47 protein-coding genes (1 of these 47 running past the window's edge) are annotated in these 57,068 nt (G+C 61.9%); 18 read left to right on the plus strand and 29 right to left on the minus strand.

Translation table 11 applies throughout. The features are described 5' to 3' along the window. The 4 genes from ACM6IK_RS13695 to tssF form a co-directional block, all read right to left on the minus strand. On the minus strand, window positions 1–2,412 hold a 2,412-nt coding region (locus ACM6IK_RS13695), incomplete at its 3' end, for a DUF6531 domain-containing protein (RefSeq protein WP_414874767.1). Then, window positions 2,409–5,192 (minus strand): type VI secretion system Vgr family protein, encoded by a 2,784-nt coding sequence (locus tag ACM6IK_RS13700; protein ID WP_414874768.1) that lies wholly within the window; start codon window positions 5,190–5,192, stop codon window positions 2,409–2,411. The genes ACM6IK_RS13695 and ACM6IK_RS13700, both read right to left, overlap by 4 nt. 190 nt (window positions 5,193–5,382) lie before the next feature. Beyond that, the gene (gene icmH / locus ACM6IK_RS13705; RefSeq protein ID WP_414874769.1) at window positions 5,383–6,180 is read right to left on the minus strand and encodes a type IVB secretion system protein IcmH/DotU; all 798 of its coding nucleotides are present in this window, start codon (window positions 6,178–6,180) and stop codon (window positions 5,383–5,385) included. A gap of 15 nt (window positions 6,181–6,195) precedes the next feature. Then, entirely contained in the window at window positions 6,196–7,962 is a 1,767-nt protein-coding gene (gene tssF / locus ACM6IK_RS13710; protein WP_414874770.1) for a type VI secretion system baseplate subunit TssF, read from the minus strand. A 313-nt stretch (window positions 7,963–8,275) separates the two neighbouring features. On the opposite strand from tssF, the gene tssM reads away from it, so the two are divergent. Together tssM and ACM6IK_RS13720 are read left to right on the plus strand one after the other, a co-directional pair. Further along, entirely contained in the window at window positions 8,276–11,947 is a 3,672-nt protein-coding gene (gene tssM, locus ACM6IK_RS13715; protein ID WP_414874771.1) for a type VI secretion system membrane subunit TssM, read from the plus strand. A gap of 308 nt (window positions 11,948–12,255) precedes the next feature. After that, window positions 12,256–13,758: an aldehyde dehydrogenase family protein gene (locus ACM6IK_RS13720; protein ID WP_414874772.1), complete on the plus strand. Its 1,503-nt coding sequence runs from the start codon at window positions 12,256–12,258 to the stop codon at window positions 13,756–13,758. 61 nt (window positions 13,759–13,819) lie between these two features. Here ACM6IK_RS13720 and ACM6IK_RS13725 read toward each other — a convergent pair whose 3' ends face one another. Both ACM6IK_RS13725 and cynS read right to left on the minus strand, forming a co-directional pair. Continuing rightward, window positions 13,820–14,479, minus strand: coding sequence for a carbonic anhydrase (locus ACM6IK_RS13725; RefSeq protein ID WP_414874773.1), 660 nt, complete (start codon window positions 14,477–14,479; stop codon window positions 13,820–13,822). A 61-nt stretch (window positions 14,480–14,540) separates the two neighbouring features. Continuing rightward, complete coding sequence (gene cynS / locus ACM6IK_RS13730; protein WP_414874774.1) at window positions 14,541–15,008, minus strand: cyanase; 468 nt, start codon at window positions 15,006–15,008, stop codon at window positions 14,541–14,543. Window positions 15,009–15,131: 123 nt separating this feature from the next. On the opposite strand from cynS, the gene cynR reads away from it, so the two are divergent. Continuing rightward, window positions 15,132–16,013, plus strand: coding sequence for a transcriptional regulator CynR (gene cynR, locus ACM6IK_RS13735; RefSeq protein ID WP_414874775.1), 882 nt, complete (start codon window positions 15,132–15,134; stop codon window positions 16,011–16,013). A 202-nt stretch (window positions 16,014–16,215) separates the two neighbouring features. Here the strand turns inward: cynR and ACM6IK_RS13740 are convergent, their stop codons facing one another. From ACM6IK_RS13740 to ACM6IK_RS13750, 3 genes are all read right to left on the minus strand, one after another. Next, window positions 16,216–16,545: a hypothetical protein gene (locus ACM6IK_RS13740; protein WP_108215974.1), complete on the minus strand. Its 330-nt coding sequence runs from the start codon at window positions 16,543–16,545 to the stop codon at window positions 16,216–16,218. 522 nt (window positions 16,546–17,067) lie between these two features. Continuing rightward, on the minus strand, window positions 17,068–17,571 hold the full coding sequence (locus ACM6IK_RS13745; RefSeq protein ID WP_414874776.1) for a GNAT family N-acetyltransferase: 504 nt from the start codon (window positions 17,569–17,571) through the stop codon (window positions 17,068–17,070). Window positions 17,572–17,795: 224 nt separating this feature from the next. Next, window positions 17,796–19,748 (minus strand): DNA topoisomerase III, encoded by a 1,953-nt coding sequence (locus ACM6IK_RS13750; RefSeq protein WP_414874777.1) that lies wholly within the window; start codon window positions 19,746–19,748, stop codon window positions 17,796–17,798. Between the two features lie 258 nt (window positions 19,749–20,006). Here ACM6IK_RS13750 and ACM6IK_RS13755 point away from each other — a divergent pair, with 258 nt between their 5' ends. Then, window positions 20,007–20,375 (plus strand): DUF427 domain-containing protein, encoded by a 369-nt coding sequence (locus tag ACM6IK_RS13755; RefSeq protein WP_414874778.1) that lies wholly within the window; start codon window positions 20,007–20,009, stop codon window positions 20,373–20,375. 54 nt (window positions 20,376–20,429) lie between these two features. Here ACM6IK_RS13755 and ACM6IK_RS13760 read toward each other — a convergent pair whose 3' ends face one another. Together ACM6IK_RS13760 and ACM6IK_RS13765 are read right to left on the minus strand one after the other, a co-directional pair. Further along, window positions 20,430–22,052, minus strand: a complete 1,623-nt coding sequence (locus ACM6IK_RS13760) for an MFS transporter (RefSeq protein ID WP_414874779.1) — start codon at window positions 22,050–22,052, stop codon at window positions 20,430–20,432. A 99-nt stretch (window positions 22,053–22,151) separates the two neighbouring features. Next, window positions 22,152–23,813, minus strand: coding sequence for a GMC family oxidoreductase (locus ACM6IK_RS13765; RefSeq protein WP_414874780.1), 1,662 nt, complete (start codon window positions 23,811–23,813; stop codon window positions 22,152–22,154). A gap of 132 nt (window positions 23,814–23,945) precedes the next feature. Here ACM6IK_RS13765 and ACM6IK_RS13770 point away from each other — a divergent pair, with 132 nt between their 5' ends. Beyond that, on the plus strand, window positions 23,946–24,848 hold the full coding sequence (locus tag ACM6IK_RS13770) for a LysR family transcriptional regulator (protein WP_414874781.1): 903 nt from the start codon (window positions 23,946–23,948) through the stop codon (window positions 24,846–24,848). 105 nt (window positions 24,849–24,953) lie between these two features. On the opposite strand, the gene ACM6IK_RS13775 is transcribed toward ACM6IK_RS13770, so the two are convergent. Further along, window positions 24,954–26,051: a DNA alkylation repair protein gene (locus tag ACM6IK_RS13775; protein WP_414874782.1), complete on the minus strand. Its 1,098-nt coding sequence runs from the start codon at window positions 26,049–26,051 to the stop codon at window positions 24,954–24,956. Between the two features lie 143 nt (window positions 26,052–26,194). Next, window positions 26,195–28,003 (minus strand): monovalent cation:proton antiporter-2 (CPA2) family protein, encoded by a 1,809-nt coding sequence (locus tag ACM6IK_RS13780; protein ID WP_414874783.1) that lies wholly within the window; start codon window positions 28,001–28,003, stop codon window positions 26,195–26,197. A gap of 280 nt (window positions 28,004–28,283) precedes the next feature. On the opposite strand from ACM6IK_RS13780, the gene ACM6IK_RS13785 reads away from it, so the two are divergent. Beyond that, a complete protein-coding gene (locus ACM6IK_RS13785) occupies window positions 28,284–29,198 on the plus strand; it encodes a LysR family transcriptional regulator (RefSeq protein WP_414874784.1) in 915 nt (304 codons plus the stop codon). Here ACM6IK_RS13785 and ACM6IK_RS13790 read toward each other — a convergent pair. From ACM6IK_RS13790 to ACM6IK_RS13800, 3 genes are all read right to left on the minus strand, one after another. Next, window positions 29,188–29,964, minus strand: coding sequence for a substrate-binding domain-containing protein (locus ACM6IK_RS13790; RefSeq protein WP_414874807.1), 777 nt, complete (start codon window positions 29,962–29,964; stop codon window positions 29,188–29,190). The two genes, ACM6IK_RS13785 and ACM6IK_RS13790, sit on opposite strands and share 11 nt — an antisense overlap. Before the next feature lie 26 nt (window positions 29,965–29,990). After that, window positions 29,991–31,283, minus strand: coding sequence for an MFS transporter (locus ACM6IK_RS13795; RefSeq protein WP_414874785.1), 1,293 nt, complete (start codon window positions 31,281–31,283; stop codon window positions 29,991–29,993). 192 nt (window positions 31,284–31,475) lie between these two features. Beyond that, on the minus strand, window positions 31,476–32,549 hold the full coding sequence (locus tag ACM6IK_RS13800; protein ID WP_414874786.1) for a diguanylate cyclase domain-containing protein: 1,074 nt from the start codon (window positions 32,547–32,549) through the stop codon (window positions 31,476–31,478). Between the two features lie 172 nt (window positions 32,550–32,721). Between ACM6IK_RS13800 and ACM6IK_RS13805 the strand changes: the two genes are divergently transcribed. The 3 genes from ACM6IK_RS13805 (at window position 32,722) to dmeF (ending at window position 34,343) form a co-directional block, all read left to right on the plus strand. After that, window positions 32,722–33,060: an FKBP-type peptidyl-prolyl cis-trans isomerase gene (locus ACM6IK_RS13805; RefSeq protein WP_414874787.1), complete on the plus strand. Its 339-nt coding sequence runs from the start codon at window positions 32,722–32,724 to the stop codon at window positions 33,058–33,060. A 67-nt stretch (window positions 33,061–33,127) separates the two neighbouring features. Further along, window positions 33,128–33,403, plus strand: coding sequence for a metal/formaldehyde-sensitive transcriptional repressor (locus ACM6IK_RS13810; RefSeq protein ID WP_414874788.1), 276 nt, complete (start codon window positions 33,128–33,130; stop codon window positions 33,401–33,403). Between the two features lie 13 nt (window positions 33,404–33,416). After that, on the plus strand, window positions 33,417–34,343 hold the full coding sequence (gene dmeF, locus ACM6IK_RS13815; protein WP_414874789.1) for a CDF family Co(II)/Ni(II) efflux transporter DmeF: 927 nt from the start codon (window positions 33,417–33,419) through the stop codon (window positions 34,341–34,343). Between the two features lie 11 nt (window positions 34,344–34,354). On the opposite strand, the gene ACM6IK_RS13820 is transcribed toward dmeF, so the two are convergent. Next, a complete protein-coding gene (locus ACM6IK_RS13820) occupies window positions 34,355–35,464 on the minus strand; it encodes a cytochrome P450 (protein WP_414874790.1) in 1,110 nt (369 codons plus the stop codon). 88 nt (window positions 35,465–35,552) lie between these two features. Between ACM6IK_RS13820 and ACM6IK_RS13825 the strand changes: the two genes are divergently transcribed. Beyond that, the gene (locus ACM6IK_RS13825) at window positions 35,553–36,317 is read left to right on the plus strand and encodes an ArsR/SmtB family transcription factor (RefSeq protein WP_414874808.1); all 765 of its coding nucleotides are present in this window, start codon (window positions 35,553–35,555) and stop codon (window positions 36,315–36,317) included. Between the two features lie 161 nt (window positions 36,318–36,478). Here the strand turns inward: ACM6IK_RS13825 and ACM6IK_RS13830 are convergent, their stop codons facing one another. The 5 genes from ACM6IK_RS13830 to ACM6IK_RS13850 all read right to left on the minus strand — a co-directional run bounded on the left by ACM6IK_RS13830 (window position 36,479) and on the right by ACM6IK_RS13850 (window position 42,687). Continuing rightward, entirely contained in the window at window positions 36,479–37,498 is a 1,020-nt protein-coding gene (locus ACM6IK_RS13830) for a branched-chain amino acid aminotransferase (RefSeq protein WP_218428683.1), read from the minus strand. Between the two features lie 232 nt (window positions 37,499–37,730). Then, window positions 37,731–39,113: a dihydrolipoyl dehydrogenase gene (lpdA, locus tag ACM6IK_RS13835; protein ID WP_414874791.1), complete on the minus strand. Its 1,383-nt coding sequence runs from the start codon at window positions 39,111–39,113 to the stop codon at window positions 37,731–37,733. A gap of 3 nt (window positions 39,114–39,116) precedes the next feature. After that, a complete protein-coding gene (locus ACM6IK_RS13840) occupies window positions 39,117–40,391 on the minus strand; it encodes a dihydrolipoamide acetyltransferase family protein (protein ID WP_414874792.1) in 1,275 nt (424 codons plus the stop codon). Next, a complete protein-coding gene (locus ACM6IK_RS13845) occupies window positions 40,392–41,450 on the minus strand; it encodes an alpha-ketoacid dehydrogenase subunit beta (protein ID WP_108215957.1) in 1,059 nt (352 codons plus the stop codon). A gap of 1 nt (window position 41,451) precedes the next feature. Then, complete coding sequence (locus ACM6IK_RS13850) at window positions 41,452–42,687, minus strand: 3-methyl-2-oxobutanoate dehydrogenase (2-methylpropanoyl-transferring) subunit alpha (protein ID WP_414874793.1); 1,236 nt, start codon at window positions 42,685–42,687, stop codon at window positions 41,452–41,454. A gap of 185 nt (window positions 42,688–42,872) precedes the next feature. On the opposite strand from ACM6IK_RS13850, the gene bkdR reads away from it, so the two are divergent. Continuing rightward, the gene (bkdR, locus tag ACM6IK_RS13855) at window positions 42,873–43,358 is read left to right on the plus strand and encodes a Bkd operon transcriptional regulator BkdR (RefSeq protein WP_095944115.1); all 486 of its coding nucleotides are present in this window, start codon (window positions 42,873–42,875) and stop codon (window positions 43,356–43,358) included. Between the two features lie 25 nt (window positions 43,359–43,383). Here the strand turns inward: bkdR and ACM6IK_RS13860 are convergent, their stop codons facing one another. Continuing rightward, entirely contained in the window at window positions 43,384–44,247 is an 864-nt protein-coding gene (locus tag ACM6IK_RS13860) for an MBL fold metallo-hydrolase (protein ID WP_414874794.1), read from the minus strand. A gap of 103 nt (window positions 44,248–44,350) precedes the next feature. Here ACM6IK_RS13860 and ACM6IK_RS13865 point away from each other — a divergent pair, with 103 nt between their 5' ends. From ACM6IK_RS13865 to nahK, 6 genes are all read left to right on the plus strand, one after another. Then, window positions 44,351–44,692: an ArsR/SmtB family transcription factor gene (locus tag ACM6IK_RS13865; RefSeq protein ID WP_218428678.1), complete on the plus strand. Its 342-nt coding sequence runs from the start codon at window positions 44,351–44,353 to the stop codon at window positions 44,690–44,692. A 167-nt stretch (window positions 44,693–44,859) separates the two neighbouring features. Then, a complete protein-coding gene (locus ACM6IK_RS13870) occupies window positions 44,860–45,042 on the plus strand; it encodes a hypothetical protein (RefSeq protein ID WP_414874809.1) in 183 nt (60 codons plus the stop codon). Between the two features lie 9 nt (window positions 45,043–45,051). Then, window positions 45,052–45,858 carry a sulfite exporter TauE/SafE family protein gene (locus tag ACM6IK_RS13875; protein ID WP_414874795.1) on the plus strand — a complete coding sequence of 269 codons (807 nt, stop codon included), beginning with the start codon at window positions 45,052–45,054 and terminating at the stop codon, window positions 45,856–45,858. A 244-nt stretch (window positions 45,859–46,102) separates the two neighbouring features. Further along, window positions 46,103–47,287, plus strand: coding sequence for a porin (locus ACM6IK_RS13880; RefSeq protein WP_414874796.1), 1,185 nt, complete (start codon window positions 46,103–46,105; stop codon window positions 47,285–47,287). A 289-nt stretch (window positions 47,288–47,576) separates the two neighbouring features. Next, window positions 47,577–48,734, plus strand: coding sequence for a nitric oxide-sensing protein NosP (gene nosP, locus ACM6IK_RS13885; protein WP_414874797.1), 1,158 nt, complete (start codon window positions 47,577–47,579; stop codon window positions 48,732–48,734). Next, the gene (nahK, locus tag ACM6IK_RS13890) at window positions 48,664–51,297 is read left to right on the plus strand and encodes a hybrid sensor histidine kinase/response regulator NahK/ErcS' (RefSeq protein ID WP_414874798.1); all 2,634 of its coding nucleotides are present in this window, start codon (window positions 48,664–48,666) and stop codon (window positions 51,295–51,297) included. Before nosP ends, nahK begins: the two co-directional genes overlap by 71 nt. A gap of 110 nt (window positions 51,298–51,407) precedes the next feature. Here the strand turns inward: nahK and ACM6IK_RS13895 are convergent, their stop codons facing one another. The 6 genes from ACM6IK_RS13895 to ACM6IK_RS13920 form a co-directional block, all read right to left on the minus strand. After that, window positions 51,408–52,073 carry a response regulator transcription factor gene (locus ACM6IK_RS13895; RefSeq protein WP_108215949.1) on the minus strand — a complete coding sequence of 222 codons (666 nt, stop codon included), beginning with the start codon at window positions 52,071–52,073 and terminating at the stop codon, window positions 51,408–51,410. Between the two features lie 56 nt (window positions 52,074–52,129). Further along, window positions 52,130–52,687, minus strand: a complete 558-nt coding sequence (locus ACM6IK_RS13900; protein ID WP_414874799.1) for a PQQ-dependent catabolism-associated CXXCW motif protein — start codon at window positions 52,685–52,687, stop codon at window positions 52,130–52,132. 224 nt (window positions 52,688–52,911) lie between these two features. Further along, on the minus strand, window positions 52,912–53,703 hold the full coding sequence (locus ACM6IK_RS13905; RefSeq protein WP_414874800.1) for an ABC transporter permease: 792 nt from the start codon (window positions 53,701–53,703) through the stop codon (window positions 52,912–52,914). After that, the gene (locus ACM6IK_RS13910) at window positions 53,700–54,431 is read right to left on the minus strand and encodes an ABC transporter ATP-binding protein (protein WP_414874801.1); all 732 of its coding nucleotides are present in this window, start codon (window positions 54,429–54,431) and stop codon (window positions 53,700–53,702) included. The genes ACM6IK_RS13905 and ACM6IK_RS13910 overlap by 4 nt, the downstream gene beginning before the upstream one ends. Next, complete coding sequence (locus tag ACM6IK_RS13915) at window positions 54,428–55,387, minus strand: YVTN family beta-propeller repeat protein (protein ID WP_414874802.1); 960 nt, start codon at window positions 55,385–55,387, stop codon at window positions 54,428–54,430. The genes ACM6IK_RS13910 and ACM6IK_RS13915 overlap by 4 nt, the downstream gene beginning before the upstream one ends. A 30-nt stretch (window positions 55,388–55,417) precedes the next feature. Then, complete coding sequence (locus ACM6IK_RS13920; protein WP_414874803.1) at window positions 55,418–56,602, minus strand: ABC transporter substrate-binding protein; 1,185 nt, start codon at window positions 56,600–56,602, stop codon at window positions 55,418–55,420. 210 nt (window positions 56,603–56,812) lie between these two features. Between ACM6IK_RS13920 and pedF the strand changes: the two genes are divergently transcribed. Next, window positions 56,813–57,068: the 5' portion of a cytochrome c-550 PedF gene (gene pedF / locus ACM6IK_RS13925; RefSeq protein ID WP_218428668.1), read on the plus strand. 206 nt of this gene lie beyond the right edge of the window; the window shows 256 of its 462 coding nt (coding positions 1–256); its start codon is at window positions 56,813–56,815; its stop codon lies beyond the right edge, outside the window.

Raw genomic sequence — 57,068 nt, forward strand, 5'->3', positions numbered from 1 at the left:
CTGGCGCAGGGCGTCGGTGTGGGTGAGCAGGCGGCCTTCGGCGTCGCGTTCGAAAAGTTCTTCATTCTTGTCCGGGTGGATAAGCCGCACCAATTGCCCGGCGCGGTATTCGTAGCTCGTGGTATTGCCTTCTGCATCAGTGAAGCGGTTGAGCCGGCCGAGTGCATCGTAGTCCCATTGGCTGACCTTGCCGGAACAGTCGGTGTAGCGGTCCAGTTGGCCGTCAGCGTTGTAGGCCAGTTGTTTGGCGCCGCCGTTGGCGTCGGTGATGACCACGGGCAGGTTATCGCTGTTGTAGGTGTACTGGGTTTTGTTCTCCAGCGGGTCGACGGTTTCGATGATGTTGCCGCGCTGATCGTAGTCGTACCGCCACAGGCCACCTTCGGCGTCGCGGGTTTTGAAACGTTGGTCCTGATCATCGTAGGCGTGATGAACACTGCTGCCATCCGGGCGGGTGTGTTGGAGCAGGTTGCCCCGGTCATCGTAGGCGTAGTTGTCGGTACTGCCGTCGGTGTGGATATGGCGGACAACATTCTTGGCATCGTCCCGGTAGAACCACTCTTCATTACCGTCGGGGTAGATGACGCGGTAGGTGTAGCCGAGGATGTCGTAGTAGTACCAGGTTTCCTGGCCCAACGCGTCGGTGACGTAGGTCAGGCGGATATTCTCGTCCCACTCCAGGCGGGTGTCGTAGGTGCCATCGTCAGCCCATTCGCGTACAGCTTTGGCGTCGACACTTTCGCCTTGCCATTGCAGGTTGATACCGCGCCCGGTGCGGTCGGTGTAGCGGGTGATCAGGTGGTGCTTATATTCGTAGTTCCACTGCGCGGTGTGTTCGTCGCGGGCGGCGATCAGGTCGCCGTGCTCGTTGTAGTCGTAGCTGGCCAGTTCGCGCTGGGGCTGGCCTTCCTGCATTAACCACAGGGCGGTGATGCGACCGCGTTCGTCGAGTTGGGTCTGAATGTGCTGGTGCTGAGTGTCATCCTGATAGGTCAGCAGGTCTGAAAGTACGGCCTGGCCGGCGTGCTGGTGTTCGTAATGCAGAGCGATGCGAGCGCCGCCACGCAAGGTAATGCCGCTGAGCAGGTAGCGATCACCTTGCTTTTGAAACGTCTCCTGGCTGTCGTGGCCGCGCACGATTACCAACGTGTTGGCCGTGGTGCGAATCAGCAGCACTTCCTCGATCGGGTCGTAGTGATGCTTGCTGATCTCGGGGTCAGGGTAACGCTGGCTGCGTCCGTCGTAACCGTGGTAGCTCAGGCCATCTTGATGTTGGTCAATGCGAATCGAGAACGGCGTGATCCACCGTGCGCCAAGGCTTCCCTGATCAAACGCCGAAAGGCTGGAGCGGTAGGTTCGTGTCCACTCGATCGGGAAGGGGCCAGGCAGCGAGAAATCGGTGTGTTCCAGCGTTTCACTGCCGGTGGCGAAGCTGATGCTGCGGCCAGTGCCTGAAGGGACGCCAAGGTTACAGTTCTTACAAGCATTGGGATCATTGGTACCTTTTCGCTGAGTTGACTGGGTGACCAGTGGGCCTTGGCCGTGAGTCGCCTGAGCTCGATTGTTCTGGTGGCTGGACGCATTGGTCGACTGAGCGCCGCGGCGCTTGCGGGCGGCCAATGCGCTGACCAATTCCATGATCAGGTTGCCTATACTGCCGATTCTTTTCGGATCCCCTAGTCCCTGAACTTTCTGCGCTACCGCCAGGCCGATGCTGTCGGCGGCACTGGCGACGGTGAGCAGTTTCTGGCAAACGGCTTTGGACAGCAGCCTGTCGTCGATCATGAACTGGGCGGCAATACCGACCACTGGGCCGAAGAAAAAAGAGCCGACCTTGGCTTGCTTGGCCAGCGCCTGCTGCCCTTGCTCACTGGCGATACTCCTGAGCATGCGGGCGAAGGCGGCGCAGGCTTTTCTGATTTCTGCGGCAATTTTGGTGAGCAGTTCGCTCAGACGCGCTTGGATGGCGTTGGCAAAGTCTTCCAGCGCGCCACGGGTTTTGTCGTTAAGGTTCTCTTCCAATGCACTGAGCATGGCCGCCGAAATGGCGGGCAGGCCATTGCGCCTGACGGCTGAAAGCGTGGTGCGCACCGCCAGCCGTGCCGGCCCGACACCGGGAAAGGAGATCAGGCCGACGACGTTGACGCCAAAGCTGACCCAGGTCAGGAAGTCGTTTTGATCACCGTCGATCAGGGTGAGCAGGTCACCGATGGCATCAATGGCGGCAAAGACGGTGCCGACACCGGGAATCACCGCGCCGGCGGTCTGTACGGCATTCCAGCCAATGGCATCGTTGGTGAGGTTACGCAGCCACTTGTCGAGTTTTTCCTTACCTGCATCGATGTCATTTTTTGAGGTGGTATTGAGCGGGGCGGTGGCTGATTGGGGCGGGCGCGCAGTGGCTGCGGTCATCGTGTTTTCTCCGAGAGCTTGCGTGGCAATCCGAGCGTCTCGGCGTTTTTCACGAGTGTCTGAGGTAACTGGGAGGCAAGGGCAGTGGCGGCGTTTGGCCTAGGCACGGTCTTTTTCAGCAGGTCGGTGGCAAGGCTCACTGGCGTTTGTTTGGTGGCGTTGAGCACCTTGTCCAGCAGGGCTTGCGCTTGTGCAGACAGTGGTTGGCTGGACGCTTCAGTGGTACCTGCTGCTATCTGCTCATGGGGACCGGGAAAGCCGGGATCAGTCCAGACATCGACCGGGTCTTTGCTGAAAAGCACTTTGGCCGGGCCTGGCGCAACACCGGTCACCGCTGCAAATCCGTTCGCGTCCAGCGAGCCTTTGATGACCTTGCCCAACGCATCCTCCACTTGATATTCGCCTCCCTTGAAGGCGATCCCGTTGGCATACTGCTGAAACAACTCCAAATTCCCTTTCCCCGCCTTCGGCTCCTCCGGAAACGCCCCCTTCTTACTCTTCGAAGTGTCATAGATAAAATCCACGGCATGCCCGGTGTACAACCCGCCGGTGGCATGGGTAATCCCGCCCGCGTTGTAGGTGGTGCTACTCCCCGCCGCCTGAATCACGATTTCTTCCTTGGCACTGAGCGTGATGCGCTCGGCCGTCACGGTGACCTTGAGCTTGGCCAGCAGGTTGATGTTGTCTTTCAGCGCTCGAATATCGATATCCCCGGAGGCCGCCACCAGCCGCCAGCCCAGGCTCTGCACAAAAGTGCGCATACCGCGGCTGGCACTGACCAGCAGGCGTTTGCCGATGGCCAGGCTGGTGTGGCCGCCGGTGCTCAGGGCCAGGTGTTCGCCGCTGGCAATGTGGGTCGATTGCGGGGTGCTGCTGGCGATGCCGGCGGGGCTGTGCAGTACCAGATGTGGCTCGGCCAGTTCGGGGTATTGGTTGGTGTTGGGGTTGCCGCCGGTGCCACGGATGGCGTTGTGCTGGGCCTTGAGCGCGTCGGCGACTTCGTCCTGGTCGCCGCCTTCCTGGGCCAGGTGGTCGCGGGCTTCGCTGGCGAAAGTGGCGTGGTGTTGGCGGGCGGTGTCGAGGTGTTCGGCGGTTTCCGGCAGGTCGGTGTGGTGCTCGGCGGCGCGGGGGCGCGGTTGGGTGGTGAGTAGTAAACCGCCGCCGGCGCGCAGCACGCCGTGGGCGTCGGTGCGCAGCTCAAAGCCTTGGCCGCGTGGCACGCCGCCACCGGGGCGTGGGTGGGTCAGGTAGCCGAGGGTGAGGGCGCTGGCGGCGTGGTCACTCGTCAAGCTGGCGCTGATTTGTCCGGTGGTGTCGTCCAGGCGCAGTTCGTTGTGGCGTTCGCCGTGCAGTTCCTTGCTGCGGATGGGGCTGAGTGCCTTGAACTCCGGCAATTTGTACGGCGAGCGGTTGATGGCGTGGTAGCTGCGGCCGATGATCATCGGCTGGTCCGGATCACCTTGCAGAAAACCGACCAGTACTTCCTGGCCGACCCGGGGCAGGGCGACGTGACCCCAGCCGGCGCCGGCCCAGTTGTGGGTGACGCGCACCCAGCAGGCGCTGCGGTCGTCGTCCTGGCCTTGGCGGTCCCAGGGGAATTGCAGGCGCACGCGGCCGTGTTCGTCGCAGTAGATTTCTTCACCGGGCGGGCCGACCACGGTGGCGATCTGCGGGCCTTCGACGCAGGGTTTGGGGCGTGGTGGCGCTTGCCATTCGACGCTGTCGGGGATCAGTGTGGCGGTGAAACTGTAGTGGGTGCCCACTTTGCTGTCGGAGGCTTCTTCCTCTAGCGCGGTAGGTTGCCTGCCGATGTGGTGGATAGCGACGGCGCGCCAGCCGATGTTGAGGTCGTCACGCGGGTGCCCGGTCAGGTCGAACGCCAGCCCCGGCACCAGCCGCGCATCGTCGCCGGTGACTTCGGCGGTGCGCGCATCGCCACGCAGGCCTTGCAGGCGAGTTAGGGTGAAGGGCTTGCCGGCGTCGTCGTGCTTGTAGCGCCCGGGGTAGTCGTAGCGTTCGTAGTCGGGGTTTTGGTGTTCCAGCTGGCGTGCCTGTTCGTGCTGCTCCAGGTTGTAGCGCGGGTGGGTGAAGGTGTAATCGCGCTGGGTCTGTTGGGCACTGCGCACCTGCTCGCGGTAGGTGAAGCTGTGCAGCGCCGGCTGGGCCTGATCCCCACCAGGGTTGGGCTCGTACAGCAGTGGTTCGCCCTCGATCACCCCGAAGCTGGCGATATGGTCGGCCTGGATCAGCTGATGTCCGGCCGCGCTGTGCTCAAAGATCGACAGCAGGCCTTCTTCGGCGGCCAGGCGCTGGTAGAAGTCCCAATCCAGCTCGCCGGCCTGCACGCAATACTCGCGGGGCAGGTGGGCTTCGGTCAGGCGTTGGGTGCAGGCGCCCCAGCGGCGTTCGGTGGCCAGCTGTTCGAGGATCTGCGGCACGCTGCGTTGCTGGAAGATGTGCCAGTCCGATTGCAGGGTGGCGCGGGCCAGTTGCGGTTCGATCATGGCGCGGTAGGCGGTGCGACGAAAACCGGTCTTGCCCTGCTCGAAACGGCTGATCAGGCCGTGAACGTGGCGCACCGGTTGCTCGCCTTGCCAGATGGTCAGGATGGCGGGTTGATCCAGCAGTTGCGCGAAGTCGGCAGTGGCCGAGGTGCTGACCAGGTTCACGGTCAGGCAATAGAGTTCGCAAAGGCCTTCGGTGAGTTCAAACGAGACCACATCGAAGTTGGTATCGGCGGTTGAACTGAAGGTGAAGCGCACTTCGCGCGGATGGGGCATGGCGACTCCTGCGGGCGATCCATGTGGCAGGTTTAAAAGGCCTTGAACTTTAAAGAGGCGTTATCTGGCTGTCGCCTTCATGCTTTCCGTATTTGTTGTGGGAAATTTCCTTAGTTGTGCGTGAGGCTGATTTTTATCGAGTGTCAAACTGCACGGGCACTACGAAAAACAATGAAATTGCCTACAGCCACTAACGTAGCAATATGGCTTCCAGTGATTGCATGACTTGCTGGGTCATGGTGTTCAGGCGGATGGCAAAGAACCCATACGCACCCAGGCAAACCGCTCCGGCTGCCGCCCAAGGGGTCCACCACGGCCATTGCCGGTTCATCTGGTAGTGGCGCGGCGCAACGTTGTCCAGCGGCCGGGTCAGGTGCGCAGGCACCGGGTCGTGCAGCGCGCCGATCACGCCCTGCAATTGGCTGATCAAATGCTGCAAGACTTGGTCGCCCTGGGTCTGCACGCTGCACTGGCCTTTGAAACCCAGACACAGGCACAGGTACATGAGCAGCAGCACATCGCGGTATTGTTCCGGGGTTTCCTGCAGGCGGGTCAGCAGGGTGAAGAAGGTCTCGCCGCCCCAGGTTTCCTGGTGAAAGGTGCTCAGCAGCGACTTGGCCTGCCACACCGACCCAGTGCCCCAAGGCGTGGCCAGCACCGCCTCATCGACAAACACGCACAGCGTGTAGGAAAAAACCCGTAACTCGGCTTCGCTGTAGCCCTGCTGACGCAGCTCTTCCAGCATCACCTTGATCTGATTGGTGAGGTGCCCCTGTAGCTGTTCCACCGGCTGGTAGACCTCGGTCCTGCGCAAGCGCATCACCAGCCCGAACAGCGGCATGGCGACATCCACCAGCGGGTTGAGGCTGTGCCCGCGCACCTGGAATTCCAGCGGATCGTGATGGCAGAACAGTTCGCTTTCGGGCCGGCCTTCGCGGGCGTCACCGTGGGTGCTGGAGAAGCTAGTGGTGGGGGGGAGGGTCGGCATGTCGGTCTCCGCGGATTAAATAATGGGTTGCTGGCCGGTGCGCATCGGCCAGGTGAAGGCGGTGTGGTCGGCAGCGTTGATGACTTCCAACTGCTGGAACGCGTTGGTGCTCGCGTACAACGCCATGAAATGCGAGAGCACGCTGCCAAACAGGTGCAGGTCGCCGGCGTTGCTGAAGGCCGCCGGGTCGATGGCCAGGGTGGTGCAGCTGCCGCGCACGGGCACGCCCTTGATCCACCAGTCGACCGGCGCGGTGCGGACTTGGCGAATGCCTTCCAGGCGGCGCTGGGTGGCACGGTGGTGGGGCAGGTCATGGGGGGCGATGAAGTCATACACCTGCAACACGGCCTTGAGCGCCGCCGGCGACGACAGCGACAGATTGTTCAAGGCCAGGTTGGAGATCAGCGCCCACAGCACTTGGCCGTCGAGCATGGGCGGATAGGCGCGGGTCGGGCGAGTGAGGTTGCGGTAGGTGGCGAACGAGGGCGTGGTCTGGGTGGTGCGGTTGAGTTCGCCCACTTGCAACTGTCGAGGCAGGTCGCCATTGCTGCAGGTCAGTTGGATGTTGAGCACTTCACGTTCGCCCAGGTACGGGCGCTGATCGGCATGGATCAGGCGCAGGCTGTGTTTGGCGCCGTTCTTGAGCAGCTCCGGTTCAATGATGTGGCTGTAATAGCGGGCCGTGCGCTCGCCGGCCGGTTCCACCTGATGCAGCAATGACTCATAGGGGGCGAAGTCGACCCGGTAGTTGTCTGCCGGGGTTTGCGGTTTGCGCCGCCGGGCGCTGACCTGGTCGATGCTGAAGATTTCATAGGCGTGGGGGTGTGGGCCGCGTGGTTGCACGAGCGCGTGCAGTGCTTCGCCATCCAGCTGGATCGGTTCGGCCGGGTAGTCGAACAAGTTGATTGCGGGGGTGCAGTACAGGCAGAGCGTGTCGGGGTTGACCTGGACGAAGGCCGGCAGCGGGGTGGAAAAGTGCAGCTCCAGGCTAATCTGGCCCACTGTTGCCTGGGGCCAAAGGCAGCGTAACCCACTGACACTGAACCCGTGAAAACGCTGGGGGAAGTAGAAATACTCCTGGAGCAGGCGATAGCCCTCCAGTTGCTGCTCCAGGCCGGGCAGCAGTGCGTCGTGAGGCTCGAAGCCGGGAAAGCCCAACGCATCCGGAGGCAGGGCCAAGCGTTTGTCGTCAAGGCACAGCACCATCTTGTGCAGGTGCTGGGCCAGCCATTGGTAGAGCGTCAGCGCGTTGAGGTCGCCGCCACCGAGGTGGAAGTCCAGACGATCACCGTTGATCTCGCTCAACGGCTGGTCCGACAGGGCCTGCAGATCAATGCTCAGTATCGACTTTTGCACGCTATGGGAGACGCTGGCGTTGCTGATCTGCAAGGGATAAAGGGTTACGTCGGTACAGGTGCGAAAGGTGCAACTGACGCCGTCCACCGGGCGGGAGAACAACGGCGTGCCTTTGGCGATCACCTGTGGACCGCTGAGGGCGTGCAGCACCGGGTCAAAGCGCACCTGGGTCAGGCTGGGCAACGGGCGCAGGTAGTTGGGGTACACCTGCTGCAGGAGCGGGTGGGTGATTTGCGGCAGATCGTCCTCGATCTTCAGGGCCAGCCTGGCGGTTAGAAAGGCGAAGCCCTCAAGCAGATGCGCGGCGCCTGGATCGGACGCCTGATCGCCCAGGAACGGCGCCAGGCGCGGATCGTCTTCAGCGAACTCACGCCCCAACTCTTGCAGGTAGCGGAGTTCTTCTGAAAAGCGAGCTTTAAGTGACATGGTTTTGTCCGCCGAGTGGGTTTAAGTTGTAATGATTAGTTGTAGGAAAGCTCTGTAGGAAGTTATGTGTTGTCGTAGTTGAGTGCCAATTAATAAATATGTGCGGATACTTCTAGTGGCAGGGCAGCTTCGTCAAGGTAATTAATGGTGCAGATGTAAAATTATGTTTCTTTTGGATTTAACATTGATCGTTAGTTGTGGGCACTGTTACTGTCTGCCCGACATCACGAATGAAGTGCTTCAAAGTACATAGCGTTTTCATATGCGACGCTGGGACGATTTTTATCTTGGAAAAGTTCAGGGGCGAACAGTAATGAACAAGAGGCCGGGTGCGTTGGCGCGCGGGTTTTCCGTTCTTCAGCGCCATGGGACGCTGATTGTCATCACGGCCGGGATATTGGCGATGGTCGTGGTGTTGGGTTGGCTCTGGTGGCTGGGGCCGAACTGGACCTGGCGCGACACGCAACCGCTGGCACCCTGGCCGATGCGCCTGGCAATCAGCGTGGTGCTGGTAGTGCTGCCGCTGTTGGTGTGGACCTGGCTTGTGCACCGTCGCCAGCGCCGGTTGCAGCAGGAGCGCGACCAACAGGCACAACGGGTGCAGGATCCTTGCCTGGCATATCTGCAAGCCCAGGAGCGATCACTGCAAAAAAACCTGGCGCGGGTGCGGGACAACCATCAGGGCCGCAGCCTGCACCAGATCCCTTGGTACCTGGTGCTGGGGGAGGAGAACGCGGGAAAGTCCAGTTTTATCAGCCGCTCCAGCCAGAGTTTCGCCCTGACTCGTACCGCGCGCAGTGGCGCGGCGCAGGTGGCCGCAGACCCTGATCTGGCGTTCGACATCGATTGGTGGATCGGCGATGAGGCGGTGCTGATCGACCCGCCCGGTGAGTTCATCAGCCAGCCCGAACGGCAGCCGCCATCCACGCAGGCTCCCGCCGCGCCCATCGAAACTGCTGCGACGGACACTGAAAGCATCGCCGAACCCGTGGTCGACCCGGTCGAACAATCGGGCGGGCTGCCGGCTGGCGCCGAAAAGCGCCTGTGGCACCACCTGATCGACTGGCTGGCGCGCAGTCGCAGCCGACGCCCGCTCAACGGCGTGGTGCTGATGGTGGACATGGTCAGCCTGTTTGAGCGTCCACCCAATGCGCGTCGCAACCTGGCTTATCTGCTGCGTGCCCGCCTGAACGAACTGGGTCATGAGCTGGGCACGCGCCTGCCGTTGTACGTGGTGCTGAGCAAATTCGACTTGCTCGACGGCTTTGAAGAGCTGTTCGCCAAGCTCCCTGCATCGGCACGGGAAGAGGTGCAGGGCTTCACCTTCAGCCTGGATGCCGTCGAGGATTTCGATGCGTGGCTGGACGAATTGGCGGTTGCGTATGACCGCTTCGTCGCTGCGTTGAATATGCAGGTCATGCGGGCCATGGGGGATCCCGAGCCGGCCGAGGTGCGTGAGCGGCTGTTCTGCTTGATGCGCCAGTTCAGCGGTTCACGGGAAATTCTGTTGCGCTTTCTTGGCGATGTGCTGGGCAGTGACCGCTACACCACTCCCGCGCTGGTCCGTGGCGTGTACCTGTCGTCGGTGTACCAGCGCGGTGTGGTGGCCAACCTGTTTGTCGAGGCCTCGGCGCGGGCCTACGGGTTCCCCGCGCCGGTCAGTTCGGCCAAGCCGCAAGGGCATTCGGTGGTGTACTTCGCCCAGCACCTGTTGCAGCGGGTGGTTTACCCGGAGGCCGGGTTGGCCGGCGACAACTTCAAGGTGGCGCGGCGCAAACGTCGCCTGCTGCTCAGTGGTTCGCTGCTGGCCGGGCTGGGCAGTGTGTTGCTGGTCGGCGGCTGGTACTACTACTACGGCATCAACCGCGACAAGGCCGACCAGGTCTTGAGCCAAAGCCAGGCCTTCAGCACCAAGGCCAGTGGCCTGCAGGCCGACCCCACCGGGCTGAACCTGCTGGTGCCGCTGGACGAGATCCGTGCCGCCGTCACGGTGTACGGCGACTACCGGGCCATCTGGCCGCAGCTGGCCGACATGGGCCTCTACCAAGGTCAGGCCATCGGGCCGATGGTCGATCAGGCCTACCTCAGCCTGTTGTCCCGGCGCTTCCTGCCAGCCATTGCCGAGGGCGCAGTGGAGGTCATTCGCCGTGCCGAACCGGGCAGTGACGAACAGCTCGCCGCCTTGCGCGTGTACCGCATGATCGAGGACCGCAACAACCGCCGTCCGGACATTGTCGCGCAATGGATGGCCCTGCAATGGCAACAAGCCTATCCGGGGCAGGGCCAGCGCCAGGCGGCCTTGATGCGCCATCTGACCTATGCGCTGACCTACGCCGACGTCGAGCTACCCGAACACCGCGCGCTGATCACGCAGACCCAACAGCAACTGCGCAAGCTGCCCATGGCGCAACGGGTGTACATGACTCTGCGACAACAGGCGCAGGATCGCCTGCATGGTGAACTGGACCTACGCAACGAAATCGGCCCGGCCTTCGACGTGGTCTACCGCCCCTTGAGCGACCGTGACAGTGGCGCGGCGCTGGACGAAAACCTCACGCTGCCACCCTTGCTGACCGCGCGGGGCTTTCGTGACTACTTCGAACCCAACAGCCAGAACGTTACCGAGTTGGCGTTGATCGACCAATGGGTGCTGGGCGAGCGCCGCAGCCTGGACTATTCCGACGCCGACCGCCGGGTGCTGACCGAACGGCTGCGGGCCTTGTACAGCGCCGACTATGTCGACAGCTGGCGCCGCGCGCTGAACCAGTTCGCCGTCACCGACTTCACCGATCTGGCCCAGACCCTCGAAGTGCTGGGGCAGGTCACCGGCCCGGCCGCGCCGTTGCGCCGCCTGTTGGAAACCGTGCGCGACAACACGCTGATCTACCCGCCGGTCACCGGCAAGGAGGAACTGCCCATTGGCGATGAGGCCGGGCGCAATCAGGCGCTGGGCATTCACCGGGCGTTTGCGGGGTTGTCCGGGCTGCTCAACGCTCAGCGGGACAAGCCGTCTTACTACGAAGAAACCCTGGGCGCGATCAATGCCGTCTACGACTATGTCAAAGGTGTGCAGGATCAACCGAGCCCTGGCAAGGCCGCGCTGGGCGTGGTGCTTGCCCGGTTTTCCCAGACCAATCCAGACCCTATCCGCAACCTGCAACGCATTGCTTCGGGTCTGCCCGAGCCCTTGAACCGGCACGTCAACCAATTGGCCGCACAGAGTGCCCAAGTGCTGGTCATCACCGCGTTGCGCGAACTGGAAAAACGTTGGGACAGCGAAGTTTACAGTTTCTATCGCGACCGCCTGGCCAGTCGCTATCCGTTAAAACCGGGCGAGGATGCTTCGCTGGAAGACTTCGTCGCCTTCTTCGGCCCGAAAGGGCGCCTGCAACAGTTCCAGGACCAATACTTGAATGTGTTCCTCAAGGATAATCTGGACAGCCTGTCCACCGGGGACCCGGCCGGCCACTGGGTGCGCCAGGAAGTGCTTGAGCAACTTGAAAAGGCTGAGCGCATACGCGAAACCTTCTTCAGCCCAGACGGCCAATTGGCCGTGCAACTCACCATCGAACCCTTGGCCCTGAGCGCGACCCGCCTGAGCAGCATGCTCAGCGTTGATGGCCAACTCATCCCTTACCAACACGGCGCACCGCAACGCACCGGGCTGGTGTGGCCCAACAGTTTGGGCAACACCAACGGCAGCCAACTGACCCTGGTGCACAGCACCGGCAACACCGCCAGCCTGAGCTATCGCGGGCCGTGGTCGTTGTTCCGCCTGCTCAGTCGCGGGCACCTCAATGGGCGCACCGACACCAGCGTGGACCTGACCTTTGCCGTTGCCGAGGGGCTGATGCGTTATCGGATTGGGGCGCAGAAGGCTAACAACCCGATTACCCAGCGCAGTTTTGAAGGGTTTGTGTTGCCGAGAACGTTGCTGGAAGAGCGACGGGGGAGAGGACGCAATGACGATGTCACTCAACGGTGAGGGGGCCCGCATGGTGGATAAGACCGATCAAGTCCGCAGCTTGAACTATTCGACTCAGGCCCTGGAGCAACTCGATATAGCCAGGATCAACTTCGAGTTGTCATGATCCTGTGTCGTAGCGCTGGCAAATCGCTCATGTTCCGGAAGCCGGGCGAGAGCAGAGGGGTACTGATAGCTGCCGCGAATCGAGTCGCTGCGCATTCAAACGGGGCGGTGCGGCGCTCCAACAAGCCCCCTCGCCACAGCTCGCACCCACAGGGAAATTGCTATACATTTTCCAACCGCCCACAGCATGGTGATACCGCTTCATGTCTCTTGCGCTCGAACGTCTAATCGCTGGCACGCCCATCCCTTTCGCCGGTAATCGTGTCACTGTCGTCAGCCCCGAACTGGCGCAGCGCTTCCAGCCCGGTGACCACCTGCTGGTGGAGCAGGTCAGCGGCGAGTTGCTGCTGATCCCCGTGGCGGACCGGCAAGCGGCCAGCGTCGCGATCGAGCGCGCCGAAGCGGCGTTTACCGCGCTGTCGGCGGTGTCCGATCAAGCGATCAGCGCCTTCTTCGATCTGTTTGCCCAACGCCTGGAAACCCCGGAATGCTGGGCCTTGATCGAGGCCGCCAACCTGGCCGACATCGAACGGGCCAAGGCGCGCGGTCGCTCGACCACCCGGTTGCTGGCCGATGAGCGCATGCGTCGCGACATGATCGCCGGCCTGCGCGCCTGGCGTGATGCCGCGGCCAGCCGTGGCAAGGTGATCAGTTGCGTCGAGCATGATGGCTGGAAAGTCGAACAAGTGGTCTCGCCGCTGGGCATCGTCGCGTTCGTCTTCGAGGGCCGGCCGAATGTGTTTGCCGATGCGGCCGGTGTATTGCGCACGGGCAACACCGCCGTACTGCGCATCGGCAGTGATGCGTTGGGCACGGCCCAGGCGATCGTCACCCATGCACTGAACCCTGCGCTGAGCGACGCCGGCTTGCCGGCCGGTGCGGTGTCACTGGTGGAAAGTGTCAACCACGCCGCCGGTTGGGCGATGTTCGCTGACCGGCGCCTTTCATTGGCAGTGGCCCGTGGTTCGGGGCGCGCCGTCAGCCAGTTGGGCAGCATCGCGCAGCAGGCCGGTACGGCGGTCAGCCTGCACGGCACCGGTGGTGCGTGGCTGATCGCCAACGCCGATGCCGACGCCCCGCGTTTTGCCGCCGTGGTGCGCAACTCCCTGGACCGCAAGGTCTGCAACACCCTGAACGTCTGCCTGATTCACCGCGACCGGGCCGCTGAACTGGTGCCGCTGTTCCTTGACGCACTCAAACAGGCCGGCACCGCACGGGGGCAGGGCTGCAAACTGCACATCGTCGAAGGCAGCGAGTCGCATTTGCCGCAAGACTGGCTGGCTGCAACCGTCCAGGTGTACCGCGCCGAAGGCTATCAGACCGAGGCGCAGGCCGAGCCGTTGGCACAAGACCAATTGGGCCGCGAGTGGGAGTGGGAAGAAACCCCGGAAGTCAGCCTGAAAATCGTCGACGACCTGGACAGCGCCATTGCCTTGTTCAATCGCTACAGTCCGCAATTCACCGTGTCCCTGATCAGTGAAAGTGCCGAGGCCCATGAGCGTTTCTACAACGCGGTCAACGCGCCTTTTGTCGGCAATGGCATTACCCGATGGGTCGACGGCCAGTACGCGTTGAACAAGCCCGAACTGGGGCTTTCGAACTGGGAAAGCGGGCGCCTGTTTGCGCGCAGTGCGATTCTCTCGGGTGATGGCGTGTTCACCATTCGCAGCCGCATGACCCAGGTCGATCTGGGCGTCAAACGCTGAGCTGACAGAACCTGTGACCGCTGCAAGGGCGGTCACTTTCTTGATCAGACCGCGGTTATGATCACGCGGCTTTGATCGCCTTGGCTGATACGGCACAAGTGCCCGGATGCTCGACCAGCGACACGAAGCTCCGGCTGCCGGCATCCAGTGCGTCGATCGAACCGGTCTCGATGTCGTACACCCAGCCATGCAGGTTCAACAGGCCTTTTTCCTGAGCCAATCGCACACTCGGGTGTGTCTGGATGTTGGCCAGTTGGGCGATGACATTCTCCCGAACCATCGAACTGACCTTGGCCGCCTCACTGGTGTGTGGCCGGGCTTCGTTGATCACTTTCGCCGACTCGGCATGTTGCAGCCAGCCGCTGACGGCGGGCAGGTGATCCATGCAGGTGCACTTGGCCACGGCCGTCATGGCGCCGCAGTCCGAATGGCCGCAGATCACGATGTCAGTCACGCCGAGCACAGCGACGGCGTATTCGACCGTGGCCGACACACCACCCGGATGCGGACTGTAGGACGGCACGATGTTGCCGGCGTTACGGATCACGAACAGTTCACCGGGTTCTTGTTGGGTGAGCAGTTCCGGCACGACACGGCTGTCGGAACAGGTGATGAACAGCGTGCCTGGATGTTGGGTGGTGGCCAGGTGTTTGAACAGGTCGGTGCGTTGGGGAAAGGCTTCTTTCTGGAACTTCAAAAAGCCGTCGATGAGCGCTTTCATGATCGTTTCCTCATGGATGAGCAGGGTTCGGCCCGCACAGGGTGTGCGGGCCGGTATCAATTTAGAAAGGACGCAGGGGCAGGAACTTGCCGTCGAGAGTGATGACGGCGCGGGAGCCACCTTCCGGATCTTCGACTTTCTTCATGTCGAGCTTGAAGTTGATCGCGCTGATGATGCCGTCGCCGAACTGCTCATGAACCAGGGCTTTGAGGGTGGTGCCGTAGATCTGGATCATTTCGTAGAAGCGGTAGATGGTCGGGTCGGTCGGCACGCCCGAGAGGCTGCCGCGCAGCGGGATGATCTGCAGCCGGGCTACGGCGTCGGCGTCCAGTTCCAGCTTGTCGCCGACCACTTTGGCAGCGCTTTCAGGCAGCGGGTGTTGACCGAGCAGGGCGGCGGTGACGTAGGCCAGGCTCAACCCAGTGCCGTCGGCCAGGTCCTGCCACGACAGGTTTTTGCGCGTCTTGGCGTCCAGGACAGAAGTGGTCAGGGCCAGGCTTGGGTCGTTATAGGCATGGGACTGTTGCATGGTGATTCTCCTATCGGAAGGGGTGTAGCTTGGGTGTGGGGCCATCTTCTGCCGACCCATCCATAGCGTCCAAGACCGATATACAATGCAAGCCATAAGCACTGCCTATAGATGGAGAATCCCATGTTGCTTCGACATTTGCGTTATCTGCTGGCGGTGGCCGACCAGGGTGGTTTCACCCGCGCCGCCGAGGTGCTGCACGTGTCCCAGCCGACCTTGTCGCAGCAGATCCGCCAGCTGGAAGAATCCCTCGGTGTGAGCCTGTTCGACCGCACCTCGCGCACGGTCAAACCCACCGATGCCGGCGAGGCTTACATTGCATGCGCGCGGCGGGTACTGGTGGAGCTGGAGGCGGGCAAGCGTGCGTTGCATGACGTGAAGGATTTGTCCCGCGGGAACCTGCGCCTGGCCATGACGCCGACCTTCATGGCCTATCTGGTAGGGCCGCTGGTGCGCGACTACATGACGCGTTACCCGAACATCCACCTGGAGATATTCGAGTTGTCGATGAACGAAATCGAGGCAGGTCTGGCGGATGATTCGCTGGATATCGCGATTGCGTTCGATCAGGTGAGAAGCACCGACATCGAATCGATTCCGGCCTTTACCGAAACCCTGGGGTTGATGGTTGGGCGCGATCATCCGCTATATGAGCATCAGGCGGCGTTGTCTGCGCAGGAGGTGGCTCAGCTTGAGTTTGCACTGCTGACCCCGGACTACATCACCCGCACGTGCATCGATGAATATTTCGCGCAGGCGCACATCACGCCCAAGGTTGTGATTGAAGTGAATTCGGTCAATACGCTGCTGGAAGTCGTCCGACATTCCGCCATCGCCACCATCCTGCCGGAACCCATCGCTACTCAGGATCGGGCATTGCGCAAACTTTCCATGCTGGGCGCAGCGCCTGAACGCGGCGCCGCGTTGCTGCGGCGCAAGAACAACTACCACAGTGCGGCGGCGGTGGCGTTTGTGGAGCTGGTGATCGGCGCTGATCTTTTTTGATTGGCCCAAATACCTGTGGGAGCGAGCTTGCTCCGGGCGGCGATCCGACGATTGCGGTAGCACATTCACCATTGATGTGACTGACAGCCCGCTATCGCGAGCAAGCTCGCTCCCACATTGGTTATTTAGCAGACATAAAAAAGCCTGCTCCTTTTTGGGAGCAGGCCTTGTTTATCAATAAGTCAGTAATGACTCATTTCAATTAGTAGAACCGGTCAATCACCCGAACTTCGTTCTGATCCTGCATCGAGGCCCAGGCCTGTTTCAGGGTTTGCAGAACATTACCGATGAAGTCCTTGTCGGCCGCGGCCTTCTTGCCGACATAGCCCTGGCCGCGACGGTACATCTTCAGTCGGGCGAGCAGGTTCTGGTTGTTCTGGTCAAACTCTGCTTCATGGGCATGCGGCGACAGGCAATCGATATGCACCTGGCCACATTTGCTGATCCAGAGAATGTGGTTGTCGTGGCTGTCTTTCTTTGCAGCGAAGATACGAGCCAGTTCATCGATAGTTGGTTGATTGTTCAGATTCATCATAAAGCCCCTTGACCAATTGGTGATCTTTCAAAGTTGATTCGCTAATACAGGTAGCCCATCGGTTAGTTGATCCCTGGCACCGAAACCAGGACGTCAGCGTTCGACCGCCTTATCGGGCGGGGTCCTGCGTCTGCTGCATGTAGTCGTGTTGAATAACTGCTACGCAATAGCGTCACAACGAAGAGAAGCGGCGAAAACCTTAAGGCCACTGCCGACGTTTTCAGGGTCGGCCACAAGCATCATGAGGATTGCTCGCCAAGACTTCTCGCCCTTGTACTGGACGTTCAGGCCAGGTCAGCTTCTTCAATCTGCCTTGTGGGCAGCGTGTATCCGGAAAAAACAGCTCGGCGGTCAGACGAGCTTGCTCAAACGTGTTGCCTGTACTCCCGATCGGGGAGACGTCTGCATCATGCAAGGGCAAATCGGAGGCGTCAACGGTTTTGTAGTGAATATTTTTGGTCACTACATATTGTCGGACAAAGCTGTTCGGAATTAGCGGGGAAGTCGAGGGCATGTCGCTCAGGACGACAAAGGCGGACACTCAAAGCGGTAAAAAGTGCAGGGATGGCGGTCAACCGCCTGCTGATGCAAGGTGAGTCGGCCAATGTCGAGCCCCGGCATCACGGCGGCCCAGAACAGGCGCGCCGGCTGGTTCGCCTCGATGTGGAAAATCTGCCATTGACCGGGGAATTGGCTCAAGAGAGTGGAAACGACAAATCGTGCGACACCACGGCCACGGAAGCGTCGACTGACAAACAGATAGCCGATGTTGTACTCGGCACCGGGTAGATGGACCTGGTTATCCACGGTTACGAAGCCGGCCAGTTCTGCGTCGACCTTGATCAGGAAGGGGCGGGTGGCCGGGTTTCGCCAGTAGTCCGGCATGGGCAGGATGTTGAAGAAACCGTATTCGCCCAGTTTCAGCGGCAACCATTCGCTGAAGTCGTAGGCGTAGAACTGCATCAGATTCTCGATGGTTTCCAGCTCATCGCGTTGGGCGGCGTGCAGTTCTATCGAAGACATAAGGGTTGGCTCCAGATACGCCGGGGCGGGGACACCATTCATTATGGTTGGCGACAAGTAATCTGTGGCGAGGGGGCTTGCCTGTGGCGAGGGGGCTTGCCCCCGTTCGGCTGCGCAGCAGTCGTCAATCAGGCGCTGCGGTTTATCTGGCAAACGGCGGCGAATGGATTTGGGGCGGCTTCGCCACCCAACGGGGGCAAGCCCCCTCGCCACAAGGTTCGGTGTCAGGTTTGAGAGTTGCTTGCCGGTTTTGCCCTGCGCCTGGTGCCGCTCGCTGGTTTGCGCGGAGCGCCTTTGCGTTTTTTCTTCCATGGGGCTGCGGCGGAACCGGTGGGCGGTGGGCCGCTGATGGTCATGCTCAGCCCGGCGCAACGGCTGACTTGCTTGCTCATCCACGCCGCCTGTTTGGTGACGAAGTCTTCCAGGCTCATTTCCCCGCTTTGCACCATGTCCAGGGCCTGTTCCCAGATCGCCGTGGTGCCCGGATCGGCGATGGCCCGCGGTACGGCGTCGATCAGGCTGAACGCGGCAGGAGTGGCGGCCAGGGCCTTGCCGTGCTTGACCAGATAACCACGGTCGAGCAGGCCCTGGATGATCGACGCGCGAGTCGCTTCGGTGCCGATGCCGGTGGTGTCCTTGAGTTTTTGCTTGAGCAGCGGGTCTTCCACCAGTTTGGCGACATTCTTCATCGCCTTGATCAGATCGCCCTCAGTGAACGGCTTCGGCGGCTGGGTCCAGAGGTCCTTGAGTTGCACGCCGGCCACTGCGCAATCGATGCCTTCGGCCAGGTTGGGCAGGGTCTGCGGCGCGGGAGCTTCGCGCCCCTTGGCCTGCGCCAGCGCTTCTGGCAGGGCGCGTTTCCAGCCAGGCTCGATGATCTGCTTGCCGACAGCGCGCAGGGCCTCGCCGGCGCAGTCGAAGTCGGCCTGGGTGCGGTCGTATTCGTGATTGGGCAGGAATTGCGCCAGATATCGCGCGCGGATCAGGGTGTAGACCGCGCGCTGTTTGCCCGCCAGCTTGTCGAGATTCTTCGCCGCAGCGGTGGGGATGATGCCGTGGTGAGCGCTGACCTTGGCATCGTTCCAGGCCCGTGAGCGTCGTTGCGGATCCAGGTGATCGTGCAAGGCGTTCAACGCCGGATCGGCCTGGCGCAACGCCGCCAGAATGGCCGGTGCTTCGCTGTGCTGGCTGAGGGGCAAGTAGCCGCAATCACTGCGCGGATAGGTAATGACTTTGTAGGTTTCGTACAGCGCCTGGGCGATGTCGAGGGTTTCCTGGGCGCCGAGGCCGAGCTTCTTCGAGCAGACCTCCTGCAGGGTGCCCAGGTCGAACGGCAGCGGGGCCACTTCGCGCATCCGCTCGGTGCGCAGTTTGATCACCCGCGCACTGGCCGCGCCGCGCATGGCGGCCGCCGCTTGTTGCGCCAGCGCCTGGTTCAGGCAGCGGTCCTGATCGTCGCAAACCTCCGATGCCGCGCGCCATTGCGCGGTGAACGCGGTGCCGTTGTGCAGCAGTTGCACGTCGATGGCCCAATAGGGGACGGGCACGAAGTCGGCGATGCTGCGATCGCGATCCACCACCAGGCGCAAGGTCGGCGTTTGCACCCGGCCGACCGGCAACACGCCCTGATAGCCGGACTGGCGCCCCAGCAGGGTGAACAGCCGGCTCATGTTCATGCCGATCAGCCAGTCGGCCCGGGAACGCCCCAGGGCCGAGTGATAGAGACTGAAGGTTTCGTTCCCCGGTTTGAGTGCCGCCAGGGCCTTGCGGATGGACGCATCGTCCAGCGCCGACAACCAGAGTCGGCGGATCGGCCCGCGATAGCGGCAATGTTCCACCAGTTCCCGGGCGATCATCTCGCCCTCGCGGTCGGCGTCGGTGGCAATGATCAGTTCGGATGCTTCACCGAGCAGACGCTTGACCGCCTTGTACTGGCTGGCGGTGCGCGGCTTGACGGTCATTTTCCACTTTTCGGGAATGATCGGCAGGTCCGCCAGCACCCAGCGCTTGTAGCGTGCGTCATAGGCGTCCGGCGGTGCGGTTTCCAGCAGATGGCCGATGCACCAGGTCACCGTGACGTCCGTTCCCAGCCAACAGCCATCGCCCCGGCGCCGGGCGCCGAGGACTGCCGCGATGTCTTTGGCCTGGGAAGGTTTTTCACAGAGGTACAGCCGCATAACCACCATCGTCGATCAATGTGCGAGAGGTGCACAGAATGGCGGTTGATGGACGATGGAGCAATCTTTATCTGTATGGATGTACAGCCTGGTGTGTCGCTCCCGTTCGGCTGCGAAGCCGTCGCGAGGGTGAAACTTGGGTTATACCTGATGAATCGTGGTCTCAGGTTTTGGGGCCGCTGCGCAGCCCATCGCGGGCAAGCCACGCTCCCACATCATCGATTTGCAGGTCCATCACCGTCATGAGGAACGCATTCCATGAAAAGCTCCGGTCCTAGCCCTGTCATCACCATCGCCGAGCAGCCTGGCTGCCTGCTGGTAAGGTTTCACGGTATTCAAGTGGCCGCCTCGGCGCGGGCCCTGGTGTTGCTGGAGGCCAACTATCCGCCGGTGTACTACGTGCCGCGCGAGGATATCGACGAGAAGTATTTCGCCCGCACCGATCACACCAGTTATTGCCCGTACAAGGGCGATGCCAGCTATTTCAGTTTGCAGGTGCCAGGGCATGAAGCTGCCAACGCGGTGTGGAGTTACGAGGACCCCAAGGTGTCGGTGGAGCAAATCCGCGGGTACATGGCGTTCTATCCGGATCAGGTGAAGTTCGAGTTGCTTGATGCCGAAGTTTGATCGGGGCTGACCGGCGCGACGAGGGAGCCTGCTCCCTCGTCGCGAGCTATGACCTCAGTTCTTGTCGAGATCCACGTTGCGCGTCTCACGCAAGCACAGCATCCCCACTACCAGGCTCACCCCGGTGATCACCACCGGATACCACAGCCCGTAGAAGATGTCCCCGGTGTACACCACCAGCGCGAATGACACGGTCGGCAGGAAGCCGCCGAACCAGCCGTTGCCGATGTGGTAGGGCAAGGACATCGAGGTGTAGCGGATGCGGGTCGGGAACAGTTCGACCATCAGCGCCGCCAGCGGGCCGTAGCACATCGCGGAGATAATGATCAGCGCGACGATCAGCGCCACGATCATCGGCTTGTTGATCTGCTGCATGTCCGCCTGTTGCGGGTAGCCGGCGAGGGTCACGGCACCGCGCAGGGCGGCTTCGTCGAAACCATCGATCTTCACGTCGCCGACGCTGACCTGCACGCCACTGCCGGCCGGGGCCGCTGCGCTCTGGTACGGCAGGCCCTGCTTGACCAGGAAGGTCTTGACCTTGTCGCACGGGCTGTCGAATTTCGCCTTGCCCACCGGGTCGAACTGGAAGGTGCAGGTGGCCGGGTCGGCCATCACGGTGATCGGTGCCTGGCGGCTGGCCTGGTCGATGGCCGGGTTGGCGTAGTGGGCGAGGGTCTTGAAGATCGGGAAGTACAGCGCGGTGGCCAGCAGCAAGCCGATCATCAGCACCGGTTTGCGCCCGACCTTGTCCGACAGCCAGCCAAAGAAAATGAAAAATGGCGCGCCAATGATAACGCTGACAATCAGCAAACCGTTGGCCACGGCCGGGTCCATTTTCAGGAACTGGGTGAGGAAGAACAGCACATAGAATTGTGCGGCGTAGAAGGTCACCGCTTGCCCGGCATTGATGCTGAACAGCGCGATCAGCACCACTTTGAGGTTTTCCCATTTACCGAAGGAGTCGCGAATCGGCTGTTTGCACAGCTTGCCTTCCTCTTTCATTTTCACGAAGGCCGGCGACTCGTGCAGGCTCAGGCGAATCCAGGTCGAGATGCCCAGCAGCACGATGGAAAACAGGAACGGAATGCGCCAGCCCCAGATTTCGAACTGATCGCCGGTGAAGTAGCGGCAGCCCAGCACCACCAGCAGCGACAGTAGCAGGCCCAGGGTCGCGGTGGATTGAATCCAGCTGGTGTGGAAACCGCGCTTGCCGATGGGCGCGTGCTCGGCGACATAGGTCGCGGCGCCGCCGTATTCACCGCCCAGGGCCAGGCCCTGGAGCATGCGCAACACCACCAGGATGATCGGCGCAGCGATGCCGATACTGGCGTAGGTCGGCAGCAGCCCGACGCAGAACGTCGCCAGGCCCATGAGGATGATGGTGGCGAGGAAGGTGTACTTGCGCCCGATCATGTCCCCCAGCCGACCGAATACCAGCGCACCGAACGGCCGGACGATGAAGCCGGCGGCGAAGGCCATCAGCGCGAAGATGAACGCCGTGGTGTCGTTGACCCCGGCGAAAAATTGCTTGCTGATCACCGCCGCGAGGGCGCCATAGAGGAAAAAGTCGTACCACTCGAAGACCGTCCCGAGGGATGAGGCAAAGATGACTTTCTGGGTTTCCTGACTGGTGCCGGCGCTGCGCACGGCTTCCAGGGATTGAACGTGTTCTGACATACCGGTATCCCTCACAGTGATTGTTTTTGTTGTTCCACTGGTGTTGCGTGTTCCTTGTAGGAGTGAGCCTGCTCGCGATGGCGTCGTTCCATTCAACGTTTATGCTGGCTGATCCACCGCTTTCGCGAGCAGGCTCGCTCCTACAGGGATTGTGTTTGCAGCGGGGTCGAGGATCATCTGCGCCGCCTTCTCGGCAATCATCAGTGTCGGCGAGCAGGTGTTGCCCGAGGTGATGCGCGGCATGATCGAGGCGTCGGCGATGCGCAGACCGGGGATGCCATGCACCTTGAGCTGCGCATCGACCACGGCGTCGGCGTCGTTGCCCATGCGGCAGGTGCCTACCGGATGGAAAATCGTGGTGCCGATCCGCGCGGCGGCTTCGTGCAGCTGTTCTTCGCTTTGCAGGCTGTCGCCGGGCAGATATTCCACGGGATTGAAGGCGCGCAGGGCCGGTGCGGCGACGATGCGCCGGGTCAGGCGAATGGCATCGGCGGCGACCCGCAGGTCTTGCGGGTGGCTCAGGTAATTGGGTTGAATCAGCGGTGCTTCTTGCGGGTTGGCCGAGCGGATGTCCACCCGGCCACGGCTTTGCGGGCGCAAATCGCAGACCGAAGCGGTGAACGCCGGGAACGCGTGCAACGGTTCGCCAAAGCGCTCCAGCGACAGCGGTTGTACGTGATATTCGAGGTTGGCTGAAGTCTGCTCCGGCCCCGAACGGGCAAAGGCGCCCAATTGGCTCGGCGCCATGGACAGCGGGCCGCTGCGGTCATACAGGTAGCGCAGGCCCATGCCCAGCTTGCCCCACAGGCTGCCGGCAATCTGATTCAGGGTGCGGGCATTTTCCAGCTTGTAGATCAGCCGCAGTTGCAGGTGATCCTGCAGGTTGCCACCCACACCGGGTAGCTCATGGGCGACGCCAATGCCCAGCCGCTCCAGCAGTGGACGCGGGCCGATGCCGGAGCGTTGCAGGATGCCGGGCGAGCCGACCGAGCCGGCACACAGGACGATTTCCTTGCGTGCCTTGAAGGTTTTCGCCTGACCTTGCCAGCGGGTGCTGACCGCCGAGGCGCGGCCATTGTCCAGCCGCACGCGGTCGACTTCGACACCGGTCAGCACGGTGAGATTGGGACGCTGGCGAATGGGTTTGAGAAAGGCCTTGGACGCGTTCCAGCGGATGCCGGCCTTCTGATTGACCTGGAAGTAACCGCAACCTTCGTTGTCGCCCTGGTTGAAGTCATCGATGCTGGCGATGCCGCTTTGCTCGGCGGCGCTGCGGAAGGCGTCGAGAATCGGCCACGAAAGACGCTGGCGTTCGACCCGCCATTCGCCCGCCGCGCCGTGAAATTCGGCGGCGCCGGCAAAGTGGTTTTCACTGTGCTTGAACAGCGGCAGCACGTCCTGCCAGCTCCAGCCAGGGTTGCCGTCGGCGGCCCAGCGGTCGTAGTCGCCGGCCTGGCCGCGCATGTAGATCATGCCATTGATCGAGGAGCAGCCACCCAGCACCTTGCCGCGCGGGTAGCTCAGGGCGCGACCTTGCAGGCCCGGTTGCGCTTCGGTCTTGAAGCACCAGTCGGTGCGCGGGTTGCCGATGCAGTAGAGGTAACCCACGGGGATGTGAATCCACGCATAGTTGTCGCGGCCGCCGGCTTCGAGCAGCAACACACGATGTTGCGGGTTGGCCGACAGTCGATTGGCCAGCAGACACCCGGCCGGCCCGGCCCCGACCACGATGTAATCGTATTCATCCAGAGAAGTCTGCATCCCTGATCTCGTTTTGTTGTTCTTGTTGTCTGTCATCCTAGTTGTTAGCTTTCGTCAAAAGAATGTTAGTTTTTGCGCAGCCGCTGTGCGTTTTTAAACAGCATCCCGAACGGCAAAGAACAAGGACGATTCATGTTCGACTGGAATGACCTGCGGTTTTTTCTCGAATTGCAGCGCAGCGGGCGTTTGCTCACGGCCGCCCGCCGACTGAACACCACCCATGCCACCGTGGCGCGGCACATCGAGGCCATCGAAAAGAGCCTCGGTACGGCGTTGTTCGTCCAGCATGCCCAGGGTTACGAGATGACCCCGGCGGGCGAGGCATTGCTTAAACACGCCGAGGCGATGGAGAACGTGGCGTTGCTGGCCCAGGAGGAAATCACCCAGTCCACCGCGCCGCTGGGCAAGATCCGCGTCGGGGTGACCGAAGGGCTGGGCATCATGTTCTTGGCCAGTCGCATGAACGGCTTGTTCGAACGCTATCCGGGGCTGGAAGTGGAGCTGGTGGCGGTGCCGCGTTTTGTCAGCATCCTCAACCGCGAGGCGGAAATCAGCATCCACCTCGAGCGCCCGGCCGCCGATATGCTGGTCACCCGCAAGCTCACCGACTATCGCCTGGCGTTGTATGCCAGCCAGGACTACCTCGACCGCTCGCCACCGTTGCGCAGTCGTGAGGACCTGGGGCGCCACGCCTGGATCGGCTATGTCGATGATTTGCTGTTCAGCCAGGAACTGATGTTCCTCAACAGCTTCTGCCGCAACCCGCAGGTGGTGTTTCACAGCACCAGCGTGATCGCCCAGCAACAGGCGGCGCGCTCAGGCCTGGGGATTGCCGTGTTGCCGTGCTACATGGCCAGTGCTGATCCGGGGCTGGTGCCGTTGTTGCCGGACGAAAGCATCCAGCGCAGCTACTGGATCAGCACCCGCCGGGAGCTGCACAAATCGGTGCGGTTGCGGGTGTTGTGGGATTATGTGGTGCAGTTGTGTGAGCGGGAGCAGGGGTTGTTGCTAGGGGCAGTCTCCCTCGGTGCCTGAGCTGACGCCATCGCGAGCAAGCTCGCTCCCACATTGGAATGCGCTCCCCTGTGGGAGCGAGCTTGCTCGCGATGGCGTCGGCCCATCCAGAATTGATCCTACGGCTTAACCAACAATCTCGAACGCCGTGCTGGCCAGCCTTTCACCATTGACCATGACATGCACCGCATGCCGCCCCGCATAATGCCGGCGGGTAGTCAGCTCCTTGATCTGCTGACCACGGCTGACGGCTTCGACGGCGTTGCCGGGCAGGGTCAGCGCCTTGAGCTTGAACACCTTCGCCGAAGTGCTTCCATTGGCCTTGACGTAGTCGATGGCATAGTCGATCACCAGACGCTGACTGCTTTCAACGGTGGATTTGACGGCAAACGACAGGGTGATCTTTTCTCCCAGGCCAATCACCGGCGGTTCGACTTTCACACCGACGATCTCGACTTCGGGCTTGCCGCCCGCGCCGATGATCGCCAGTGCCCGCCGGTTGCCCTGTTTGATCAGGCTGCGCAGGGCGTGCCTGGCGATCCATGCGCTGTGCCTGTTGTCCAGCGCCCAGCCTTCGATCAGGTCCAGCACCCAGTCGGGGTGATCCTTGGTGATGTCGTTGAGGTGGTTGGCCACGGATTTGCGCACGTACAGGCTGGTGTCGGCCTTCAGGTTGTCGAGGATGTTCGCGGCGAGTGTCGGATCGGCCTGGATGGGCTCCAGCCGGAATGACCAGGGCAGGCGTGGCCGGCAGCCTTCGCTGGCCAGGCGGCGTACGTGTTCGTTGTCATCCAGCGACCAGTCGTGCATCAGCTTGAGTGAGCGATCGAGGTCGCTGCGCAGAAAATGACGGATCGCGAATTCCGAGGAGCCGAAGGCGGTGAAGTACTTCAGCGCCTCCATCGACTGATCGAACGCATGGGCGCCGTAGCTGGCGACATAGTGCGGCAGGCACATGCTGACGAAGCCGCTGTTGAGGCGCGGGGCGAGGGCGCGCAGCACTTGCAGCGACGCCTCGTAGTCCAGGGGTAGCACGGCGTGCAGGCACTCGCTGACCCGGGCCATGCGCTGCATGACGCTGAGATCCGCCAGGCCGGATTGGGCCAGATTCAGGAAGCGCCTGGCCTCGAATGGCGGATAGACCGCGGTCATTTCGCTGGCGATGTGCTGGAGGCGCTCGGTGTTGAAGATTTCCTTGAGGGCCGGAGAGGGTTTGTCAGCCATGGTGGCTCCTTGGCAATTGTTGTTGATCCATCACACCGCGTTATCGTTCTTCGCGAGCAGACTCGCTCCCACAGAAGAGCGTATAAGCGACAATGATCCAGTGTAGGAGCGAGCCTGCTCGCGAAGGGGCCCTCAGATTCACCTCATTTTGTGCCTGCTTGCTCCTGCAGTTGATCCGACTCGAATAACCTGGCCAGTTCCGCTCGCGCTTCCTGCGCTGTCTGCAGCACTTTCACTGCGTCGTCGTACACCGCATGCTGGGCTTCAAGCACCTCTTCGTCGTGCTGCTTGAAGCGTTTGATCCGTGCATCCGCCTGGACCTGGGTCAATCCCAGCCCGATCAGGGTTTGCCGGCTCATTTCCAGGCTCGAATAATAGGTTTCGCGCACGGCGTGAGCGCCGACGTCCATCAGCCGATGCACGTGCTGACGGTTACGGGCACGGGCGATGATCTTCATGTCCGGATAGAGCTTGCGCACCAGTTCGGCGGTCTTGATGTTGGTGTCCGGGTCGTCGGTGGCGATCACGAAATACTCGGCTTCCCCGACCTTGGCCGCGCTGAGTATTTCCGGGCGCATCGGGTCGCCATAGAACACCGGCACGCCACCAAAACTGCGGGACAGTTCGATGGTTTCCACCGAGGTGTCGAGGGCCACGAACTTGATGTTCTGTGCGCGCAAAATCCGCGCAATGATCTGGCCCATGCGACCCATGCCGGCGATCACCACCCGTGGCGCGTCGGTGTCGATTTCGCGGAACTTCTCCGGTACTTCCACCGGTTGCACTTTCGGGCTGACCAGGCGCGCGCAAACCAGCAGCAACAGCGGCGTCACGGCCATGGACAGGGTGATGGTCAACACCAGCAAGTCATATAGCTCTGCCGCGAACAGCCCATGATCGCGACCGATCTTGAACACCACAAAGGCAAATTCACCACCGGCGGCCAACACGATACCCAGGCGGATCGCACTGACCTTGTTCAAGCCGCCGGCCAGTCGACCGACAATAAACAGCAGCGGCAGTTTGATCGCGATCAACAGCAGGGTCAGGCCCAGCACGGCGACCGGTGTGCTCAGCAACAGGCTCAGGTTCGCACCCATGCCGACGCTGATGAAAAACAGCCCGAGCAACAGGCCCTTGAACGGTTCGATCTGGGCTTCCAGTTCATGGCGATACTCGGAATCCGCCAGCAGCAGGCCGGCGAGGAAGGCGCCCAGGGCCATGGAAATGCCAACCAGTTCCATCAGCCAGGCCGTGCCGATCACCACCAGCAACGCCGTGGCGGTGGAGACTTCTGGCAGCGCGGTTTTGGTCACCACGCGAAACACTGGTCGCAGCAGATAACGCCCGCCGATCACCACCACGGCGATGCTGGCCAGCACTTGCAGGCCGTGGTTCAGGTTTTCGCTGGCGGTGGTGCTGTGATCGCCACCGGCAAGCAACGGCACCATGGCAATCAAGGGGATTGCAGCGATGTCCTGAAACAACAGGATGGCGAACGCCAGCCGCCCGTGGGGGCTGGTCAGCTCCTTGCGTTCAGCCAGGCTTTGCAGGCCGAATGCCGTGGACGACAGCGCCAGGCCCAGGCCCAGGACGATCGCAGTGTTCAGCGGTTGGGCAAAACCCCACAGCGCCACCACGCCAATCACCGAGCCGGTCAGCAGCACTTGCGCCAGACCCACGCCGAACACGGATTTGCGCATCACCCACAAGCGGCGCGGCGACAGCTCCAGACCGATGATGAACAGCAGCAACACCACGCCGAGTTCGGAAATGTTCGCGACGCTTTGCGGGTTGTCGATCAGGCCCAGCACCGACGGGCCGATGATCACCCCGGCAAACAGGTAGCCCAGAACTGCCCCCAGTTGCAGGCGCTTGGCCAGCGGGACGATGAGCACGGCCGCCATCAGAAACACGACAGCGGCTTGTAGCAGGTTGCCTTCATGGGGCATGAGAAAACTCCAGGACTCGGTACCGCGGGGGTGACAAGGATAAAGGCTGGGTTCTGTGAAGATCCACTGCGCAAGTGGACAGTCAGGTCGATTGATGTTGAATCTCCCGGCGTCATCGCGAGCAAGCTCGCTCCCACAGGTGGAGCAACTCCTGTGGGAGCGAGCTTGCTCCGGGCGGCGTTCCGACGATTGCGGACGTCCAGTCAACAAAGCTTTGCATCAATTAGTTACATTTATAGAATAACCGGATCAATCGACCTGTCGTTCCCGAGTAATTCCCATGGCCATCAACTTCGACCTCAATGACCTGCAAGCCTTCCGTGCCGTGGTCGAGCAGGGCAGCTTTCGCAAGGCCGCCGATACGGTGCGCATTTCCCAGCCTGCCTTGAGCCGGCGGATTGAAAAGCTTGAAGACGCCCTCGGCGTGCGGTTGTTCGAGCGCACCACGCGCAAGGTCAGCCTGACCCAGGCCGGACGAGGTTTCATGCCCAGCGTCGAGCGCCTGCTGGACGATCTGGACGTGGCATTGCTGGGTATCAGCGAAGTCGCTTCGACCCGGCTCGGCCATGTCACGGTCGCCTGTGTACCCTCGGCGGCTTACTACTTCATGCCGCGGGTGATCGCGCACTATCACCGGCAGTTTCCGCGGATCAAGGTCAAGGTGCTGGACTCCAGCGCCCACGACGTCTTGAGCGCGGTGGTCAATGGCGAAGCGGATTTCGGCCTGAGCTTCATGGGCACGCTGGAAGCCGAAGTGGATTTCGAGCCCCTGGTGCAAGAAGGGTATGTAGTGGCGTGCCGGCGCGATCATCCGCTGGCGGGGCGAAGCAGTGTCACCTGGGACGAGTTCTATCAGCAGGATTACATCTCGCTGGATAAAACCTCGGGTAACCGTTTTCTGCTGGATCAGGCGTTGACCGGCGTGGTGCCGCAGCGGCCGAGTATCTGTGAAACCCGTCACGTGACCACCATGATCGGGCTGGTGGAGGCGGGGTTGGGTGTGGCGGCGGTGCCGCTGATGGCGATGCCGGCAGCGGATCATCCGATCCTGACACGGGTGCCGTTGACCCATCCGCAGGTAATGCGCAGCGTCGGTCTGATCAAGCGCCGGGGTCGAACCCTGACCCCGGCGGCATTGGCGCTGGAACGGCTGGTGGTGGAGATGAAAGTCCTGCAGCCGTCGGTCAATGACTGACCGAGTCCAGCCCGGTCGCTTTCACGTCCGGTTGAGCCTGCGCCGAAGCCATGTAGTGCAGCAAGGCTCTGGCTTCGGCCGGGTGCCGGGCACCTACCGGCACGCCAGCGGCAAACCGGGTGACCGACTGCACCGACTCCGGAATCTTCGCCACGAAACTGACCCCCGGTACCGGCAACAATTCGCTGACCTGCTGGAAGCCCAGTTGATAGTCGCCGGTGGCAACCACCGAGCCCACGGGGATTTTCGGCACCATGGTCGACTTGGGCTTGAGCTGGTCTTCGATCCCCAGGCGCTTGAACAGCTGCTGCTCGATGTACACGCCGCTGGCGCTGTCGGAGTAGGCCACTGATTTGGCGTCGAGCAGCGTCTTTTTCAGACCCTCGACGTTACTGATATCCGGTTTCGGCGCACCTTCGCGCACCACCAGGCCAATGCGCGAATCCGCCAGTTCGACACGGGAAGACGGGTCGACCTTGCCCTGCTTGATCAAGTCGTCCAGTGCGTAGCCGACCATGATCACCACGTCGGCTTGCTCACCCCGGGCCAGGCGATTGGGGATCGCTTGCGCAGCCTTGCCCATGGAGGGGCCGAACGCGGTGTCGAGGGTGTTGCCGGTGGAGGCGGCGAACTTCGGACCGAGGATCTTGTAGGCCGCCGTGAAGCCGCCGGAGGTCATCACCCGGATCTCTTCAGCCTGGGCAATGCCGCTCAAGCCCAGGCTGGCCACCAAGGCGAGGGCGGCAAGATTGAAGGTTTTTTTCATGGTCATGTTCTCGATAAAGGGCCGGTTCACGACGCCACCGGTTGCAGACGATTCGAAGCGCGGCGATAGAGCATGAGCGTCGCGCACAGCGCGCACAGTGCGGCAAAGCTCATCCAGTAACCCGGTGCCGCCTTGTCGCCGGTGTACTGGATCAGCAAGGTCGACATTGCCGGGGTGAACCCGCCAAATACGGCCGTGGCCAGGCTGTAGGCGAGGGAGAAACCGGCCACCCGGACTTCCACAGGCATGATCTCCGTCAGCGCCGGGATCATTGCGCCGTTGTACAGTCCGTAGATGAACGACAGCCACAACAGCACCAGCAGCATGTGAATGAAGCTGGGCGCGTTCACCAGAAAGGTCAGCATCGGGTAGGTGGTGGCGATGGCGAGCAAGGCCATGGCGATCAGCACCGGGCGTCGGCCGATACGGTCCGAGAGTGCGCCGCCGATCGGCAGCCAGATGAAATTCGAAACGCCCACCAGCAATGTCACCAGCAGCGCATCGGAGGTGCTCAGGTGCAGCACGGTTTTACCGAAGGTCGGTGCGTACACCGTGATCAGGTAGAAGGCGGTGGTGGTCAGGGCGACCATCATCATGCCCGCGAACACGGTCAGCCAGTTTTGCCTCAGGGTGCGGAACACCTCACCCATGTTCGGGCGATGTTTACGGGCGGCGAACTCTTCGGTTTCTTCCAGGTTGCGGCGCAGCAGGAAGATGAACGGCACGATCATGCAGCCGACGAAGAACGGAATCCGCCAGCCCCAATCGGCAATTGCACTCGGCGCCATCCACTGGTTCAAGGCGTAACCCAACGCGGCGGCGACGATGATCGCCACTTGCTGGCTGCCCGACTGCCAACTGGTGAAAAAGCCCTTGTGGCCGGGTGTGGCGATCTCGGCGAGATACACCGACACGCCGCCCAGTTCCGCACCGGCGGAAAAGCCCTGCAGCAGCCGCCCGATCAGCACCAGGGCCGGGGCGAACAGACCGATGGTCTCGTAACCGGGCACCAGCACAATCAGGACGGTGCCGCTGGCCATGATCGACAGGGTCAGGATCAACCCTTTGCGTCGACCCACATCGTCGATGTAGGCACCCAGTACCACGGCGCCCAACGGGCGCATCAGGAAACCTGCACCGAACACGGCGAAGGTCATCATCAGCGAGGCGAATTCGCTGCTGGCCGGAAAGAACACGGCAGCGATCTGCGTGGCATAAAAACCGAAAAGGAAGAAGTCGAACTGTTCGAGGAAGTTGCCCGAGGTGACCCGGAAAATGGCGCTGGCGCGAGAGCTTCCGCGCGGGATTGAGGCTGTCATCGATAAATACTCCACCGCTTTTATGACGTGCGCTGCCTGGACATGGCGCACGGTTCTTATTGGGGTGGATAGTGGAACAGGGGGATCGATATGTTAATTGCATTGTTGGTATGCATTGATGCGCAAAACGGATCAATGCATCGAAGGCGGGACGTGGGCATGTATCAAGATCCGGCACCCGCCGACGAATCGCTATTCGCTGTGTGCCCACACCACGCTCTCGGTGCCCAGCCGATACTGATTGTTCCCGCTGCGCTTGGCCTCATACATCGCCAGGTCGGCAATGTGCAGTAGGCGGTCGATGCTCGGCGCGTGATCGGGGAACACGGCGACGCCAAGGCTGGTGCCGATGTGGCGCTGGTCGTTGCCGATGGTGACAGGCGGGGAGAGTTCGACGAAGATTTTCTGGCAGATCGTGCGCGCTTCGTCTTGCAGGCATTGGCCTTGGGGCAGCCCCTGGAGGATGACCACGAATTCGTCGCCACCGATCCGGGCGACGGTGTCGGTGCCACGCAGGATGCGCTTGAGCCGTGTGGCGGTGGTGACCAGCACCCGGTCGCCGGCCGCATGACCATAGCGGTCGTTGATGGCCTTGAAGCCGTTGAGATCGACAAACACCAGGGCCACCCGCGTGGCGCCGGCGCGCGCCAGCTCCAGCGCTTCGGACAGGCGCTCTTCGAGCACCAGGCGATTGGGCAGGCCGGTCAGCGGGTCGAAATGGGCCAGGTGCTTGAGGTAGCTGGCCGAGGCCTTTTCTTCGGTGATGTCGCGTACCACGCCCATCATCTTGATCGTTTCGTCGTGGTCGTTCTTGACCACGTTGCCGGTTTCCCGCAACCAGCGGATGGTGCCGTCGGGCCAGACCACGCGGTATTCCTCGTCATGGTTTTCGCCGGTTTCCAGGCAGCGCAGTTCGCCGGCCCGCACCCTGAGGCGGTCATCGGGATGCACGCTGGAGCAGAACAGGGCGTAGGAGGGCGTCACTTCGCCGATCTTGAAGCCGAACATGCCGAAAATCGCATCTGACCAGTACAACCGGTCGGTATCGACATCCCAGTCCCAGGTGCCGATACGAGCGAAATACTGGCTGCGTTTGAAGCGCTCGGCGTCGTCATCCTGGTGGATGTTCCGACCTTCGGACAGGCTGTTGATGACCGCGCGATATTCCGCCAGTTGCTTTTGCAGCGAACGTTCGCGCCAGACCAGCGCGACGATCAGGGCAAGCGCAATTGAACCAAGGATGACGCAGGTCCAGAGCAGGATCATTCGGGGATGGCCATCAGGGCGGTGAACCGTACGGGTAATTATTGATTATTTTAGTTCAGCAAACAGCTTTAAACGTCGCGCAGGTGGTGGCAATGGTTGCCAATCGAGGGCAAATCTGGGAAAAGGGCGCCCGTCAGGCCCTTGAGGGCGAGTGAGCATACGAGTGAATTCAATGAATGACGAGCTTCAGGTGATCGATCTGCAAGTGGGTGACGGAAAAGCCGCCGTAAAAGGCGCGCTGATCACCACCCAGTACCGTGGCTGGCTGGAGGACGGGACCGAATTCGATTCTTCCCATAGCCGTGGCAAACCCTTCCAGTGCGTGATCGGCACCGGTCGGGTTATCAAGGGCTGGGACTTGGGCATCATGGGCATGCAGGTCGGTGGCAAGCGCAAGTTGCTGGTGCCGGCGCATCTGGCCTATGGCGAACGCACCATGGGCAAGATCACGCCGAATTCCAACCTGATCTTCGAAATTGAGTTGATGGAGGTGCTGACGCGCGATGATTGACTGGTAGCTTGCCAGGCTCCGCTCAATCGGCGACCATACGCGCCATATAGGGGTAGGGGGTATGGGTATGTCGCACATTCACCAACACAAGGATGACTTGATCAAGCGGGTGAGGCGGATTGCCGGTCAGGTGGAAGCCGTGGAGCGGGCGCTCGAGTCCGATGCCGATTGCGCCAAGACCCTGCACCTGGTCGCTGCCATCCGGGGCGCGGTCAATGGTCTGCTGGAGCAGTTCATCGACGCCCACGCCCGCGAGCACGTGGCCCATCCAGGCCTGAGCGATGAAGATCGCGCCCAGGGCGTGGAAGACTTGTTGCTCGCCATCCGCCGTTATGCCAAATAGAGGCCTGAATTCCATGACCCGGGCACCCCAGGCTTCGCGCTTTTCTCATGACCATGTATTTCTCGGCGCATCCCATGATGAAAACGCCCGTCGCACCTTATGGGTGGTGGCGCTGACGTTTGTGATGATGATTGGCGAAATTGCTGCCGGTTACATCACCGGTTCCATGGCGTTGCTGGCCGATGGTTTTCACATGGCCACCCACGCCGGGGCCTTGGGCATCGCGGCGGCGGCCTATGGGTTCGCACGGCGCAATGCCAACAACGCGCGCTACAGCTTCGGCACCGGCAAGGTCGGGGACCTGGCCGGGTTTGCCTCGGCGATGGTGCTGGGGCTGGTGGCGATCGGCATTGCCGGTGAGTCCGTTTTTCGTCTGTTTCAGCCAACCACAGTGGCATTCACTGAAGCGACGGTGATTGCAGTGGTGGGGCTGGCGGTGAACATCGTCAGTGCCTTTTTGCTGGCGGGCGACCACGGTCATCATGGCCACGATCACGGGCACAGCCACGGCCATCATCACCATCACGACAACAACCTGCGCTCGGCTTATGTCCATGTTCTGGCCGATGCCTTGACTTCGGTGCTGGCGATTGCCGCGTTGCTGGCCGGGCGTTATCTGGGATGGGTGTGGCTGGACCCGTTGATGGGTATTGTCGGCGCCATCGTGATCGCGAAATGGGCCGTTGGATTGATGCGTGACAGCGCTGCGGTGTTGCTCGATGTCACCGATGCCCATGTTGCCGATGAGATTCGCGAGTTGCTTGAGTCATCGGACGATGTGCGTATCAGCGATCTGCATGTGTGGCAGGTCGGCCCGCAGGCGCGGGCCGCGATTGTCAGCGTCGTGGCGGCAGCCAATGTCAGTGCCGACACCATTCGCGAACGCCTGGCGCCGGTCCATGAGTTGTCTCACCTGACCGTCGAATACCGCTCTGCTTGAGCGGTTTTCGCTCAGTCACTGAACAGCGCAATCCGTCCATTCACGGACGGGCGGTAGTGCCAGGTCAGGCGATCCAGTGCCGGCTTCATCGCCAGAATTTGCCGGACGGTGGCGCCAGCAATGCATAACGCCAGGCGTTGCCCCGGACATTGATGGCGCCCTGCACCAAAGGTAAAGCTGCTCCGGTTCGGGCGGTCGAGCAGGAAGGTATCGGGGTTGTCGTTGAGCTGCGGGTCGCGATTGGCCGAGGCCAGCAGCACCAGGATTACGTCTGCGGCGTTCAGCCTCACGCCGTCAATCTCGCAGGGGGCGGCGACGAAGCGGCGGGTGTTCTGTACCGGCGGGTCGAAGCGCTGCACTTCGGCCAGCAGGGCTTCGACAGGGGTTGATTCGCTGCGCAACGACGGATGTTGAATCAATGCCAGCACGGCGTTGCCGATCAGCCCGGCAGTGGCCTCGAAGGTCTGGGAGAACAGGCCGATCAGGTTGGCGATCAGCGTTTGCGGCGCGCCGGAGGCGAAGCGCTGGCGGATGCCCGCAAGCAGATGGCTGTGGTTGTGCGGATCGTCGAGCAATTCGATGAAGTAACCGCTCAAGTGTTCGGCTGCAGCGTGGGCGGCGGTCAATTGTGCCGCGTCACTCAGGGGCGACAGGCAGGCGACGAAATCCGCCGTCAGTTCGCTGATGGCGCGGCCCTGAGCCGGGGTGAATCCCAACAACGCCGCCACCACGCACACCGGCCCACGGAACATGGCGTTGTACAGGCCAGCGGCATCCGCGGTCATCAAGCGGGCGCTGACCAGGGCCTCGACTTCCCGCGCATCGATCAACTCCAGCCCCGGCGCAAGCGCCGACCGTGGGCAACGCTGGCGTTCACCCTCATTCATGCGCATCAACTGACCGAACACCTGGCCGGCCAGGCCATCGGCGATCGCCTTGGGGACTGGCTCCTGCGCGGGGCGAACGTGGCAATCGGGATGCGCCAGCACGGCGGCCACCGCCCGGGCGCTGCTGGCCACCCACAGGTTCAGCCCTGGATGAAAAGCCAGCCCACCTTCGGCACGCAGTCGGGCGTAGTAGGGATAGGGATCGGTGTGGGTCGCAGCGATGATCGGGTCCATGGGTCACAGCCTTTTGTTGTCGGAAAGTGTTGCTACTATCTCCAGTCCGAAACGACGTTGATTCGTCCGGGAGCGAAATATGAACGTAGTGAACGTAGAACAACACGACATTGGCGTCTCGCAGGTGGCGGCAGCCATCGCCGAGCCTGCGCGGACGAAAATCCTCTGTTCGCTGATGGACGGCCACGCCCGCACCAGCACCGAACTGGCGGCGGTGGCCGAAGTCAGCGCGTCGACGGCCAGTGCCCACCTGGCCAAACTCAAGGAGCTGGCGCTGGTACGGCTGCACGTTCAGGGACGTCATCGCTATTACAGCCTGGCGGACAAACGCGTGGCCCAGGCCCTCGAGGCGCTGATGGTGATCGGCCAGAACACCGCGCCAAGCTTCCAGTCGCGTACCCCGGATCGCCTGCAGTTTGCCCGCACCTGCTACGACCACATGGCGGGCACCCTGGCGGTGCTGTTGCATGACCGGATGCTCGAAGCGGGCTGGCTTGAGGAGACCGACGAACAAGCCTATCGCCTGAGTGACAGTGGCTCGGCAATGTTTCAGGGGCTTGGGATCGAGGTACAGGACTTGAGCACCTTGCGCCGCCGCTTTGCCTGCCCGTGCCTGGACTGGAGCATGCGTCGGCCGCATCTGGGCGGATCGCTGGGCGCGGCATTGCTGCAAACGGCGCTCAAGCGCAAGTGGATGACCCAGGATCTGGACAGTCGGGCGTTGGCGTTGACGACGTTGGGGCGCAAGGAGTTTGGCAGGCGGTTTGGAATCGAATTGCCATTAGTGACTGAGGGTAATGTCAACGTTTCGCAAATGGCGGCAGGTTCGGTGGAGTTCGTGAACATTCGCTGACGGACGATAGCTGTATTCCGGTTGTTTCCGTATTGAATGCAATGCCGTCATCGCGAGCAAGCTCGCTCCCACAGGGGGAGTGGTGGATTCGTCAGTACAATGCAAACAAAAAGCCCCCCATCGGTCACCCGATGGGGGGCTTTTGTGTGTCTGGCGTCAGATCAAACCTTGACGATCCAGCCCGCTGGCGCTTCGATGTCGCCGGTTTGCACGCCGGTCAGCTCTTTGTAGAGCTTCTGGGTGATCGGGCCGACTTCGGTTTCGCTGTGGAACACGTGCAGGTGGTCGTTGTAGTTGATGCCGCCAATCGGCGTGATCACTGCCGCAGTACCGCAAGCACCGGCTTCCTTGAAGTCGGAGAGCTTGTCGATGAACACGTCGCCCTCGATCACTTCCAGGCCCAGGCGCGATTTGGCCAGTTCGATCAGCGACAGACGGGTGATGCCCGGCAGTACCGATGGCGAGTTCGGGGTCACGAACTTGTTGTCGTGGGTGATCCCGAAGAAGTTGGCCGAACCGACTTCCTCGATCTTGGTATGGGTCAGTGGATCCAGGTAGATGCAGTCGGCGAAATGCGCCTTCTTGGCCTGGGAGCCCGGCATCAGGCTGGCGGCGTAGTTGCCACCGACCTTGGCGGCGCCGGTGCCTTGTGGCGCGGCACGGTCGTAGCTGGAGATCAGGAAGTTGTGCGGGGTCAGGCCGCCCTTGAAGTAGGCGCCGACCGGGATGCAGAAGATCGAGAAGATGAACTCCGGTGCGGTACGCACGCCGATGTTGTCACCCACGCCGATCACGAACGGGCGCAGGTACAGCGCGCCGCCGGTGCCATACGGCGGAATGAATCGCTCGTTGGCACGGACCACGTCCTTGCATGCTTCGACGAACTGTTCGGTGGACACCTGCGGCATCAGCAGGCGACCGCAGCTGCGCTGCATGCGTGCGGCGTTCTGGTCCGGCCGGAACAGGTTGATCGAACCGTCCTTGCAACGGTAGGCCTTCAGGCCTTCGAAGCATTGCTGGCCATAGTGAAGGGCAGTGGAGCCTTCGCTGATGTGCAGCACGTTGTCTTCGGTCAGGGTGCCTTTGTCCCACTCGCCATTACGCCAGTGCGACAGATAGCGCTTGTCGGTCTTGATGTAGTCAAAACCCAGCTTGTCCCAATTAATGCTTTCGTTACCCATGACACCCTCTATCACTTAACAACCGCCGAAACGGTTCAAGGCTTCTGACGTTTTTTGGATGGGGACAACAATACTTCATTCCGGGCCCATTTCGCAGCCCGGACTATCGGATGACAGACAGATAATTCGCGCTGACCTTGAGAATTCGCGAGCAGGCCCACTCCTACATTTGGAATGCGTTCCCCTGTAGGAGTGAGCCTGCTCGCGATAGGGCCATTACTGCCACCCTCAGTTACAGGTGGAGTGCATGCCCCAGCGCACGCAACGCCGCTTCCTGCACCGCCTCACCCAGCGTCGGATGGGCATGGATGGTGCCGCCGATGTCTTCCAGCCGCGCGCCCATCTCCAGGCTCTGGGCAAACGCCGTGGACAGCTCCGACACGCCGACGCCGACTGCCTGCCAACCGACAATCACATGATTGTCGCGACGGGCGACCACGCGCACGAAGCCGCTTTTCGACTCCAGCGTCATCGCCCGGCCATTGGCGGCGAACGGGAAGCTGGAAACGATGCAGTCCCAGCCTGCGGCCTTGGCCTCGTCCGGGGTCTTGCCGACCACCACCAGTTCCGGGTCGGTGAAGCACACGGCGGCGATGGCGGTCGGGTTGAACTCGCGGGTTTTACCGCTGATCAGCTCGGCGACCATCTCGCCCTGGGCCATGGCCCGGTGCGCGAGCATCGGTTCGCCGCTCAGGTCACCGATGGCGTAGACGTTGCGCATGCTGGTCTGGCAGCGGTTGTCGATCTTGATCGACGAACCGTTCATGTCCAGGTTCAGCGCTTCGAGGTTCCAGCCCTGGGTGTTCGGCTTGCGACCGACGGCCACCAGCACCTGATCGGTTTCCAGGTTCAGGGTCTCGCCGTCCGGTTCCAGTACCTGCAAGGTATTGTTAGAAGAATCAAAGCCTTGCACGCTGTGTTTCAAGTAAAGCTTCACGCCGAGTTTTTTCAGTTCGTCGTGTACGGGCTGGGTCAGTTCGGCGTCGTAGGCCGGCAGGATGCGCTCCTGCGCTTCCACCACGCTGACTTCGGCGCCGAGCTTGCGATAGGCAATGCCCAGCTCCAGGCCGATGTAACCGCCACCGACCACGATCAAGCGCTTGGGCACGGAGGTCGGCGCCAGGGCTTCGGTGGACGAGATGATCGGCCCGCCAATTGGCAGCATCGGCAGGTTGACGCTTTTGGAGCCGGTGGCCAGCACCAGGTGTTCGCACTGGATGCGCGTGTCGCCGACGTCCACGGTCTTGCCGTCGATGACCTTGGCCCAGCCTTGTACGACCTGAACCTTGTTCTTTTTCAGCAGCGCCGCGACGCCGGTGGTCAGGCGATCGACGATGCCGTCCTTCCACTCGACGCTCTTGGTGATATCGAGGGTCGGTGCCGAAACGCTGATGCCCAGGGCCGAATGCTCGTTGTGATGCCGGGTCTGGTGGAACTGCTCGGCGACATAAATCAGTGCCTTGGACGGAATGCAGCCGATGTTCAGGCAAGTGCCGCCCAGGGATTGGCCTTCCACCAGGATGGTCGGGATGCCCAACTGGCCGGCACGGATCGCGGTCACATAGCCGCCGGGGCCGCCGCCGATGATCAACAGTGTGGTATTGAGGGTCTGCATGACTTACTCCACAAACAGGGTCGCGGGTTGTTCGAGCAAGCCACGGATGGCCTGGATGAAGAGCGCCGCGTCCATGCCGTCGACCACGCGGTGATCGAAGGAGCTGGAGAGGTTCATCATCTTGCGGATCACGATCTGGCCTTTGATCACCATCGGCCGTTCGACGATCTTGTTCACACCGACGATCGCCACTTCCGGCAGGTTCAGCACCGGCGTGCTGACGATGCCGCCCAAGGCGCCGAGGCTGGTCAGGGTGATGGTCGAGCCGGACAACTCATCGCGGCTGGCCTTGCCATTGCGTGCAGCACTGGCCAGGCGAGCGATTTCCGCCGCGCTGTCCCACAGGCTGCGGGTTTCGGCGTGACGCACCACCGGCACCATCAGGCCGACGTCGCTCTGGGTCGCGACGCCGACGTGTACCGCACCGAGGCGGGTAATGACCTGGGCTTCGTCGTCGTAACGGGCGTTCATCTGCGGGAAGTCACGCAGGGCGACGACCATGGCGCGGACCAGGAACGGCAGCAAGGTCAGCTTGCCACGGGTGGCGCCATGTTTTTCGTTGAGGTGCGCGCGCAGCTCTTCCACAGCCGTGACGTCGATTTCTTCGACATAACTGAAGTGCGCGGCACGCTGGGTGGCGTCCTGCATGCGCTGGGCGATCTTGCGGCGCATGCCGATCACCGGGATCTGCTGCTCATCGGTACGTTGGGCGTAAGCTGCCGCCACCGGTGCCGAAGCGTTCGACTGACCCTGAGCCAGGTAGGCGTCGAGATCCTCATGCAGTACGCGACCGGCCGGGCCGGTGCCACGCACCAGGCGCAACTGAATCCCGAGGTCCAGCGCATGCTTGCGCACGGCCGGGGAGGCCAGCGGACGCTCATCGGCTTCGCGAGCGACCATCGGGCCCTGGCATACGGCAGCTTTCGGCGCCGGGGCAGCGGACGGTTTGCTTTCAGCCACGGCTTCAACTTTGGCTGCGGCCACCGGGGCTTCTTTAACGGGAGCCGGTTGCGCCGACTCCTTAACGTTGCCCGCGCCTTCGACTTCAATGCTGATCAGCACGCTGCCGACCGCCATGACTTCGCCCGGCTGGCCGCCAAGGGCGATGACCTTGCCATGCACCGGCGACGGAATATCCACCATCGCTTTATCGGTCATGACATCGGCCAGTACCTGATCTTCGACGACCAAGTCGCCGACCTTGACGTGCCACTGTGACAATTCAACTTCTGCAATGCCTTCACCAATGTCCGGCATTTTAATGACGTGCGTGCCCATTCAGACCTCCATGACCCGTTTCAACGCCGCGCCCACTCGGGACGGCCCTGGGAAATACGCCCACTCTTGCGCGTGCGGGTAAGGGGTGTCCCAACCGGTGACGCGTTCGATCGGCGCTTCCAGGTGATGGAAGCAATGCTCTTGCACCAGCGACACCAGTTCGGCGCCGAAACCGCAGGTGCGGGTGGCTTCGTGAACCACGACGCAACGGCCGGTTTTCTTCACCGATTTGACGATGGTTTCCAGGTCCAGCGGCCACAGGCTGCGCAGGTCGATGACTTCGGCATCGACACCGCTTTCTTCAGCGGCCACTTGCGACACGTACACGGTGGTGCCGTAGGTCAGCACGGTGACGTCCTTGCCCGGACGGGCGATCGCGGCAACGTCCAGCGGTACGGTGTAGTAACCGTCCGGCACTTGCGCGGCGGGGTGCTTCGACCACGGGGTTACCGGGCGTTCGTGGTGGCCGTCGAAGGGGCCGTTGTACAGGCGTTTGGGCTCAAGGAAGATCACCGGGTCATCGTTTTCGATGGAGGCGATCAACAGGCCTTTGGCGTCGTAGGGGTTGGACGGCATGACGGTGCGCAGACCGCACACCTGAGTGAAGAGTGCCTCGATGCTCTGGCTGTGGGTCTGGCCGCCGTAGATGCCGCCGCCGCAGGGCATGCGCAGGGTCATCGGTGCGGTGAACTCGCCAGCTGAGCGATAACGCAGGCGGGCGGCTTCGGAAATGATCTGATCGTAGGCCGGGTACACGTAGTCGGCGAACTGGATCTCCACCACCGGGCGCAGACCGTAGGCACCCATGCCCACGGCGGTACCGACGATGCCGCTTTCGGAAATCGGCGCGTCGAACACCCGGGAGGTGCCGTACTTGCTCTGCAGGCCTTCGGTGCAGCGGAACACGCCGCCGAAGTAGCCCACGTCCTGGCCGAAGACCACGACGTTGTCGTCCCGTTCAAGCATCACATCCATGGCCGAGCGCAGGGCCTGGATCATGGTCATGGTGGTCGTGGTCATGGCGGTTTCCAGCTCGATTTTGTTGTTGTGATCGTTCATGTCAGATCCCCAACTCTTGACGCTGGCGCTTCAAGTGCTCCGGCATCTCTTTGTAGACGTCTTCGAACATGGTCGCGGCGCTCGGAGTCTGGCCGCCGGCGAGGGTGCCGTACTGTTCGGCTTCTTTCTGTGCGGCGATCACTTCGGCTTCCAGTTCGGCGCTGACGGCGGCGTGTTCCTCTTCGGACCACTGACCGATCTTGATCAGGTGCTGCTTGAGACGCGCAATCGGATCACCCAGCGGGAAGTGGCTCCAGTCATCGGCGGGACGGTATTTGGACGGGTCATCGGAGGTCGAGTGCGGGCCGGCACGGTAAGTGACCCATTCGATCAAGGTCGGGCCGAGACCGCGGCGCGCACGTTCGGCGGCCCAGGCAGAAGCGGCGTAGACCGCGACGAAGTCGTTGCCATCGACCCGCAGGGAGGCAATGCCGCAACCGACGCCACGACCGGCGAAGGTGGTGGCTTCACCACCGGCAATCGCCTGGAACGTGGAAATCGCCCACTGGTTGTTGACCACGTTGAGGATCACGGGTGCGCGGTACACGTGGGCGAACGTCAGGGCGGTGTGGAAATCCGACTCAGCGGTGGCGCCGTCGCCGATCCACGCCGAGGCGATTTTGGTGTCGCCCTTGATCGCCGAGGCCATGCCCCAGCCCACGCCCTGAATGAACTGGGTGGCGAGGTTGCCGGAAATGGTGAAGAAACCGGCGTCCTTGACCGAGTACATGATCGGCAATTGCCGGCCCTTGAGCGGATCGCGCTCGTTGGACAGCAACTGGCAGATCAGGTCGACCAGCGGTACGTCACGGGCCATCAGGATGCTTTGCTGGCGGTAGGTCGGGAAGCACATGTCGTCGATGTTCAAGGCCAGGGCCTGGGCGCTGCCGATGGCTTCTTCGCCAAGGCTTTGCATATAGAACGACATCTTTTTCTGACGCTGGGCAACCACCATGCGGTTGTCGTAGATCCGCGTCTTGAGCATGGCGCGCATGCCCTTGCGCAGGATCGCCACTGGCACGTTTTCAGCCCAGGGGCCGTGGGCATTGCCCTGGTCGTCGAGCACGCGGATCAGGCCGCGGGCCAGATCAGCCGTGTCAGCCGGTTCAACGTCGATTTGGGGTTTGCGCACCGTGCCGGCATCGGTCAGATGCAGGTAGGAGAAGTCGGTTTTGCATCCTGGACGGCCCGAGGGTTCGGGGACGTGCAGGCGCAGCGGTTCGTACGCTTGGGTCATGGCTTCTACGCTCGATCTTGTGAATTTCTTGTAGTGAGCTGACAGATTTCGTTCGGTAGAAGAAATCTTGTCCTACAACAATCATAGGCCCGCCCAAGAAGAATATTTCTCTCTGTTTCGTTGCGCTGAAGATCATTTGCAGATAAAAAACCTGCATAAACATAAAAAACAGGTGGTTTTGTCTCATGCGCAAACTGGACCGTACTGACATCGGCATTCTCAACAGCCTTCAGGAGAACGCCCGCATCACCAATGCCGACCTCGCACGCTCGGTGAACCTGTCGCCGACGCCGTGTTTCAACCGGGTCAAGGCCATGGAAGAACTGGGAGTGATCCGCGAGCAAGTGACGCTGCTGGATGCCGACCTGCTGGGATTGCACGTGAACGTGTTCATTCACGTCAGCCTGGAAAAGCAGGTAGAGGAGGCGTTGCAGCATTTCGAAGAAGCGATTTCCGATCGCCCCGAGGTGATGGAGTGCTACCTGATGGCCGGCGACCCGGACTATCTGATCCGGGTGCTGGTGCCGACCATTCAGTCGCTGGAGCGCTTCATGATGGACTTTCTGACCAAGGTGCCGGGGGTGGCGAATATCCGTTCGAGCTTTGCGCTCAAGCAGGTGCGGTACAAGACCGCGCTGCCGTTGCCGGCGAATGGGCTGACGTTGCCGTAGGAGCGAGCTTGCTCGCTCCTACAGGTCAGAGTTGATTCAGGGGGACTTTCAGATACCTGACGCCATTGTCTTCGGCCGGCGGAAAATTCCCCGCCCGCACATTGACCTGTATCGCCGGCAGCAACAGCGTCGGCATGCCCAGCCCGGCATCACGCCGGGTGCGCATGTCGACGAAGGTGGCTTCGTCGATGCCGTCGCGCACGTGGATGTTGCCTTTGCGTTGTTCACCCACAGTCGTCATGTATTGGGAGGAACGGCCCTCGGGCGGATAGTCGTGGCAGACGTACAGGCGCACGCTGGCGGGGAAGGCCAGCAGCTTGTGGATCGAGGCGTACATCTGGTTGGCATTGCCGCCGGGAAAGTCGCAGCGCGCGGTGCCCACGTCCGGCATGAACAGCGTGTCGCCGACCAGGATCACATCGTTGCCGATCAGGTAGGCGATGTCCGCCGGGGTATGACCGGGCACGTGCAGGGCAGTGGCCCTGAGGTTGCCGATCATGAACGATTCGTCGGGGGCGAACAGGTGATCGAACTGCGATCCGTCGACGCAAAAGGCAGGCTCCAGATTGAACAGCGCCTTGAACACGTCCTGCACCTTGCTGATCGACTCGCCAATGGCGATCTTGCCGCCCAGTTGCCCGCGCAGGTAGGGCGCGGCGGACAGGTGATCGGCGTGGGCGTGGGTTTCCAGTAGCCATTGCACCTGCAAGTGATGGGCGCGGACGAAGGCGATGATTTTGTCGGCCTGGGCGGTCGCGGTACGCCCGGAGGCCCCGTCGTAGTCGAGCACGGGGTCGACAATCGCACACTGCCCGCCATCCGCCTCGTAGACCACGTAGCTGTAGGTCGAGGAGGCGGGGTCGAGGAAAGCTTCAATCAGCGCGGGCATGGACACGGACCTGTACAGGGGTAGAAAAGTCAGTCATGGGTTGCAACACTTTATGTAAAAACATAATGTTCGCAGCTTAAGTGACGTTGAAGGCATCCTGCAAATGCAATCCAGTCTGACCGAATGTGAAGTCGCCCAACTGCGCGCCTCGGCCTCCAAGGCGTGTGCGCTGCTCAAGGCTCTGGCCAATGAAGATCGCCTGCTGATCCTGTGCCAGTTGACCCAGGGTGAGCGCAACGTTGGCGATCTGGAAAAAATGACCGGCGTGCGCCAACCGACCCTGTCCCAGCAATTGGGCATCCTGCGCGATGAAGGACTGGTCGCCACCCGTCGTGAAGGCAAGTACATTTTTTACGGTCTCGCCAGTCACGAAGTGATCCAGGTGATGAAAACCCTCTCCGGGCTGTATTGCGGGGCCGTGCTTAAAAGCTGGGTTCAACCTTGATGCCCATCAAAGTACAAAACCTGTGGGAGCGAGCTTGCTCGCGATGACGGTTGGTCTGCCAACATTTATGTTGAATGTGCCGACGTCATCGCGAGCAAGCTCGCTCCCACAATGATTTTGGCGTCTGAACTAGCATCAATCCCTGCCTGCAGCAAAAGGAACAAGCAATGAACGATCAACACTGGGGCCCATCCATCAGTGCAGATATCGGGGTCATCGGCGGCGGCACGGCGGGCATTGGCCTTGTCGCCAGCCTGCTCAAGCTCAAGGCGACACTGCTACCGTGGTTCTACCGGAACGGTATGCTCAAGGGCCGCGAGTGGCTGACACCTGTGTCCAGGGTCGACTGAGAACTCCCTATGTTGCTGGCAAGTCTGTTTGGCGTAGTGATGGGGTTGGTGCTCGGTTTGACTGGCGCCGGCGGCGGTATCCTGGCGGTCCCGGCCCTGGTGTTGGGGTTGGGCTGGAGCATGACCCAGGCCGCTCCGGTGGCGTTATTCGCGGTGGGCAGTGCGGCAGCGGTCGGCGCCATCGACGGCTTGCGCCATGGCCTGGTGCGGTATCGCGCGGCGTTGTTGATCGCGGCGCTGGGCGCGGTGTTTTCGCCGCTGGGCATCTATTTCGCCCACCGGTTGCCGGAAAAGATCCTGATGGTCCTGTTCAGCCTGTTGATGGTCGTGGTGGCCGGGCGGATGTTGCGCCGCGAGCGCAAGGACGAGGGCCCCAGCGATCACGGTCACGCCAACTGGGGCCAGAAGAACTGCATGCTCGATCAACAGACCGGGCGCTTTTCCTGGACCGCCAAATGCACTGCGACCCTCGCCGCGCTCGGGGCAGTAACCGGCGTGGTTTCGGGATTGCTGGGGGTGGGCGGCGGCTTTCTGATCGTCCCGGCGTTCAAGCAACTGACCGATGTGCAGATGCGCGGGATTGTCGCCACCTCGCTGATGGTGATCAGCCTGATTTCCGCCATAGGCGTGATCGGCGCGTTCCAGGCCGGGGTGCGTATCGACGGTTCGGGCATCGCGTTCATCGTCTCCAGCATCGTCGGCATGATCATCGGCCGCAAGCTCTGCGCCCGGGTGCCGGCGCGGGCGTTGCAGGTCGGGTTTGCCAGCATCTGCGTCGTGGTCGCCGCCTACATGCTGATAAAAGCGGGCGCTTGACCTGTAGGAGCCCGGCTTGCCGGCGAAGGGGGCTTCAAGTGCGCCGGCAAGCCGGCTCCTGCGAAAAGCGGTTCTTTACAACTTTAGTGGCTTGCCCTGCCGACAAGCGGTCGTACGCCTTAGTTGTCGCGCTCAGTCGTCCAATCCAAAGCACCTGAAAACCAGCCCCAAGGCAGCGTATGGCGCCGCCGGTCAGGTTTCGATAATCGCCTCCGACACTCAGTCCCCCGTTTCGGAGCGCGCCATGCACAACAATAAGAACGTCACGCATCGTTTTCTGCCTGTCTTCATCGCCAGCCTGTCGGCCCTTGGCCTGAGCCAAGTGGCCGAGGCGGACATCATGCTGTACGACAAGGACCAGACCACGTTCTCCACCGACGGCTACATCAACGCCTTCTATGTGAACAGCGATGTCGACCGCGCCGGCGATCAGTTCGACCGTCGACAGTCGCGGGTCAAGATGGGGTTCCTGCCCAACTACCTGGGGTTCAACATGGGCAAGCAGGTAGACGATCTCAAGCTCGGTGCCCGCGCCTCGTTCTGGGTCACCATCAACGACAGCCAGACCAACGGCACCGACACCGCCATCGATGTGCGGCAATTCTTCGGCACCGTGGCCAACCCGGAGTGGGGCGAAGTGCTGATCGGCAAGGACTTCGGGCTGTTCGCGCGTTCCAACATCCTGCTCGACGAAATGCTCGCCGGTTATGGTCAGGTCAGCGATACGTTGGGGCTGGTGGACGGCGGCGGGGTGTCGTTCGGCAACATCGGCACCGGTTACCCGTATCCGTTCCCGACCTCTCAGATCACCTATCGCACCCCGGTGATGGACGGTCTGCGTGTGGCGGTCGGCATCATGGACCCGGTGGACACCAACGACAGTAGCCCGACGGGCAAGGCCTATCAGGAAAACCCGCGTACCGAGAGCGAAGTCACCTACCAGTTCGACCTGGCCGGGGCCAAGATCTACAGCTGGGTCAACGGCAGCTACCAGACCTCGGACAACACCGATTCCACGGTCGAGACCGTCACCTCCAAGGGTGTCGGCTATGGCGTGCAGGCGAAGATGGGCGGCTTGTCCCTCACCGGGTCGGGTTTCCAGGCCAAGGGCATCAACCCGTTTTTCACCAACAATGCCGGCGAGCCGACCCTGCGCAACGTCGACAGCGACGGCTACCTGATGCAGGGCTCCTACAAACTGGGCAAGAACCGCCTGGCCTTGTCCTACGGCAAGACCAACGACGATGGCAACGGCGTGGTCGGCAGCGGCGCGGACTACGAGACCCGCGGCATCGCGTTGTTCCATGACGTGAACGACAACCTCAAGCTGGTGGCCGAGTACAACCAGTTCGAAATCAATGGCCACGACACCGACGAGCAGAACGAAGACACCGACACCTTTGCCGTGGGTGCGGTGCTGACCTGGTAGCAGGCTGGAATACAAATAATTGTGGGAGCGAGCTTGCTCCGGGCGGCGTTCCGACGATGGCTGAGTGTCAGGCGACATGGATGTTGGCTGTGATGGCCCCATCGCGAGCAAGCTCGCTCCCACAGGGTTACCGGGTGTACGCAACACCTGCGGATAACCAAAAACTAGTGTGGGAGCTTTATCTGTCTCATCCCATCGAAGCGGCTACCCGCTACCCAAGTAGCATTCGTCGCCCCCCACAGACTTCGTACACTCGTGCCTCATACACACGCACCTGCGGGAGGTAAGGATGCAGCAGAGCGAAGGCGTCGTCAGTGCGATGTCCCAGGCCACCGATGCCCGGCAGGTCGCGCAGGAACTGGCCCGCCAGTTGTTGCATCCGCACCTGGGGTTCGTGCTGTTCTTCTGTTCCGCCGAGTACGACTTGCAGGCGCTGGGCCAGGCCTTGCAGCAAAGCTTCGGCGGCATTCGCCTGGCGGGCTGCACCAGCGCCGGGGAAATCACCCCGCTGGGCTACGGGCGCAATTGCGTGACGGCGGTGGGTTTCGATCACCGACACTTTTCCATCGCCATCGAGCTGATCGACCAGATGGAGCACTTCAGCCTGATCGACGCCCAGCAGATGGTCGAGCGCCTTGTCAGTGGCTGTCGCAGCAACACCCTGGCCCCGATCAAGGGCAACAGCTTTGCCCTGACCCTGCTCGATGGCCTGTCCAGCCGCGAAGAAATGGTCCTGGCGGCCTTGAGCGCGGCACTGGGCGACATTCCGCATTTCGGCGGCTCGGCCGGCGACGACAACTACCTGACCCATACCCATGTGTACTTCGATGGCGAGTTTCACAGCGGCGCCGCCGTGGTGGTGCTGGTCAATACCTGGCTGGATTTCGAAGTGTTCACCACCCACCACGTGCTGCCCCGCGCCGAGAAGCTGGTGGTCACCGGAGCCGACAGCGCCTCACGGCGGGTCTTCGAACTCAATGCCGAGCCGGCCGCCGCCGAGTACGCGCGGCACATCGGCGTGCCGGTGGCGCAGCTCGATCACCGGGTCTTCGCCGCGCACCCGTTGGCGGTGCGGATCAACCAGCAGTACTACGTGCGGGCCATCCAGCAGGTGCATCCGGACCTGAGCCTGAGTTTCTACTGCGCCGTGGAAAACGGCATCGTCCTCACCGCCATGACCCCGGGGCCGATGCTGCCGAACCTGCAGAGCCTGTTCGAGGGGTTGCAGGATCGCCTGGGGGATTTGCTGCTGACCATCGGTTGCGACTGTTTCCTGCGGCGTCTGGAACTCGAAGACGACGGCAGTCTTGATCAGATCGGCGCGTTTTTGCGTGAGCAACGGGTGATGGGTTTCAACACCTATGGAGAACAGTTCAATGGCATGCACATCAACCAGACCTTCACCGGCGTTGCCATTGCCCGTGGCCGTGCCCCAGGACATCGCTGAGCTGCAGGCCGAACTGGCCGGGCTGCGCCTGGAAAACCATAAACTGCAGCGCATCAATGGCGCGCTGATCGAACGGGTCGAGTCCGGGGGAACCCGCGGCAACGATCCGTACGCGGCGTTCCAGCATTCGGTGGTGCTGGCCGAGCAAGTGCGCGAACGCACCGATGCCCTGAACCAGGCCATGGCCGAACTCAAGGCCGGTAATCATTTGCTCAGCGAAGCCCGCCTGCGCGCGGAAACGGCGCATCAACACCTGATCGATGCCATCGAAAGCATTTCCGACGCCTTCGTGCTGTTCGACGCCGAGCAGCGCATCGTGCTGTTCAACAGTCGTTTCAAGGCGTTCTGGAGCAACAGCCGAGTGCGGATCAACGCCGGCATGCGCCTGACCGAGGTCAAGCGTTTGATGATGAACAACGCCCTGTTCACCGAAGAGCCGCGCGGGCATGCCGACGAAAACCTGCTGTACCGCCTGCAGAACGGGCGCTGGCTGCAAGTCAGCGAGCGGCCGACCCAGGAAGGTGGGCGGGTGATTCTGTTCACCGACATTACCGACGTCAAACTCAGTGAAACCATGCGCCGTGAGCAGGCGGTGGCGCAGAAATCGCACCTGTTGCAGCGGGCGGTCGACAACCTGTCCCAAGGGGTGGCGATGGTCAGCGCCGAGGGCATCCTGGAATTGTGGAACCGGCGTTTCCTGGAGTTGAGCGGCCTGGCGCCGGTGGCGGCCCATCGCCCGTTTGCCGAAGTGATCGCCGACAGTGAGTTGAACCTGCTGACCCCGGCCAGTCGCGACGGCAACGGACGACCGGTCCGCGAATGCGAGCAGCGCCTGTTCGATGGCCGGGTCCTGGAAATTCGCACCCATCCTTTGCCCACCGGCGGTTTCGTCAACACCTTCACCGACATCACCGAACGCTACCAGCACGCCGAGGCGCTGAGTGAAAGCGAACACTGGATTCGCCTGATCACCGATCACGTACCGGCATTGATTGCCTACCTCAATGCCGACCTGGTCTACGAGTTCACCAACAAGGTCTACGAAGAATGGTACTGCTGGCCCCGCGGCGTGATGCTCGGCCAGAGCCTGCGTGAAGTGCACAGCGAACAGCATTACCAGCGGCTGGAGTCCTACGTGGCCAGGGCACTGGCGGGCGAGAGCGTGACCTTCGAGTTCGCCGAAACCAACGTCAACAACCAGGAGCGCTACATGCTGCGCTCCTATGTGCCCAACCGTCTGGCCAGTGGTGAGGTGGTGGGGATTTTCGTGCTGATCCGCGACATCACCGAACGCCGGCGCACCGCCGAGGCGCTGCATCAGGCCTATCAGAACCTTGAGTTGCGGGTACGCGAGCGCACGGCGGAATTGACCACCCTCAACGACCAGCTGCTGCGCGAGATCGATGAGCGGCGCCTGGTCGAGGCACGCTTGCGCGAGGCCAAGCAGGAAGCCGAGCAGGCCAACCTGTCGAAAACCAAGTTTCTCGCCGCCGTCAGCCACGACCTGCTGCAACCGTTGAATGCCGCGCGCCTGTTTACCAGTGCCTTGCTGGAACGGCGCGAGCCTATGTCCAGCGAGATTCTGGTGCGCAACGTGAGCAATTCCCTGGAAGACGTGGAGAACCTGCTCGGCACCCTGGTGGACATTTCCAAGCTTGATGCGGGGGTGATCAAGGCGGACATTGCGCCGTTCGCCCTCAGTGAACTGCTGGACAACCTGGCCGCCGAATACACCCAGGTGGCGCGCAGTGAAGGCCTGCAACTGCACTTCATCGGTTGTTCGGCGCTGGTGCGCAGCGACATCCAGTTGCTCGCGCGGATTCTGCGCAACCTGCTGAGCAATGCGATTCGCTATACCAGCAGTGGTCGCGTGGTGCTCGGTTGTCGGCGCCATCATCAGTGCCTGACGATCGAAGTCTGGGACAGCGGCATGGGCATTGCCGAGCATCGCCTGGAGGAGATTTTCCAGGAGTTCAAGCGCGGTGATGTGCAACGACCCGATCAGGATCGCGGTTTGGGCCTGGGCCTGGCGATTGTCGAGAAAATTGCCGGCATCCTCGGGCATCGCATTCATGTGCGCTCGTGGCCGGGCCGGGGTTCGATGTTCTCGGTCGAAGTGCCGTTGAGCGCCACCGCGCCGCAACCATCGCCGGCGTTGCAGATGAGCGAGCCGATGCTCGAGCGCCTGCGCGGTGCGGTTATATGGGTGCTCGACAATGATGCGGCCATCTGTGCCGGCATGCGCACCTTGCTGGAGGGGTGGGGGTGTCGGGTGGTGACGGCGCTGTCGGAGGAGGACCTGGCGCGGCAAGTGGACAACTATCACGCCGAGGCCGACCTGCTGATCGCCGACTACCACCTGGACAACGATCGCAACGGTGTCGATGCGGTGGCAAGAATCAATGCCCGTCGTGCCTCACCGATTCCGGCGATGATGATCACGGCCAACTACAGCAATGAACTCAAACAGCAGATCCGCGAACTGGGCCACACCCTGATGCACAAACCGGTGCGGCCGATGAAGCTGAAGACGGCGATGAGTCATTTGCTCGGCAGGCCTTGAAATCTCCGTGTTTTCACCACCGCTATCGCGAGCAGGCTCACTCCTACAGGTACATCGCAATCCTGTAGGAGTGAGCCTGCTCGCGATAAGAGCGACGCGGTCTTGCTGACTCAACGCCGCAGATAAGACCCGAAATCAATATCCCCGGCACTCAGGATCGCCTGCACCCGGTTGTGCACGTTGAGCTTGCGCAGGATCGCCGAGACGTGGGCCTTGACCGTGGTCTCGGCGATTTCCAGGGTGTAGGCGATCTGCTTGTTCGATTCGCCTTTGGTCATGCGTTCCAGCACCTGCAGTTGCTTGCGGGTCAGGGCCTGGAGCAGTTCGGGCGGGAAGCTCGGGGTGTCGTTCATCCGTCGGTGGGTGCTGCTTTTGGCGGTGCGGATGATGTCCGGGGGCAGGTAGACATTGCCGTTGAGAATCTGCTGGATGGCATCGGTCATCTGGGTGCGTGGCGAAGATTTGGTGATGAAACCCACCGCGCCGTAGGTGATGGCTTGCAGCACGATCTGCTTGTCCTGCTCGGCAGAGACAATCACCACCGGAATGGTCGGCGCCTCGTTACGCAGGTTGATCAGGCCATTGAGGCCGTGCATGCCGGGCATGTTCAGGTCGAGCAGGATCAGGTCCAGGTCGTCGTGTTCCTGGGTCAGCGCCAGGGCGCTGTCCAGGTCAGCGGTTTCCATCACTTCGCTGCCGGCAAAACCGTCGCTGATGACGTTGTGGATGGCTTCGCGAAACAGCGGGTGATCGTCGGCAATCAGGATTTTGTACATGGCCTTTCACCTCATTATTTTGATTATGGTGTGGCAACAACACGCACGCGTAAAGCTCAGGGAAAGGGTTCGGGCCGGGCTGGCGAAACCGGCAGGTTGGCTGCTAGCCAGGCATCCAGGCCATCGCGATACCAATACAGAGTCTTATAGCCCATGGTGGCTGCGCGCTTGACCGCATTCCAGCTCAACCAGCAGTCGGAGCGGCAGTAGAAGACCAGCGGTTGCGTCGGGTCGCCGGCGGTCAGCTTTTTAAGGTTGGCGGCGAAATAGTCCTGCCATTGCGGCGTGAGGTCACCGTCCCCGGTATTGGCCAGCCAGTGGCTGCCGGGCAGGTTTTCATGGGGCTGGTCTTCGATGAATTGCCCTTGCAGCCACTGACGGCGGTAGACGTCGATCAGCACCGGGCGCGGGGTTTGGCCGAGCAGCGCTTGCAGGGCGCGTGTGTCGACGATGGTTGCGCCTTGCAACTGGTCGGGCGTCGGGCTGCGGTACAGGCCGATGCGATAACCCTCGGCGGAGAACAGCACTGTGTCGGCCTGCGCAGTGCTCAGCAGCAGGCCCAGCGACAGAGCGGCGAAAGCAGGGCGCAACAGGCAACGTCGGGCACGTGGCATGGGTTCAGTCCTTATAGTTATGGACCTATTACATGCCAGTCGGGGGGCGTTGGGAATGCGACGATAGACAGGGAAACCAGTACTAAAGTAGTAATTTCACCCTGTTCAATGAAGATCCCCTGTGGGAGCGAGCCTGCTCGCGAAAGCGTTTTGTCGGTCAACTCATTTGTTGAATGTGCCGCCGCCTTCGCGAGCAGGCTCGCTCCCACATTGGGATTGTGTTGTTACCCGGCCTTGCGCAAGGCCGCATGCTGCGGGTTGAAGGTCAGTACGGCGAGCAACGCGAACAGCAGCGTCAGCCCCGTGCACACCGCCAGTGCCAGCGGATTGAAGCGTTCATACAGGGCGAAACGCACCAGTTCCACCGCATGGGTGAACGGATTCACCGCGCACAGCCAATACAGCCACTCGCTGGCCTCGCGCATCTTCCACAGCGGATACAGCGCCGATGACAGGAAAAACAACGGGAAGATCACGAAATTCATCACCCCGGCGAAGTTCTCCAGCTGGCGGATCGCGTTCGACAGCAGCAGGCCCAGGGCGCTGAGCAGCAACGCCACCAGCAGCAGGGCCGGCAACGCCAGCAACAGGCCCATGGCCGGTGGCCGCACGCCGTAGACCCAGGCAATCGCCAGGAACGCATACACCTGCAACAGCGAAATCAGCGACGTGGCCAGCAGCTTGCTGCACAGCACGAAGGTGCGCGGCAGGGGGCTGGTCAGCAGCACGCGCATGCTGCCCATCTCGCGGTCGTAGACCATCGACAGTGACCCCTGCATGCCGTTGAACAGCAGGATCATGCAGGCCAGCCCGGGAATGATGTAGACCTCATAGGGAATGTAGGTGTCGTAGGGCTCGATGATCGCGATCCCCAGCGCCGCACGAAAGCCGGCCGCAAACACCAGCAGCCACAGCAGCGGCCGCACCAGGGCGCTGAGAAACCGCGTGCGTTGCAGCACAAAGCGCAGCCATTCGCGCAGCACGATACCGCGCAAGCATTGCCAGTAAGCAGTCATTGTGTGGCTCCCGTGGTCGTCAGACGGGTGAAGGCTGAACCGAGGTCACCACCGTGTTCCAGACTCAGGGCATCGGCCTGCCCACTGGCCACCAGCCGGCCCTGATGCAGGATCAGCAAGTCATCGCTGGGCTGCACTTCGTCGAGCAGGTGGGTGGTCCAGAGCACGCTGATGCGCTCGTCGCGACACAGGCTGCGGATGTGCTGATTGAGCGCCAGGCGACTCGCCGGGTCGAGGCCGACACTGGCTTCATCGAGCAGCAACAGGCGCGGTTCATGCAACAGGGCGCGGGCAATTTCCACCCGGCGGCGATGGCCGCCATTGAGCTCGCGCACCCGTTCGCGGCGGCGTTCGGTCAGGGCCTGGCGGACCAGTTCGGCGTCGACCCGAAGATCGGTCTGGCGCCGGGACAGGCCATGCAATGCAGCGTGATAACGCAGGTTCTGCTCGACGCTGAGGTCCAGGTCCAGGGTGCTTTGCTGGAACACCACGCCCAATTGCCTGAGCGCCGGGCGTGCGGCGCTGCGCAATGAATTGCCACCGACGCGGATCTCGCCTTGCTGCAGATCATAGAGCCGGGTCAGCAGGGCAATCAGGGTCGATTTGCCGGCGCCGTTGGGCCCCAGCAGCGCGGCGAAACACCCGGGCTGCAGGCTGAAGCTCACCTTGCGCAAGGCCTCTCGAGTACCGTAGGCGAAACTCAGGTCGCTGACTTCAAGGGCGTTCATGGCGTCACCACCACGCCCCAGGGATAGCGCCCGACCTTCACCGATTTGCTGACCTTTAGGCTGTCGACATCGATCACCGAGACATCGCCGCTGACGCCGTTGGTGGCCAGCAATTGCTTCTGATCCGGGGTGAACGCCATCTGCCAGACCCGTCGACCCACCAACAGGTAATCGACAATCTCGAAGGTCTTGGCGTCGACCACCGCGACGTGATTGGCCGGGCCGAGGGCGACGAAAGCGTATTTCCCATCGGCGCTGAGCTTGATGCCCACCGGTTGTACCTTGTCCGGGTGCACGCCTTTGATCTGGAAGTTCAGGGTCTTGAGTACGGTGCGGCTGGCCACGTCGAGAATGGTCACGGTGCCGCCGATTTCCGCCGAGGCCCAGAGCTTCGTGCCATCCGGGGAGAACTCGACGAAGCGCGGGCGCTGGTCCACCAGGGTGCTGTCGGCCAGGGTCTGGGTGCTGGTGTCGATCCAGTGCAGCATGTTGGTGGTTTCGCTGGTATTGACCGCCCACTTGCCGTCGGGGCTCACCGCCATGCCTTCGGGTTCGACGCCGACGTTGATCTGGCCGAGGACCTTGGAGGTGTCAGTGTCGATCACCGTGACCAGTGCATCGTCTTCGTTGGAGACGTACAGCCAGCGATTGTTCGGGTGCAGGGCGAATTGCTCGGGGTCTTTGCCTGAGGGCAATTCCTTGATGATCTTGCGCGTAACCACGTCCATCACCTGGACCCGGTCCGAGTCACTGGCGCAGATGTACAACAGCTTGTTGTCATGGGACAGCAGCAGGCCGCGGGGGCGCTGGCCGACGGGCAGGGTGTCGGTGACTTGCAGGGTCTGCAGGTCGATCAGGCTCAGACTGTTGTCCTTTTCGTTGGAGACCCAGGCAGTGCTGGCAACGGCATGGCCAGCGGCGAGCAGCAAGGTGCAAGAGAGCAGGGTGCGGCGCATGGCGGATTCCTTGTTGTTGTGATGATCGGATCAGGGAAAGCGGCAACTGACCTCTGGCTTGTCGTAACCCAGACTGTCCATCTCGTTGAAGGGGTGCAGAAAGCCGTCCTGGGGTGACGTACTGACCAGCGCCCGGGGTTGCACGATAGGGATCGGCTGGCGCAACTGGCCGTTCCACGGCCGATAGCTGAGCTTGCGGCCCTTGAAACCGTCGAGCGGCAACTGGTCGCTGATTTCCAGCGTACGGATGGCCATCGGCTCGGCCTGGCGCAGTTTGCTCACGGCGCTGGCGATACTGCGCACGGCCATCCATGCCGCGAAGTCGCGGTCATTCATCCAGCGCCCGGTCAGGGCTTCGAAGCGTTTTTGCAGCTGCGCGGCGCCGTAGGTTTCCACGGTCTTGTGCCAGCCCACCGGGGTCAGGCCCTGGGTGCCGGCGACCGGGCGCGGGTACCAGGTCTGGTAGGGCACGTATTCACCGAAGTCGCCGCGTTCATCGGCTACCAGTACCACGTCGTACTCGGTGGTCTGGGTGAACAACGGCATGTCGGCCTGGGCGCTGCGGCGTTGGTCGTTGTCGAAGCTCCAGGTTTTTTCCGCCACCAGTTGCAAGCCGAAGCGCTTGGCGGCGCGGCGCAGGGCGGCGGCATAGGCTTGATCATCGGCGTTCGGGCCGACAATCAGCAGCGCCCGCTGCCATTTTCGCAGCACCAGAAACTGCGCCAGTGCATCGGCGAGCATCGCCCGGCTCGGCAAGGTGTGCAGCACGTTCGGCAGGCAATCGGTGGTGCGCAGGCTGTCATCGGGGCTGCCGGCGTTGAACAGCAGGCTGTCGGGCAGTGCTGCACTCAATTGGCGCAGGCTGGTGGCGGGGGCATTCACCACAAACAGGCGCAGGCCTTGTTCGTGCTGAGCCTTCGCTGCCTCGAGCATGGCCTCGGGGCTGTCGACATTGGCGCTGAGCAGGCTGTAGCCGTGATTGAGAAAACGCCCGGTGCTGTTGCTGTCGGTGATCGCCAGTTCGGCGCCGCGCAGCCCGGCATCGGTGGGCTCGGGGATGACGTTCGACAGCAGCGGGCCTGGGTCGGGGCGATAACCCAGATAGCCGATGCGCACCTGTAAGGGTGCATCCGCGGCCTGGCTCCGGGTGGCCAGGCCGGCGGCACAGGCAATCGCCAGCAGGTAGATCAGGGCGTAAGGGGCAAGCTGGCGCATAAGGCTCTCCATGACCGTTAGCGCCAGCATAGAAAGCCCGTGAGGCTGAGGAAATATGCAGAAAGTACCGGTGGTGTCCATCCAGCGCCTTACTACCAAGGGACTAGGTGGCGACCACCAAAGCAGCATGGGGTGAGTGCGATGCCGTTTCTAAGATGGTTGCCATAGCCTCTGCCAAGAGGTTTTGCGTGCAATCCAGAGGGCATAACAATGACAACAAAACGCAACGCCTTGCTCGTGACCGGGCTATTGGCCGGTCTGATCAGCGCAGGTTCCGTCTGGGCCCACGGCAACGTGGTCCCACAAGCCGTGGCCACCCCGGGGCTGACCCCGATCAAGGACGCCGGCGTGCAACTCGATGCCGATGGCTGGGCCGCGGTGAACCCGTATCGCACTGCCCCGGAACACGACAAGGCAGTGGAAATCGGCTCTTCGGCCTATACCCAGAACTGCGCGGCCTGTCATG

It is taken from the genome of Pseudomonas sp. IT-196MI5 (assembly GCF_949767415.1).
Classification (GTDB): Bacteria; Pseudomonadota; Gammaproteobacteria; order Pseudomonadales; family Pseudomonadaceae; genus Aquipseudomonas.

Excerpts from the sequence above, each read along its gene's own strand:
- ACM6IK_RS13700 (WP_414874768.1), bottom strand. The coding sequence starts at position 5,192 with ATGCCCCATCCGCGCGAAGTGCGCTTCACCTTCAGTTCAACCGCCGAT.
- icmH (WP_414874769.1), bottom strand. The coding sequence starts at position 6,180 with ATGCCGACCCTCCCCCCCACCACTAGCTTCTCCAGCACCCACGGTGAC.
- tssF (WP_414874770.1), bottom strand. The coding sequence starts at position 7,962 with ATGTCACTTAAAGCTCGCTTTTCAGAAGAACTCCGCTACCTGCAAGAG.
- tssM (WP_414874771.1), top strand. The coding sequence starts at position 8,276 with ATGAACAAGAGGCCGGGTGCGTTGGCGCGCGGGTTTTCCGTTCTTCAG.
- ACM6IK_RS13720 (WP_414874772.1), top strand. The coding sequence starts at position 12,256 with ATGTCTCTTGCGCTCGAACGTCTAATCGCTGGCACGCCCATCCCTTTC.
- ACM6IK_RS13725 (WP_414874773.1), bottom strand. The coding sequence starts at position 14,479 with ATGAAAGCGCTCATCGACGGCTTTTTGAAGTTCCAGAAAGAAGCCTTT.
- cynS (WP_414874774.1), bottom strand. The coding sequence starts at position 15,008 with ATGCAACAGTCCCATGCCTATAACGACCCAAGCCTGGCCCTGACCACT.
- cynR (WP_414874775.1), top strand. The coding sequence starts at position 15,132 with ATGTTGCTTCGACATTTGCGTTATCTGCTGGCGGTGGCCGACCAGGGT.
- ACM6IK_RS13740 (WP_108215974.1), bottom strand. The coding sequence starts at position 16,545 with ATGAATCTGAACAATCAACCAACTATCGATGAACTGGCTCGTATCTTC.
- ACM6IK_RS13745 (WP_414874776.1), bottom strand. The coding sequence starts at position 17,571 with ATGTCTTCGATAGAACTGCACGCCGCCCAACGCGATGAGCTGGAAACC.
- ACM6IK_RS13750 (WP_414874777.1), bottom strand. The coding sequence starts at position 19,748 with ATGCGGCTGTACCTCTGTGAAAAACCTTCCCAGGCCAAAGACATCGCG.
- ACM6IK_RS13755 (WP_414874778.1), top strand. The coding sequence starts at position 20,007 with ATGAAAAGCTCCGGTCCTAGCCCTGTCATCACCATCGCCGAGCAGCCT.
- ACM6IK_RS13760 (WP_414874779.1), bottom strand. The coding sequence starts at position 22,052 with ATGTCAGAACACGTTCAATCCCTGGAAGCCGTGCGCAGCGCCGGCACC.
- ACM6IK_RS13765 (WP_414874780.1), bottom strand. The coding sequence starts at position 23,813 with ATGCAGACTTCTCTGGATGAATACGATTACATCGTGGTCGGGGCCGGG.
- ACM6IK_RS13770 (WP_414874781.1), top strand. The coding sequence starts at position 23,946 with ATGTTCGACTGGAATGACCTGCGGTTTTTTCTCGAATTGCAGCGCAGC.
- ACM6IK_RS13775 (WP_414874782.1), bottom strand. The coding sequence starts at position 26,051 with ATGGCTGACAAACCCTCTCCGGCCCTCAAGGAAATCTTCAACACCGAG.
- ACM6IK_RS13780 (WP_414874783.1), bottom strand. The coding sequence starts at position 28,003 with ATGCCCCATGAAGGCAACCTGCTACAAGCCGCTGTCGTGTTTCTGATG.
- ACM6IK_RS13785 (WP_414874784.1), top strand. The coding sequence starts at position 28,284 with ATGGCCATCAACTTCGACCTCAATGACCTGCAAGCCTTCCGTGCCGTG.
- ACM6IK_RS13790 (WP_414874807.1), bottom strand. The coding sequence starts at position 29,964 with ATGAAAAAAACCTTCAATCTTGCCGCCCTCGCCTTGGTGGCCAGCCTG.
- ACM6IK_RS13795 (WP_414874785.1), bottom strand. The coding sequence starts at position 31,283 with ATGACAGCCTCAATCCCGCGCGGAAGCTCTCGCGCCAGCGCCATTTTC.
- ACM6IK_RS13800 (WP_414874786.1), bottom strand. The coding sequence starts at position 32,549 with ATGATCCTGCTCTGGACCTGCGTCATCCTTGGTTCAATTGCGCTTGCC.
- ACM6IK_RS13805 (WP_414874787.1), top strand. The coding sequence starts at position 32,722 with ATGAATGACGAGCTTCAGGTGATCGATCTGCAAGTGGGTGACGGAAAA.
- ACM6IK_RS13810 (WP_414874788.1), top strand. The coding sequence starts at position 33,128 with ATGTCGCACATTCACCAACACAAGGATGACTTGATCAAGCGGGTGAGG.
- dmeF (WP_414874789.1), top strand. The coding sequence starts at position 33,417 with ATGACCCGGGCACCCCAGGCTTCGCGCTTTTCTCATGACCATGTATTT.
- ACM6IK_RS13820 (WP_414874790.1), bottom strand. The coding sequence starts at position 35,464 with ATGGACCCGATCATCGCTGCGACCCACACCGATCCCTATCCCTACTAC.
- ACM6IK_RS13830 (WP_218428683.1), bottom strand. The coding sequence starts at position 37,498 with ATGGGTAACGAAAGCATTAATTGGGACAAGCTGGGTTTTGACTACATC.
- lpdA (WP_414874791.1), bottom strand. The coding sequence starts at position 39,113 with ATGCAGACCCTCAATACCACACTGTTGATCATCGGCGGCGGCCCCGGC.
- ACM6IK_RS13840 (WP_414874792.1), bottom strand. The coding sequence starts at position 40,391 with ATGGGCACGCACGTCATTAAAATGCCGGACATTGGTGAAGGCATTGCA.
- ACM6IK_RS13845 (WP_108215957.1), bottom strand. The coding sequence starts at position 41,450 with ATGAACGATCACAACAACAAAATCGAGCTGGAAACCGCCATGACCACG.
- ACM6IK_RS13850 (WP_414874793.1), bottom strand. The coding sequence starts at position 42,687 with ATGACCCAAGCGTACGAACCGCTGCGCCTGCACGTCCCCGAACCCTCG.
- bkdR (WP_095944115.1), top strand. The coding sequence starts at position 42,873 with ATGCGCAAACTGGACCGTACTGACATCGGCATTCTCAACAGCCTTCAG.
- ACM6IK_RS13860 (WP_414874794.1), bottom strand. The coding sequence starts at position 44,247 with ATGCCCGCGCTGATTGAAGCTTTCCTCGACCCCGCCTCCTCGACCTAC.
- ACM6IK_RS13865 (WP_218428678.1), top strand. The coding sequence starts at position 44,351 with ATGCAATCCAGTCTGACCGAATGTGAAGTCGCCCAACTGCGCGCCTCG.
- ACM6IK_RS13870 (WP_414874809.1), top strand. The coding sequence starts at position 44,860 with ATGAACGATCAACACTGGGGCCCATCCATCAGTGCAGATATCGGGGTC.
- ACM6IK_RS13875 (WP_414874795.1), top strand. The coding sequence starts at position 45,052 with ATGTTGCTGGCAAGTCTGTTTGGCGTAGTGATGGGGTTGGTGCTCGGT.
- ACM6IK_RS13880 (WP_414874796.1), top strand. The coding sequence starts at position 46,103 with ATGCACAACAATAAGAACGTCACGCATCGTTTTCTGCCTGTCTTCATC.
- nosP (WP_414874797.1), top strand. The coding sequence starts at position 47,577 with ATGCAGCAGAGCGAAGGCGTCGTCAGTGCGATGTCCCAGGCCACCGAT.
- nahK (WP_414874798.1), top strand. The coding sequence starts at position 48,664 with ATGGCATGCACATCAACCAGACCTTCACCGGCGTTGCCATTGCCCGTG.
- ACM6IK_RS13895 (WP_108215949.1), bottom strand. The coding sequence starts at position 52,073 with ATGTACAAAATCCTGATTGCCGACGATCACCCGCTGTTTCGCGAAGCC.
- ACM6IK_RS13900 (WP_414874799.1), bottom strand. The coding sequence starts at position 52,687 with ATGCCACGTGCCCGACGTTGCCTGTTGCGCCCTGCTTTCGCCGCTCTG.
- ACM6IK_RS13905 (WP_414874800.1), bottom strand. The coding sequence starts at position 53,703 with ATGACTGCTTACTGGCAATGCTTGCGCGGTATCGTGCTGCGCGAATGG.
- ACM6IK_RS13910 (WP_414874801.1), bottom strand. The coding sequence starts at position 54,431 with ATGAACGCCCTTGAAGTCAGCGACCTGAGTTTCGCCTACGGTACTCGA.
- ACM6IK_RS13915 (WP_414874802.1), bottom strand. The coding sequence starts at position 55,387 with ATGCGCCGCACCCTGCTCTCTTGCACCTTGCTGCTCGCCGCTGGCCAT.
- ACM6IK_RS13920 (WP_414874803.1), bottom strand. The coding sequence starts at position 56,602 with ATGCGCCAGCTTGCCCCTTACGCCCTGATCTACCTGCTGGCGATTGCC.